This is a genomic window from Pseudorhodobacter ferrugineus DSM 5888 (assembly GCF_000420745.1).
GTDB lineage: Bacteria > Pseudomonadota > Alphaproteobacteria > Rhodobacterales > Rhodobacteraceae > Pseudorhodobacter > Pseudorhodobacter ferrugineus.
Window position 1 is genome coordinate 1 of record NZ_ATVN01000014.1, and the last position, 54,961, is coordinate 54,961.

The 54,961-nt window shown below is 59.6% G+C and carries 62 protein-coding genes and 1 pseudogene (1 of these 63 cut by a window edge); 24 read left to right on the forward strand and 39 right to left on the reverse strand.

The window, feature by feature from the left end:
* The 5 genes and pseudogenes from G560_RS0112680 to G560_RS19275 form a co-directional block, all read left to right on the forward strand.
* Positions 1-266: ATP-binding protein (locus G560_RS0112680; RefSeq protein WP_022704681.1), on the forward strand; the 266-nt coding region annotated here is incomplete at its 5' end.
* A 115-nt stretch (positions 267-381) separates the two neighbouring features.
* Positions 382-627 (forward strand): annotated as a pseudogene (locus G560_RS21710) (AAA family ATPase); the annotation flags it as partial.
* 72 nt (positions 628-699) lie between these two features.
* The gene (locus G560_RS0112690) at positions 700-1,431 is read left to right on the forward strand and encodes an ATP-dependent metallopeptidase FtsH/Yme1/Tma family protein (RefSeq protein WP_338053578.1); all 732 of its coding nucleotides are present in this window, start codon (positions 700-702) and stop codon (positions 1,429-1,431) included.
* Between the two features lie 76 nt (positions 1,432-1,507).
* Positions 1,508-1,696, forward strand: coding sequence for a hypothetical protein (locus tag G560_RS0112695; protein WP_022704684.1), 189 nt, complete (start codon positions 1,508-1,510; stop codon positions 1,694-1,696).
* Positions 1,697-1,811: 115 nt separating this feature from the next.
* On the forward strand, positions 1,812-2,018 hold the full coding sequence (locus G560_RS19275; protein WP_022704685.1) for a hypothetical protein: 207 nt from the start codon (positions 1,812-1,814) through the stop codon (positions 2,016-2,018).
* A 7-nt stretch (positions 2,019-2,025) separates the two neighbouring features.
* Here the strand turns inward: G560_RS19275 and G560_RS0112705 are convergent, their stop codons facing one another.
* Positions 2,026-2,502 (reverse strand): toll/interleukin-1 receptor domain-containing protein, encoded by a 477-nt coding sequence (locus G560_RS0112705; RefSeq protein ID WP_231575890.1) that lies wholly within the window; start codon positions 2,500-2,502, stop codon positions 2,026-2,028.
* Positions 2,503-2,969: 467 nt separating this feature from the next.
* Positions 2,970-6,659 (reverse strand): vitamin B12-dependent ribonucleotide reductase, encoded by a 3,690-nt coding sequence (locus G560_RS0112710; protein ID WP_022704687.1) that lies wholly within the window; start codon positions 6,657-6,659, stop codon positions 2,970-2,972.
* 690 nt (positions 6,660-7,349) lie between these two features.
* On the opposite strand from G560_RS0112710, the gene G560_RS21640 reads away from it, so the two are divergent.
* From G560_RS21640 to rarD, 6 genes are all read left to right on the forward strand, one after another.
* The gene (locus G560_RS21640; protein ID WP_022704688.1) at positions 7,350-8,252 is read left to right on the forward strand and encodes a DUF533 domain-containing protein; all 903 of its coding nucleotides are present in this window, start codon (positions 7,350-7,352) and stop codon (positions 8,250-8,252) included.
* Positions 8,253-8,374: 122 nt separating this feature from the next.
* The gene (locus tag G560_RS0112725; RefSeq protein ID WP_022704690.1) at positions 8,375-9,058 is read left to right on the forward strand and encodes a DUF533 domain-containing protein; all 684 of its coding nucleotides are present in this window, start codon (positions 8,375-8,377) and stop codon (positions 9,056-9,058) included.
* Between the two features lie 103 nt (positions 9,059-9,161).
* A complete protein-coding gene (locus G560_RS0112730; RefSeq protein ID WP_022704691.1) occupies positions 9,162-9,581 on the forward strand; it encodes a Fur family transcriptional regulator in 420 nt (139 codons plus the stop codon).
* Positions 9,578-10,504, forward strand: a complete 927-nt coding sequence (locus G560_RS0112735) for a DMT family transporter (RefSeq protein WP_022704692.1) — start codon at positions 9,578-9,580, stop codon at positions 10,502-10,504. Before G560_RS0112730 ends, G560_RS0112735 begins: the two co-directional genes overlap by 4 nt.
* A 34-nt stretch (positions 10,505-10,538) precedes the next feature.
* The gene (gene eno, locus G560_RS0112740) at positions 10,539-11,816 is read left to right on the forward strand and encodes a phosphopyruvate hydratase (protein ID WP_022704693.1); all 1,278 of its coding nucleotides are present in this window, start codon (positions 10,539-10,541) and stop codon (positions 11,814-11,816) included.
* Positions 11,817-12,015: 199 nt separating this feature from the next.
* A complete protein-coding gene (gene rarD, locus G560_RS0112750; protein WP_022704694.1) occupies positions 12,016-12,918 on the forward strand; it encodes an EamA family transporter RarD in 903 nt (300 codons plus the stop codon).
* 15 nt (positions 12,919-12,933) lie between these two features.
* Here rarD and G560_RS0112755 read toward each other — a convergent pair whose 3' ends face one another.
* Entirely contained in the window at positions 12,934-14,028 is a 1,095-nt protein-coding gene (locus G560_RS0112755; protein WP_022704695.1) for an anhydro-N-acetylmuramic acid kinase, read from the reverse strand.
* Between the two features lie 73 nt (positions 14,029-14,101).
* On the opposite strand from G560_RS0112755, the gene tyrS reads away from it, so the two are divergent.
* Both tyrS and G560_RS0112765 read left to right on the forward strand, forming a co-directional pair.
* Complete coding sequence (tyrS, locus tag G560_RS0112760) at positions 14,102-15,349, forward strand: tyrosine--tRNA ligase (RefSeq protein WP_022704696.1); 1,248 nt, start codon at positions 14,102-14,104, stop codon at positions 15,347-15,349.
* Between the two features lie 209 nt (positions 15,350-15,558).
* Positions 15,559-15,954 carry an MAPEG family protein gene (locus G560_RS0112765; protein WP_022704697.1) on the forward strand — a complete coding sequence of 132 codons (396 nt, stop codon included), beginning with the start codon at positions 15,559-15,561 and terminating at the stop codon, positions 15,952-15,954.
* Between the two features lie 214 nt (positions 15,955-16,168).
* On the opposite strand, the gene G560_RS0112770 is transcribed toward G560_RS0112765, so the two are convergent.
* A complete protein-coding gene (locus G560_RS0112770) occupies positions 16,169-16,777 on the reverse strand; it encodes a peptidylprolyl isomerase (protein WP_022704698.1) in 609 nt (202 codons plus the stop codon).
* Positions 16,770-17,276, reverse strand: a complete 507-nt coding sequence (locus G560_RS0112775) for a peptidylprolyl isomerase (RefSeq protein WP_022704699.1) — start codon at positions 17,274-17,276, stop codon at positions 16,770-16,772. Before G560_RS0112775 ends, G560_RS0112770 begins: the two co-directional genes overlap by 8 nt.
* Positions 17,277-17,399: 123 nt before the next feature.
* Here G560_RS0112775 and G560_RS0112780 point away from each other — a divergent pair, with 123 nt between their 5' ends.
* The 7 genes from G560_RS0112780 (at position 17,400) to G560_RS0112810 (ending at position 24,687) form a co-directional block, all read left to right on the forward strand.
* Positions 17,400-18,593, forward strand: coding sequence for a phosphoglycerate kinase (locus G560_RS0112780; RefSeq protein ID WP_022704700.1), 1,194 nt, complete (start codon positions 17,400-17,402; stop codon positions 18,591-18,593).
* Positions 18,594-18,597: 4 nt separating this feature from the next.
* On the forward strand, positions 18,598-19,380 hold the full coding sequence (locus G560_RS0112785; RefSeq protein ID WP_028914061.1) for an SDR family NAD(P)-dependent oxidoreductase: 783 nt from the start codon (positions 18,598-18,600) through the stop codon (positions 19,378-19,380).
* A 121-nt stretch (positions 19,381-19,501) separates the two neighbouring features.
* Positions 19,502-20,395, forward strand: coding sequence for a fructose bisphosphate aldolase (locus tag G560_RS0112790; RefSeq protein ID WP_028914062.1), 894 nt, complete (start codon positions 19,502-19,504; stop codon positions 20,393-20,395).
* A 127-nt stretch (positions 20,396-20,522) separates the two neighbouring features.
* Entirely contained in the window at positions 20,523-20,825 is a 303-nt protein-coding gene (locus G560_RS0112795; RefSeq protein WP_022704702.1) for an FtsB family cell division protein, read from the forward strand.
* 154 nt (positions 20,826-20,979) lie between these two features.
* Positions 20,980-21,969: a pyruvate dehydrogenase (acetyl-transferring) E1 component subunit alpha gene (gene pdhA / locus G560_RS0112800; RefSeq protein WP_022704703.1), complete on the forward strand. Its 990-nt coding sequence runs from the start codon at positions 20,980-20,982 to the stop codon at positions 21,967-21,969.
* A 13-nt stretch (positions 21,970-21,982) separates the two neighbouring features.
* On the forward strand, positions 21,983-23,365 hold the full coding sequence (locus tag G560_RS0112805; protein WP_022704704.1) for a pyruvate dehydrogenase complex E1 component subunit beta: 1,383 nt from the start codon (positions 21,983-21,985) through the stop codon (positions 23,363-23,365).
* 11 nt (positions 23,366-23,376) lie between these two features.
* Positions 23,377-24,687 (forward strand): pyruvate dehydrogenase complex dihydrolipoamide acetyltransferase, encoded by a 1,311-nt coding sequence (locus G560_RS0112810; RefSeq protein ID WP_028914063.1) that lies wholly within the window; start codon positions 23,377-23,379, stop codon positions 24,685-24,687.
* A 71-nt stretch (positions 24,688-24,758) separates the two neighbouring features.
* On the opposite strand, the gene cysE is transcribed toward G560_RS0112810, so the two are convergent.
* The 21 genes from cysE to fabF all read right to left on the reverse strand — a co-directional run bounded on the left by cysE (position 24,759) and on the right by fabF (position 42,533).
* A complete protein-coding gene (gene cysE / locus G560_RS0112815) occupies positions 24,759-25,568 on the reverse strand; it encodes a serine O-acetyltransferase (protein ID WP_022704706.1) in 810 nt (269 codons plus the stop codon).
* A 74-nt stretch (positions 25,569-25,642) separates the two neighbouring features.
* Positions 25,643-25,945 (reverse strand): DUF7742 family protein, encoded by a 303-nt coding sequence (locus G560_RS19280; RefSeq protein WP_050525248.1) that lies wholly within the window; start codon positions 25,943-25,945, stop codon positions 25,643-25,645.
* 18 nt (positions 25,946-25,963) lie between these two features.
* Positions 25,964-29,848, reverse strand: coding sequence for a baseplate multidomain protein megatron (locus G560_RS0112825; protein WP_022704708.1), 3,885 nt, complete (start codon positions 29,846-29,848; stop codon positions 25,964-25,966).
* Between the two features lie 12 nt (positions 29,849-29,860).
* Entirely contained in the window at positions 29,861-30,295 is a 435-nt protein-coding gene (locus tag G560_RS0112830; RefSeq protein WP_022704709.1) for a C40 family peptidase, read from the reverse strand.
* Entirely contained in the window at positions 30,292-31,179 is an 888-nt protein-coding gene (locus G560_RS0112835) for a DUF2163 domain-containing protein (protein WP_022704710.1), read from the reverse strand. The genes G560_RS0112830 and G560_RS0112835 overlap by 4 nt, the downstream gene beginning before the upstream one ends.
* A complete protein-coding gene (locus G560_RS0112840; RefSeq protein ID WP_022704711.1) occupies positions 31,179-31,811 on the reverse strand; it encodes a DUF2460 domain-containing protein in 633 nt (210 codons plus the stop codon). Before G560_RS0112840 ends, G560_RS0112835 begins: the two co-directional genes overlap by 1 nt.
* A gap of 9 nt (positions 31,812-31,820) precedes the next feature.
* Entirely contained in the window at positions 31,821-32,474 is a 654-nt protein-coding gene (locus G560_RS0112845; protein WP_022704712.1) for a phage tail tape measure protein, read from the reverse strand.
* On the reverse strand, positions 32,467-32,670 hold the full coding sequence (locus G560_RS0112850) for a rcc01693 family protein (RefSeq protein WP_022704713.1): 204 nt from the start codon (positions 32,668-32,670) through the stop codon (positions 32,467-32,469). The genes G560_RS0112845 and G560_RS0112850 overlap by 8 nt, the downstream gene beginning before the upstream one ends.
* Positions 32,667-32,987 (reverse strand): gene transfer agent family protein, encoded by a 321-nt coding sequence (locus tag G560_RS0112855; RefSeq protein ID WP_022704714.1) that lies wholly within the window; start codon positions 32,985-32,987, stop codon positions 32,667-32,669. The genes G560_RS0112850 and G560_RS0112855 overlap by 4 nt, the downstream gene beginning before the upstream one ends.
* Complete coding sequence (locus G560_RS0112860; protein WP_022704715.1) at positions 32,987-33,400, reverse strand: phage major tail protein, TP901-1 family; 414 nt, start codon at positions 33,398-33,400, stop codon at positions 32,987-32,989. The genes G560_RS0112855 and G560_RS0112860 overlap by 1 nt, the downstream gene beginning before the upstream one ends.
* A 45-nt stretch (positions 33,401-33,445) precedes the next feature.
* The gene (locus G560_RS0112865; RefSeq protein WP_022704716.1) at positions 33,446-33,844 is read right to left on the reverse strand and encodes a DUF3168 domain-containing protein; all 399 of its coding nucleotides are present in this window, start codon (positions 33,842-33,844) and stop codon (positions 33,446-33,448) included.
* The gene (locus G560_RS0112870; protein ID WP_022704717.1) at positions 33,841-34,179 is read right to left on the reverse strand and encodes a head-tail adaptor protein; all 339 of its coding nucleotides are present in this window, start codon (positions 34,177-34,179) and stop codon (positions 33,841-33,843) included. The genes G560_RS0112865 and G560_RS0112870 overlap by 4 nt, the downstream gene beginning before the upstream one ends.
* Positions 34,176-34,778 carry a head-tail connector protein gene (locus G560_RS0112875; RefSeq protein ID WP_022704718.1) on the reverse strand — a complete coding sequence of 201 codons (603 nt, stop codon included), beginning with the start codon at positions 34,776-34,778 and terminating at the stop codon, positions 34,176-34,178. The genes G560_RS0112870 and G560_RS0112875 overlap by 4 nt, the downstream gene beginning before the upstream one ends.
* Before the next feature lie 169 nt (positions 34,779-34,947).
* Complete coding sequence (locus G560_RS0112880) at positions 34,948-36,144, reverse strand: phage major capsid protein (RefSeq protein ID WP_022704719.1); 1,197 nt, start codon at positions 36,142-36,144, stop codon at positions 34,948-34,950.
* Between the two features lie 39 nt (positions 36,145-36,183).
* Positions 36,184-36,735, reverse strand: a complete 552-nt coding sequence (locus G560_RS0112885; protein ID WP_022704720.1) for an HK97 family phage prohead protease — start codon at positions 36,733-36,735, stop codon at positions 36,184-36,186.
* Positions 36,736-36,748: 13 nt separating this feature from the next.
* Positions 36,749-36,997 (reverse strand): GTA head formation protein, RCAP_rcc01685 family, encoded by a 249-nt coding sequence (locus G560_RS0112890; protein ID WP_022704721.1) that lies wholly within the window; start codon positions 36,995-36,997, stop codon positions 36,749-36,751.
* Positions 36,994-38,169: a phage portal protein gene (locus tag G560_RS0112895; protein ID WP_028914064.1), complete on the reverse strand. Its 1,176-nt coding sequence runs from the start codon at positions 38,167-38,169 to the stop codon at positions 36,994-36,996. The genes G560_RS0112890 and G560_RS0112895 overlap by 4 nt, the downstream gene beginning before the upstream one ends.
* A gap of 108 nt (positions 38,170-38,277) precedes the next feature.
* Positions 38,278-39,621 carry a DNA-packaging protein gene (locus G560_RS0112900; protein WP_028914065.1) on the reverse strand — a complete coding sequence of 448 codons (1,344 nt, stop codon included), beginning with the start codon at positions 39,619-39,621 and terminating at the stop codon, positions 38,278-38,280.
* A complete protein-coding gene (locus tag G560_RS0112905; RefSeq protein WP_022704724.1) occupies positions 39,569-39,895 on the reverse strand; it encodes a hypothetical protein in 327 nt (108 codons plus the stop codon). The genes G560_RS0112900 and G560_RS0112905 overlap by 53 nt, the downstream gene beginning before the upstream one ends.
* Before the next feature lie 197 nt (positions 39,896-40,092).
* The gene (gene mltG, locus G560_RS0112910; RefSeq protein ID WP_022704725.1) at positions 40,093-41,271 is read right to left on the reverse strand and encodes an endolytic transglycosylase MltG; all 1,179 of its coding nucleotides are present in this window, start codon (positions 41,269-41,271) and stop codon (positions 40,093-40,095) included.
* Positions 41,271-42,533, reverse strand: coding sequence for a beta-ketoacyl-ACP synthase II (fabF, locus tag G560_RS0112915; protein ID WP_028914067.1), 1,263 nt, complete (start codon positions 42,531-42,533; stop codon positions 41,271-41,273). The genes mltG and fabF overlap by 1 nt, the downstream gene beginning before the upstream one ends.
* A gap of 28 nt (positions 42,534-42,561) precedes the next feature.
* Between fabF and G560_RS21645 the strand changes: the two genes are divergently transcribed.
* A complete protein-coding gene (locus tag G560_RS21645) occupies positions 42,562-42,696 on the forward strand; it encodes a hypothetical protein (RefSeq protein WP_280513720.1) in 135 nt (44 codons plus the stop codon).
* Between the two features lie 82 nt (positions 42,697-42,778).
* Here G560_RS21645 and G560_RS0112920 read toward each other — a convergent pair whose 3' ends face one another.
* Both G560_RS0112920 and G560_RS0112925 read right to left on the reverse strand, forming a co-directional pair.
* Positions 42,779-43,012: an acyl carrier protein gene (locus G560_RS0112920; RefSeq protein WP_022704727.1), complete on the reverse strand. Its 234-nt coding sequence runs from the start codon at positions 43,010-43,012 to the stop codon at positions 42,779-42,781.
* A gap of 235 nt (positions 43,013-43,247) precedes the next feature.
* Entirely contained in the window at positions 43,248-43,643 is a 396-nt protein-coding gene (locus tag G560_RS0112925) for a RidA family protein (RefSeq protein WP_022704728.1), read from the reverse strand.
* 87 nt (positions 43,644-43,730) lie between these two features.
* Here G560_RS0112925 and G560_RS0112930 point away from each other — a divergent pair, with 87 nt between their 5' ends.
* Positions 43,731-44,462 carry a helix-turn-helix transcriptional regulator gene (locus G560_RS0112930; RefSeq protein ID WP_022704729.1) on the forward strand — a complete coding sequence of 244 codons (732 nt, stop codon included), beginning with the start codon at positions 43,731-43,733 and terminating at the stop codon, positions 44,460-44,462.
* Between the two features lie 66 nt (positions 44,463-44,528).
* Here the strand turns inward: G560_RS0112930 and fabG are convergent, their stop codons facing one another.
* Together fabG and fabD are read right to left on the reverse strand one after the other, a co-directional pair.
* The gene (gene fabG / locus G560_RS0112935; RefSeq protein WP_022704730.1) at positions 44,529-45,266 is read right to left on the reverse strand and encodes a 3-oxoacyl-[acyl-carrier-protein] reductase; all 738 of its coding nucleotides are present in this window, start codon (positions 45,264-45,266) and stop codon (positions 44,529-44,531) included.
* A gap of 106 nt (positions 45,267-45,372) precedes the next feature.
* A complete protein-coding gene (fabD, locus tag G560_RS0112940) occupies positions 45,373-46,302 on the reverse strand; it encodes an ACP S-malonyltransferase (protein WP_022704731.1) in 930 nt (309 codons plus the stop codon).
* A 144-nt stretch (positions 46,303-46,446) separates the two neighbouring features.
* On the opposite strand from fabD, the gene G560_RS0112945 reads away from it, so the two are divergent.
* Positions 46,447-47,652 carry a cytochrome b/b6 domain-containing protein gene (locus G560_RS0112945; protein WP_022704732.1) on the forward strand — a complete coding sequence of 402 codons (1,206 nt, stop codon included), beginning with the start codon at positions 46,447-46,449 and terminating at the stop codon, positions 47,650-47,652.
* On the opposite strand, the gene G560_RS19285 is transcribed toward G560_RS0112945, so the two are convergent.
* Both G560_RS19285 and G560_RS0112955 read right to left on the reverse strand, forming a co-directional pair.
* Positions 47,649-48,077 carry a hypothetical protein gene (locus G560_RS19285; protein WP_022704733.1) on the reverse strand — a complete coding sequence of 143 codons (429 nt, stop codon included), beginning with the start codon at positions 48,075-48,077 and terminating at the stop codon, positions 47,649-47,651. The two genes, G560_RS0112945 and G560_RS19285, sit on opposite strands and share 4 nt — an antisense overlap.
* A gap of 112 nt (positions 48,078-48,189) precedes the next feature.
* Positions 48,190-48,762, reverse strand: a complete 573-nt coding sequence (locus G560_RS0112955) for a YceI family protein (protein ID WP_022704734.1) — start codon at positions 48,760-48,762, stop codon at positions 48,190-48,192.
* A 201-nt stretch (positions 48,763-48,963) separates the two neighbouring features.
* On the opposite strand from G560_RS0112955, the gene G560_RS0112960 reads away from it, so the two are divergent.
* Positions 48,964-49,806: an EamA family transporter gene (locus G560_RS0112960; RefSeq protein WP_022704735.1), complete on the forward strand. Its 843-nt coding sequence runs from the start codon at positions 48,964-48,966 to the stop codon at positions 49,804-49,806.
* Between the two features lie 72 nt (positions 49,807-49,878).
* Here the strand turns inward: G560_RS0112960 and rplI are convergent, their stop codons facing one another.
* From rplI to tig, 7 genes are all read right to left on the reverse strand, one after another.
* On the reverse strand, positions 49,879-50,466 hold the full coding sequence (gene rplI, locus G560_RS0112965) for a 50S ribosomal protein L9 (RefSeq protein WP_022704736.1): 588 nt from the start codon (positions 50,464-50,466) through the stop codon (positions 49,879-49,881).
* 12 nt (positions 50,467-50,478) lie between these two features.
* On the reverse strand, positions 50,479-50,706 hold the full coding sequence (gene rpsR / locus G560_RS0112970) for a 30S ribosomal protein S18 (protein ID WP_022704737.1): 228 nt from the start codon (positions 50,704-50,706) through the stop codon (positions 50,479-50,481).
* A gap of 27 nt (positions 50,707-50,733) precedes the next feature.
* The gene (rpsF, locus tag G560_RS0112975) at positions 50,734-51,150 is read right to left on the reverse strand and encodes a 30S ribosomal protein S6 (protein ID WP_028914068.1); all 417 of its coding nucleotides are present in this window, start codon (positions 51,148-51,150) and stop codon (positions 50,734-50,736) included.
* Positions 51,151-51,406: 256 nt separating this feature from the next.
* Positions 51,407-52,378, reverse strand: a complete 972-nt coding sequence (speB, locus tag G560_RS0112985; RefSeq protein WP_022704740.1) for an agmatinase — start codon at positions 52,376-52,378, stop codon at positions 51,407-51,409.
* Between the two features lie 138 nt (positions 52,379-52,516).
* The gene (locus G560_RS20700; protein WP_022704741.1) at positions 52,517-53,779 is read right to left on the reverse strand and encodes a Hint domain-containing protein; all 1,263 of its coding nucleotides are present in this window, start codon (positions 53,777-53,779) and stop codon (positions 52,517-52,519) included.
* A 241-nt stretch (positions 53,780-54,020) separates the two neighbouring features.
* Positions 54,021-54,764, reverse strand: a complete 744-nt coding sequence (locus tag G560_RS0113000) for a hypothetical protein (RefSeq protein ID WP_022704743.1) — start codon at positions 54,762-54,764, stop codon at positions 54,021-54,023.
* Between the two features lie 184 nt (positions 54,765-54,948).
* Positions 54,949-54,961: the end of a trigger factor gene (gene tig / locus G560_RS0113010; RefSeq protein WP_022704745.1), read on the reverse strand. 1,322 nt of this gene lie beyond the right edge of the window; 13 of the gene's 1,335 nt are visible here — the last part of the coding sequence; its start codon lies beyond the right edge, outside the window; the stop codon is at positions 54,949-54,951.

Below are 54,961 nucleotides of genomic sequence, written 5' to 3' on the forward strand. Positions count from 1 at the left end.
TGCCGTTCAGTGCCTCTGGCGGTGCATTGCTCTTCCACCTTCTGAGCAAGCTGTATGAACGCACCAGCGTCATCATCACCACCAACCTGAGCTTCAGCGAATGGGCCAGCGTGTTCGGCGATGCCAAGATGACCACCGCACTGCTCGATCGTCTTACCCATCGCTGCCACATCCTCGAGACTGGCAATGACAGCTACCGCTTCAAGGCCAGCTCCGAAACAGCGAAGAAAAAGCGAAAGGAGGCAACAGCATTGACGCCATCATGACATAGAGAACATAACTAATGGGTGGGTCAAATCGCGGTGACAATGCCGGGTCAGTTCTCAGTGACAATCAACAACGAGTTACTCAGATTGCCAGCGGCACGGACATCAGGGTGATTTCTTGCGCGAGCTGAACGCTTCCGCAGATCGCGCGTCTGCTGGTGCGCCCAGCGTCTGGTTCCTGGACGAAATCGATTCTTTTCATAGGCGTGGTCAGTCTGTTTCCGGATACATGATCGGCGTCATCAATGGCCTTCTCACGCTGCTCGACAAGCTATCCGCCACGGAAGGCGTCATTCTCATCGCGGCCACCAATGACGTCGACCGAGTCGACACGGCCGTTATACGCGCGGGGCGGTACGATCGGCATATCCCTGTCTATCCGCCGGACCGGGGTGGAGTACGGGTTCTTCTCTCCTCTGCGCTGACGGACACGATCACGGAAGATCATCTGGATCGCCTGGCGGACCAGATGATGGGGCGGACCGGTGCTGAACTCGTGGCGCTCGTGCGGGACGCCCGGACCCGGGCCCGGTCGGAGGGAAAGCCCTTCTCCGCCGAGCACGTTCAGGCGGCGGCGGATGCCGTCCAGCCACCACTCGCACCCGATCTCATGTGGCGGATCTGCCTCCACGAAGCCGGCCATCTTGTGGCCGGGGCCGTGTTCGGGCTGCCCGCCGCTACCTCGGCGCGCGTGACCCCGACCGGAGGCGAGGTGGTGCGACCAGCCATCCCCAGCCTGACACGCGACAGCCTGCGCGCATTTCAGTGCGCAGTTCTTTCGGGGCGCGCCGCCGAGGAGGTTGTGCTGGGGGATATTTCCAGCGGTGGTGGAACCGGGGCAAACAGTGACCTGGCGCAAGCCACCAAGCTCGCCCTAGAGGCCGAATGCGGCTTGGGTTTCGGCCCAACGCTGACCTGGGTTCCACCGGAAACCCCGTATTCGCTGATCCCGGAACCGATGCGCCAGAGGATCGAAGCCTCCCTTCAGGCGGCCCAGACCGAGGCGCGCGCCGCGATGGACCGGCACCGGCCCTCAATCGAGAGGATTGCGGCGGTCCTGTCCGAGCGGCGGCAACTGGATACGGCCCAGATCACCGAACTGCTGACGGGGATTCAGGTGGAACCCGGCCGCACTGATGCCCCGGTCCCGGCCGGGGCGGAGTGAACATCACGATCAGCCGCAGGGGCGCACCCCCTGCGGCCCAAGTTAACATTTGGCTCGGGTACCGGAGGATAGGCCGATGCAGATCAAGATACGCCCGAGGCTGAACGCTGAAATGGTCGACGAAGCCCGCCGCCTTGGGCTCGACCTGTTCCGCATCGTGGACGAAGCCTCGATCCGGGAAATCGAGGCAGAATGTCTCCGGCTCAAGGCGGACCGGGGCGGGAACCGCGAAGGCTGTGCCGGATCCAGCACGGCGGAGACGTAGCACGACACGCTCTCGCCACGGCCGCTCGCATTCATCGACGACCGGGCCCGGTTCTACCATTCACGCAACGTGACGCAGCCGGATTTTTCCATTATATCTCAACTAGGAGATCATCATGTTGGACGTGTTCAAGAACCGAGCTGCGGCCAAAGCCCGCTCCCGCGAAAGGGACGAAGAGCGCCTGCGCCGGGGTGAGGTTACGCCATCCCAGCTCCAGCAGGAAAATCTCGTGTTCCGTGGGTTCAAGAAGGGAGAGATCGGCCTACCGGCGAAATATATGCAGAAGATCAAGCAACGGTCCAAGGACAAGGACGATAGTTAGACGATCGTCACAAGGTGACCAGTTCCGCCAGTTTTTCAGCCACCGCCGCCATCGATTCCTCAGCAGTGCTGAGTCCACTTCTTGACGCAAGCAGTGGGCTCACTTTGCGCAGCGCATCATAGGTGGTCTGGTGCACGATCGGGACGAGCCGTTCGCCCGCAAGCATGGCCGACAACTCTTTGTCGGCGATACCTTCAGACGGGAGCCGCCTCAGCAGCGCGGGCGTCACCAACACGATACCGATCCGGGAATTCGCGAGCCCTTTGTCGATGGCTCGCATCAGCGGCACGCCCAAGCCCACGTCCTTTTCGCTAAACCAGACCTTTACCCCCTTCTGCTCGAGAAGATCGTGGAGCTCCTTCGCCGCTCCCTGCCGATCGTCCCAGGCGTGGCACAAGAATACGTCGCGTAAGTCCTGTGTAGAGCGCGCTTCAACGCTTTCGCGGATGGGCGTCAGGGAACGAACTTGAAGATCGGTATACACAACGGTCGAGTCTGAGCGAGACCACCTAGGCTTGGCGGAACCACCGGTTCTCGCCGAACTACTTGACGCCACCGCAATGCGTGTTGTTCCCGAATAATCTCTGGATGTGTACGATCCGTAACTACTATATCCCGAAGAACGGCCGTAGCGCCCCCGGCATGCTGGACAATTAGCGGCCGCTGCGGCTGAACGGTGACCTTCTCGAGGTGCGGTGCATCTGGCCATAGTCAGGTCCTTACAATCACGAACAAGAACAAAGTGATCGTCGGTTCACCTTGCCCACGGGGGCCTTCTGTCCCGCGTCACTGTAATCCGCAGCGGTCTGAGATCGGCCAGCCCAGAAAAAGTTAGCTACCAGCCGATCTCTGCTTTCGTTCCACCCCGGAAAAATTTTGCCCCGAATGGGAGGATTTATCCCCCCAATCGGGAGGAACTATCCCCCCAGGGACAACAGCTTTAAGTCGATATCAGCTACAGCCGCTTGTCCCGCCGCAGGTGTTGCACTTCATGCAGGTGCCGTTGCGGACCAGCGTGTAGTTACCGCATTCGCCGCAAGCCTCGCCTTCATAGCCCTGCATTTTGGCCTTGACCCGTGCATCCATCGCGACGGCCACCGAACCACTGGTAATCACTGTAGTGGCGCTGGTCGCTGATTGCGCGGTTTGCGGAACCAGCGTGTTCAGAACCGAAACAGGGTCCATCCCCGCCGCCAAGGCCGCAGCCCCGACGCCACCTTGCAGCACCGTCAGTTCCTGCGGCAACCGCTTGCGCAGATAGCCGGTGGACGAGATTTGACGCAGCACTTCCAAGCCACGGCTTGTGGCCGCATCGTTCATCGGGCTGATGTTCAGCTTGCCTTCGCCAACCCCACCGCCAAGATCGTCGAACGACGCGCCCAGCGGTTTCACATGCGCCAGATCGGTGCGGTCAAGGTAAGACACGGCCAATTCGCGGAAGATATAGTCAAGGATCGACGTTGCATTCTTGATGCTGTCATTGCCCTGCACCATGCCGGCGGGTTCAAACTTGGTAAAGGTGAACGCCTCGACAAATTCTTCCAACGGCACGCCGTATTGCAGGCCCACCGACACCGCGATGGCAAAGTTGTTCATCATGGCGCGGAAGCCCGCACCTTCCTTGTGCATGTCGATGAAAATCTCGCCCAACTGGCCGTCTTTGTATTCGCCTGTGCGCAGGTACACCTTATGCCCGCCCACAACCGCCTTTTGGGTATAGCCCTTGCGGCGCTCTGGCAGCTTTTCACGGTGGGATTTGATGATTTCCTTGATGATCACCTTTTCCACGATCTTTTCAGCCAAAACGATGGCCTTTTCCTGATCGGACCCGTTGATCAAGATCTCTTCAGCCTCGTCATCATCTTCAACCAGCGCCGATGCCAACGGCTGCGAGAGCTTGGACCCGTCACGGTACAGCGCGTTCGCCTTGATGCCCAAGGAATGCGACAGCTCATAGGCCGCCAGCGTTTCGGGGATCGTAGCCGAGTTTGGCATGTTGATCGTCTTGGAAATCGCACCCGAGATGAACGACTGTGCCGCTGCCATCATGTGAATGTGGCTTGCAACCGACAAGTAACGCTTGCCCTTGCGACCGCAGGCATTCGCGCAATCGAACACGCTGTAATGTTCCGTCTTCAGGAACGGCGCGCCTTCCAGCGTCATGGTGCCGCAAATATGCTCGTTCGCCTGTTCCACTTGGGTTTTGGTAAACCCAAGGTGACGCAGCAAATCAAACGTCGGATCGGCCAGCTTTTCAGCCGGAATGCCCAGCGTGCCTTTGCAGAAATCCTCGCCCAGCGTCCATTGGTTGAACACAAAGCGGATATCGAATGCCGAGGCCAGCGCGCCTTCGACCTTTTCAATCTCACGTGGGCCAAAACCGTGACCGACCAAGCTGGTGTGGTTGATGCCAGGACAATTGCCCAACGAGCCGTGACCCACCGCATAGGCGACAATCTCGGAAATCTGGGCCGAACCATAACCCAGCTTTTCCAGCGCCGCAGGCACCGACTGGTTGATGATCTTGAAATACCCACCACCGGCCAATTTCTTGAATTTCACCAGCGCAAAGTCAGGCTCGATACCCGTAGTGTCGCAATCCATCACCAAACCGATGGTGCCGGTTGGCGCAATAACGGTGGTCTGCGCGTTGCGGAACCCGTGCTTTTCGCCCAAGGCCAAGGCCTCATCCCACGCGCCTTTTGCAAGGGAAACAAGGGTTTCGTCCGGGCAATTCACCTGATCCAACGCTACAGGATCGACGTTCACCCCGACATATTCGCCCGACGCATGGGCCGCCGCACGGTGGTTGCGAATAACCCGCAGCATGTGGTCGCGGTTGCGGGCAAAGCCCGAAAACGCACCCAATTCGCCCGCCATCTCAGCCGAAGTCGCATAGGACACGCCTGTCATCAACGCGGTCAAGGCACCGCACAATGCGCGGCCTTCATCGCTGTCATACCCAAAGCCCATGTTCATCAGCAAACCGCCAATGTTGGCATAGCCAAGGCCCAGCGTGCGGAAATCATACGACCGCTGTGCGATTTCTTGGGACGGGAACTGCGCCATCATCACGCTGATTTCCAACGTCACTGTCCACAAGCGGGTCGCATGGATATAGGCCGCGCTGTCAAACTTGCCGTCCGTGTAAAACGTCAGCAGGTTCATCGAGGCAAGGTTACAGGCCGTATCGTCCAGGAACATATATTCCGAACACGGGTTCGACCCACGGATCGCGCCATCTTCGGGGCAAGTGTGCCATGCGTTCACGCTGTCATGAAACTGGATGCCCGGATCGGCACAGGCCCATGCGGCATGGCCAACTTGCGCCCACAAATCCCGCGCCTTGATGGTTTTGGAAACCGACCCGTCCTTGCGGTTGATCAGCTCCCAATTGCCGTCTTCCTTGATCGCGTTCAAAAACGCATCGGTCACACGGATAGAGTTGTTCGAGTTTTGGCCCGAAACCGACGAATACGCCTCAGAATCCCAATCGGTATCATAGGTCGGGAATTCAATGCTGGTGTGGCCCTGCTTGGCATAATCCAAAACGCGCTTGATATAGGTCTCGGGGATCGCGACTTTCTTCGCATCCTTGATCGCCGCCTTCAGGCCCACATTCGCAGTCGGCTCATAGGCACCTTCAGCCGACCCATCAAACGCCTTGATTGCCGCAAAAATCGCGTTCAGCTTTTGCTCGTGCATCTTGGAACCGGCCACGATGGAGGCCACCTTTTGCTCCTCGATGACCTTCCAGTTGATGAAATCTTCAATATCGGGGTGGTCCGCATCCACGATCACCATCTTGGCCGCGCGGCGCGTGGTGCCACCCGACTTAATCGCCCCCGCAGCGCGGTCACCGATTTTCAAAAAGCCCATCAGGCCCGACGACTTACCACCACCCGACAGCTTCTCCCCTGCCCCGCGCAGCGACGAAAAGTTGGTACCAGTGCCCGAGCCATACTTGAACAACCGCGCCTCACGCACCCACAGGTCCATGATCCCGCCATCGCCAACCAGATCATCCTTGACCGACTGGATAAAGCACGCATGCGGCTGCGGATGCTCATAGGCGCTGGACGATTTCGTCAGCTCGCCGGTCAGGTAATCCACGTAATAGTGACCCTGCGATGGGCCGTCGATGCCATAGGCCCAATGCAGGCCGGTGTTAAACCACTGCGGGCTGTTCGGCGCAGCCATCTGGTTGGCCAGCATGAACCGCATCTCGTCGTAATAGGCCTGCGCATCGGATTCGGCGGTGAAATAGCCGCCCTTCCAACCCCAATAGGTCCAAGCACCGGCCAAACGGTCAAACACTTGTTTGGCTGAAGTTTCGCCTACAATCTGTTGATCTTCGGGCAATTTTGCCAAAGCGGCCTCATCGGGGACTGACCGCCACAGGAATTCGGGCATGCCCTTTTCCTTGACCTTTTTCAGCCGCGCCGGAACGCCTGCTTTGCGGAAATATTTCTGTGCCAAAACGTCTGACGCGACTTGGCTCCAGCCCGCTGGCACTTCTACCGCGTCATTGCGAAACACAATCTTGCCGTCTGGATTGCGAATTTCTGATACCGTTGTGGTAAAATCCATCGCGCCATAGGCACCCGTGGCTTGCGCCGTGAATTTCCGCTCGATTTTCATACTGCCCCGTCTCCGACTTGTTGCAGGCGTCCAGCGCCTGATGGTTTCGCAAATAATAGCCATACCGTCCGCGCCAATCCTTACGGAAAAGGCGCGCCAAACCCTCCAAAAGGTTCTTGGCAATTGGGCAGGTGCCCTATGGCTGATTGTCTCGGCGCACCACCATATCTAGTGTATATCGGCAGCACTCGGACAAACTGTCGTAATTCTCAGGCTGGGGCAACGGAAATTTTACAATTCTCCACAGATAAATTGCGCCCTGTGGGTCATTTTTATGTTGCGTAAGGATTCTCGATCAAACGATCAAAACAGCCAACGCTCAGGCCTTTTTACAAACAGACATATCCACAGCGCGCGAAAATCCGCCAATCCCTTTGTTTTCGGCCCCTTTACCACAAATAGCTCACATTAAGCTTTAATCGCGCCCCAGCCACTACATCTGGTGTTCAGGCAGAATCAATAAATCCGTGGCGCAGCATATCGGGTTTCGACTGTGGCGCAGCGGTTACGGTCACGCCCAATGTTGGATCGGCTTGGTATTTTGTCTGTGTGCAGAATCAACGCGCGCCCCGCCTGCACTCTGCCCCCAAACTGGCGCGTCTGGCGAAAACTTCCCCTTGCTGCACGCCGGCTCACCCGCCAAACCTTTGCCAATCGGGGCTTTGGCCCCACTACATATAGGGGGTATCCATGAGTCTCGTCTCTACACTTGCCAAAGTTGCCATCGGTGTCGCGATCGCCAAAGGCGTCAGCCATATGTCCCGGACCGAAACGGACAGTGCAGGCCGCAGCCATGCACCCTTGCCGAAACAATCGGGCGGGCTGGCCGATATGATGGGCGATCTGTTGGGCAACGGGTCCAGTACCAAAACCAGCAGCGCAGCTGGCAGGGCGTCAGGCGGCCTTGGTGGCCTAGTCGAACAACTCAGCACCCAAAGCGGCGCCAAACGCCCGACCAATAACCGCACCAGCCCCCCATCGGGACTCGATGATTTGCTGGGCGGTTTGGCTGGCGGCGCAGGCGGTCTTGGCGGCTTGCTCGGCGGGCTTACAGGAACGTCGCGCAACACGGCTGGTGGCACGGGCGGCGGTTTGGGTGATATGCTCGGCGGTCTTTTGGGTGGTGCTGCGGGTAGTGCGGCGGCTGGTGCAGCCGCAGGTGGCGGCATCGGCGGCTTGGGTGGCATGCTGACGGACATCATGGCGGGCAAACAACCCACCGCCGCCCCGAATGCCCAGCAAGAGGTCGCAGCCGCCCTTATGTTGAAAGCAATGGTCCAAGCCGCCAAATCCGATGGCAAACTGGACCAGACGGAAAAGCAAAAGCTAATGGACAGCCTCGGCGAGGCAACACCCGCAGAGATCGCTTTTGTGAACGATCTTTTGGCCCAACCCGTCGATATAAACGCGCTGGTTGATGCGGTGCCGCGCGGGCTTGAAGAACAGGTCTACCTTATGTCCCTCATGGCCATCGACCTTGATGCACAGGCCGAGGCACAGTATCTGCACGACCTTGCCACCGCCCTTGGGCTGAACCAGAATCTGGTCAACCAGATCCATGATCAGGCCGGCGCGCAGCGGCTTTACAGCTGATCCCACGGGTTTGGGGGGCCAAAACCGCCCCCCAAACCACAAAACTTTGCGCGCGCCATATTGAAACCGCGCGCCCCAACCCACACATGCACCGTATAATATAGCATCGCAGGGAGCGTCGCATGGGTCTGATTTCCACATTGTCAAAGGTCGCCTTGGGCGTTGTTATCGCCAAAAGCGTAGATCACGTGTCGCGCAATGGCATGCCCAAACTGGGCGCGGGCGGCATTGGTGGCATGTTGCAAAACCTTGGTGGCGGCTCTCGAGCCGATACAAACGCCCGCGCGCCACACTCAAACAATCTCGGCGGCATGTTGGGCAAAATAGGCGGCGCAGGTGCCTTGGGCGGCCTCCTTGGTTCCCCCACGCCGCCAGCCACGGCGCCCGCGGGCCTGAACCCCGTTTTCAACTCGGCCATCATCGGCACCGAAATCGCGGAACCCACCCGCGACCAAGAACTCGCCGCCGCCTTGATGCTGCGCGCGATGGTGCAGGCCGCTATGGCCGATGGCACGCTGGACGAAGGCGAACGCGCCAAGCTGATGCAGCACATGGACAACGCCACCGACGAAGAAATCGCCTTCGTCTCGGGCCTGATGGACCAACCCGTTGATATCGCAGCCCTCGCCGCCGATGTACCCGACGGGATGGAGGAACAGATCTACCTCCTCTCCCTCATGGCCATCGACCTCGATAGCCGCGCCGAGGCGCAATACCTGCACGACCTCGCCACCGCCCTTGCCCTCGCCAAACCCGTGGTAAACGATATCCACACACAGGCAGGCGTCCCCCTCCTTTACGCCTAAACACGTCCCTCCGCCCTTTTGTCACGAAAAGGGTGGAGCCTGCCCCGTATTTTGCGTAAATGGGTGCCAACATCACGTAAGACCACGGGGCGCAGGGCCAGCCATGACCAAAGACATCATCGCACGCTGCGAGGCCGCCGGCCTGCGCATGACCGAACAGCGCCGCATCGTCGCCCGCGTGATCGGTGCCGCCGACGATCACCCCGATGTCGAAGAGCTGTACGCCCGCGCCTCGGCCATTGATCCGCGCATTTCCATCGCGACCGTCTACCGCTCGGTCAAACTGTTCGAGGAGTCGGGCATCTTGGAACGCTTGGAGTTCGGCGATGGCCGCGCGCGGTACGAGGACGCCGAACGCGACCACCACGACCACCTGATCGACATGAATTCGGGCGAGGTCATCGAATTCGTCGACCCCGAGATCGAGGCGCTGCAAGACCGCATCGCTGCCCGCCTTGGCTACACGCTCAAAGGCCACAGGTTAGAGCTGTACGGCGTCCCTGTGAAAAAGCCAAAGGCATGAGCGGCACCAACTCTGACAGCGACAACACCCGTGCCAGCCTTTTGATGCTCGGCTCAATGGCGGCCTTCGCGTTTGAGGACGTCTTCCTCAAACGCGCAGCAACAGCCCTGCACCCCGGCCAAGTCATCGCGATGATCGGTTTCGCAGGCGCCTTGTGCTTTTGGGCCGTGGCCCGCAGCATGGGCCAACCCATCCTGACCCGCCGCGCGCTGACCGGCGCCGCCCTGATCCGGTCATTGTCCGAGGCGGGGGCAAGCATGCTCTACATCACCGCCCTCGCCCTCATCCCGCTGTCCATCAATGCGGCCTTGCTGCAAGCCTCGCCACTTGTCGTCACAATGGGCGCGGCTTTGTTCCTGCGCGAACCCGTGGGTTGGCGGCGCTGGTCGGCCATCCTCACAGGTTTTGCAGGCGTCCTAATAATCCTGCGCCCCGGCACTGACGGGTTCCAGGCCGCGGGCCTCCTCACCGTTGCTTGCGTCTTCATCCTCGCCGCGCGTGACCTTTCCACCCGCATGATGCCGCGTGACATCGGCACCTTCCAGCTCACCACTTGGGCCTATATTGCCCTTATCCCCGCAGGCCTTCTCCTTATGGCGCTGCGCCAAACCAAGCCCGCCGCTATCGACCCCAGCCAATGGTTCGACCTCACAGGCGCGCTCCTCACCGGCCTTGTCGGCTATTGGGCCGTCACCGCCGCCATGCGCGTGGGCGAGGTGTCGTTCGTCGCCCCCTTCCGCTATTCCCGCCTCGTCTTTGCCGCCATCCTCGCCGCCATCTTCTTTGGTGAACGCCCCGACATCTGGATGGTGATCGGCGCCTCCCTCATCATCGGCTCCGGCCTCTACACCTTTGCCCGCGAACGCCACCTGCGCCGCCGTACCCGTCTCGCCGCCCTTTCCAAAGTGCCTACCGCAAGGTAAACACCTCCAAACCCACAAAATACCGGAGTGCCCAATGTCCACAATCGTCGATATCCACGCCCGCGAAATCCTTGACAGCCGTGGCAACCCCACGGTCGAGGTTGATGTCTATCTTGAATCGGGCGACATGGGCCGCGCCGCCGTACCATCGGGCGCATCCACCGGCGCGCATGAAGCCGTGGAAAAGCGTGACGGCGACAAATCCCGCTACATGGGCAAAGGCGTTTTAGAGGCCGTGGCCGCCGTCAACGGTGAATTGGCCGAAGAACTCGTCGGCTTTGACGCGATGGAACAGGTTGCCATCGACCGCACCATGATCGAAATCGACGGCACCCCCAACAAGTCCCGCCTTGGCGCAAACGCTATTCTCGGCATCTCGCTTGCCGTGGCCAAGGCCGCTGCCGAGGCTTCGGGCCAGCCCCTGTTCCGCTATGTCGGCGGCACCTCTGCCCGCATGTTGCCCGTGCCCATGATGAACATCATCAACGGCGGCGAACATGCCGATAACCCGATCGACATCCAGGAATTCATGATCATGCCTGTGGCGGCCGAAAACATCCGTGACGCCGTGCGCATGGGGTCCGAAGTGTTCCACACGCTGAAAAAGGAACTCTCAAACGCAGGCCTCTCCACCGGCATCGGCGACGAAGGCGGCTTCGCACCAAATCTTAGCTCCACCCGCGATGCCCTTGATTTCATTCTGAAATCCATTGAAAAGGCAGGCTACCGCCCGGGCGAGGATATCATGCTCGCCCTCGATTGCGCCTCAACCGAATATTACAAAGGCGGCAAGTACGAAATGAAAGGCGAAGGCAAATCGCTGACCTCCGAAGAAAACGTCGACTACCTTGCCGCGCTGTGCGCCGTCTATCCGATCATCAGCATCGAAGACGGTATGGCCGAAGATGATTGGGCGGGCTGGAAAATGCTGACCGACAAGCTGGGCAAAAAGATCCAACTTGTCGGCGACGATCTGTTCGTGACCAACCCCGCCCGTCTGGCCCAAGGCATCGCCCAAGGCAGCGCCAATTCGATGCTGGTCAAGGTCAACCAAATCGGCACGCTGACCGAAACTTTGGCAGCCGTCGAAATGGCCCACCGCGCAGGCTTTACCAACGTCATGTCGCACCGTTCGGGCGAAACCGAGGATGCAACGATTGCCGACCTCGCCGTTGCCACCAATTGCGGCCAAATCAAAACCGGCTCGCTGGCGCGGTCTGACCGGTTGGCAAAATACAACCAGTTGATCCGGATCGAGGAAATGCTAGGCGAAACCGCCGAATTTGCAGGCCGCTCCATCCTGAAACGCTAAAACCTTTGGCCTTGGCGGGCAAACCACTGCCCGCCAAGCCTATCCCAGCCCCCCGCCTTCTTTCCGGCAAAAATATCCAAACCCACCCTTTGCCACAGGGCGCTGGCCCTTGCCATTCTGCGCCCTTCGCAAGCCCCGCAAATGTATCCGATACAACTTAGATCTGGCAGCCCGTGCCCCGCAGGGCTATGCCTGCCCAATGACCCAAAACACCCCCAAAAACGAAGACAGCCTGTCAGGCTTTTTCTACGCGCTCTCCGCCTATGTGCTTTGGGGGTTCCTACCGCTTTACATGAAGGCGCTGGCCCATGTTCCGCCAACCGAGGTGATCGCCCACCGCGTGCTGTGGTCCTTGCCCATCGCCGCCGTGGTCCTGCTGGCCCAAGGCCGCACCGCAGATCTGAAACGCGCCTTGCGCACGCCCTCAATGCTCGGCATGGCCGCGGTGGCCGCCATCCTGATCTCGGTCAATTGGGGCTTTTACATATGGGCCATCGGCGCAGGCCACGCGCTTGACGCGGCTTTGGGCTATTACATCAACCCCTTGTTCAGCATCCTGCTTGGGGCTTTCATTCTCAAAGAACGGCTTTCGCCTTTGCAAAAGGCCGCCGTTGCCCTTGCCGCCATCGCCGTGATCGTGCTGACCATCGGCGCAGGCCGCCTGCCCGTGGTCGCCCTTGCCCTGACGTTCAGTTGGGGCTTTTACGCCTATCTCAAAAAACAACTCCCCATCGGCCCGAACCAGGGCTTCACCCTCGAAGTCATCCTGCTCACCCCCTTCGCGCTGGGATATGTGATCTACGTCCAAACCACCGGTACCAGCCACTTCCTGCAAGGCACCGCGACTGACACTTGGCTCCTCTTGGGCTGCGGCGTGATTACAGCAATCCCGCTGATGCTCTATGCCAATGGCGCGAAACTCTTGCGGCTGTCGACCATCGGCATCATGCAATATATCGCACCAACGATGATTTTCCTAACGGCGGTGTTCATCTTCAACGAACCCTTCGGCATCCCCCGCATGATCGCCTTCCCGATGATCTGGGCCGCGCTGATCCTCTATTCCATCGCCATGTTCAGGGGCCGCGCGCGCAAAGCCTAGGGCCCGCAACCGCGCTCAAGGCTTGCTGATCTGCCCGCCCCCAATCGCCGCCCGCACCCCCGTGGTGCCGGGACAAGAGGTCGGCAACCCCATTGCCACCCGCACCGCCAAATAGGCAAAAGCCTGCGCCTCCAGCATATCCCCGTCCAGCCCCACGGCCTCAACTGGCACCACCTCGCAGCCCATCAAATCGGCCAGCATCGCCATCATCACCACGTTATGCCGCCCGCCGCCCGTGACCAACAACCGCGCAACAGGCGCGGGGAAATGCTCCGCCCCCTTGGCCACCGCCGCCGCCGCCGCCGCCGTCAAAGTCGCCGCCGCATCGGCATCGGATAACCCAGCCACCGCCTTGACCAACCCCGCAAAATCATTCCGGTCCAAAGACTTGGGCGGCATCCTATAGAAATACGGATGCGCAAGAAACTGCGTCACAATCCCCTCATCCGGCACACCAGCCCCCGCAAGCGCCCCGCCCTCATCACGCAACAGCCCCAAACGATCCGCCACCAAATCATTGATCGGCGCATTCGCAGGCCCTGTGTCAAAGGCCAAACAAGCCCCCGCCTCCTCGGGCGCATGATGGCGCGGGTCAACCCATGTCAGGTTTCCCACCCCGCCCAAATTCAAAAACGCCACAGGGGCATCGGCCCCGATAAACTTGGCACAAGCAAAATGGAAAAACGGGGCCAAGGGCGCGCCCTGCCCGCCCATTTCCACATCCGCCGTCCGAAAATCCCACACCACAGGCAGCCCCAGCACTTCGGCCAACACCTGTCCCGACCCGCATTGATACGTCCCCCGCCCGCCCGGATCATGCGCCAGGGTTTGCCCGTGAAACCCCACAATCTCGGCCCCGTCAAACAGCCCCAACACAGCCGCATGCACGGCCTCAACCGCTTCGGCCACCTCTTCAACCCCCGCATCACCGTGCCAAAGACCCAAGCCAGATCGCAACAGATCGCGCTCGGGGTCCGTATACGCGCGGTAGGCCGTGTTCCCGAACTCTAAAATCCGGTGCCCGTCGGTCAGCACCATCGCCGCGTCCACCCCGTCCAGCGACGTCCCCGACATCGCCCCCAGCGCCCAGACCGTTCCTGCCTTCAACATCAAAGCCCCCTTTGACGGCACCCCGCCGCCCCGCTATACGCGCATGACATATAGTATAAAGCACGAGAGCCCCATGACCTACCATGCAAAATCAGACTTCATGCGCGTGATGATGGAGCGCGGCTTTTTGGCCGATTGCACCGATTATCAAGGGCTGGACGAGGCGTTGGTCAAAGGCATCCTGCCCGGCTATATCGGCTTTGATGCCACGGCCAAAAGCTTGCATGTGGGCAGTCTGATCCAGATCATGATGCTGCGCTGGTTGCAAAAATGTGGCGGCAAACCGATTGTCCTGATGGGCGGCGGCACGACCAAGGTGGGCGACCCGTCATTCCGCGCCGATGAGCGCCCGCTGCTGTCACCGGCGCAAATCGACGACAATATCGCTGGCATTCGCCGTGTGTTCTCTTCCTACGTGACCTTTGGCGAGGGTGCGAATGATGCCTTGATGCTGAACAACGCCGAATGGCTGGACCAACTCAACTACCTCGATTTCCTGCGCGACATCGGGCGGCATTTTTCGATCAACCGCATGCTGTCGTTCGAGTCCGTAAAGTCGCGGCTGGACCGTGAACAATCGCTGTCTTTCCTTGAATTTAACTACATGATCCTGCAAGCCTATGATTTCTTGGAACTTAACCGCCGCTACGGCTGTTTGCTCCAAATGGGCGGGTCCGATCAATGGGGTAATATCGTCAACGGTATCGACCTCACGCGCCGCGTTTTGGACAACCAGATTTTTGGCCTGACCTCGCCTTTGCTGACTACATCAGACGGCAAGAAAATGGGCAAAAGCCTGAATGGCGCGATCTGGCTGAACGCCGATATGCTGTCGCCGTATGAATTCTGGCAGTTCTGGCGCAACACCACCGATGCCGATGTCGGCCGTTTCCTGAAACTTTATACCGAGCTTCCGGTGGACGAATGCGACCGTTTGGGCCAACTGCAAGGGTCAGACATCAACGCCGCCAAGGTTATCCTTGCCAATGAAGTCACCACCCTTTGCCACGGTGCCGAGGCCGCGGCGGCGGCCGAAGCCACGGCCCGCGACGTGTTTGAAAAAGGCGGCACGGGTGATGATTTGCCAACCTTTACCGTGACCGCAGACGAACTGGCCGACGGTGTTTCCGTCTCGTCACTCTTCGTCAAATCCGGTCTGGCGAAATCGGGCAAGGACGCCAAGCGTCTGATCACTGAGGGCGGTGCGCGGCTGAATGACGAAGCTGTGGTTGAGGGCCAGATGATAACCGCCGCCGACCTTGCCCAGCCGATCAAACTGACCGCAGGCCGCAAACGCCATGCGCTGATTGTGCTGGGATAAAACTCTGCGCATCCTGCGAGGCAAAGCCGGGGGGGCAGCCCCCCCGATCAACCAAAGGCCGGGAGGCCAGCCCCCCGGACCCCCCGGAGGTATTTGTGCAAAGATGAAGAGGAAAGCCGACGGAAAGCACTGCAAATCTCTGCGGCTTTCCAACCACCCCGCGTAGGGTGTGCTTCAGCGCACCACCCCTCAATTGTAAGGACCACCCCATGCCCGCAATCGCCTTTGTCGCTGCTCTTGCCGTCGTCCAGTATCTTGCCTTTGGCTGGCTCACCGGCCGCGCCCGTGCCAAATCGGGGCTAAAGGCCCCCGCGATGACGGGCGATGCGGGGTTTGAACGCATGTACCGCGTGCAAATGAACACTATTGAAGTGATGATGGCGTTTTTGCCCGCTCTGTATCTGGCATCGCTGTTTTGGCCAGCTTATGTCGTTGCCCCGATTGCTGCGATCTATCTGATCGGTCGCCATCTGTTCTGGCGCGCCTATGTCACCGATCCGGCCAAGCGCGGATTGGGGTTTATGCTGTCGATTGTGCCGGTGTTTGTGTTGTTGATCTTGGCGCTGATTGGTGCGGTGATGGGCCTTTTAGGGGTGGGGGCTTAACCCCCACGGCGCTTCGACGTTTAAAGGCCTCACGAGGGTCAGTTTGCAAGCATATCTGGTTAGGCATCGTTTGCAAAAACCACCGCGAACGCGGGTTAAAATCAGGTTAACAAAAATAAATTTATTGTTCTTAATCAATGTGTTGGGAAAATGTCCGCGCGCGGTCATCTGCAAAAGATTTGGCCCGCCCCAAGACAAGGGCGGGCCAATCCGATTATTCCACGGTCACTTTTGCCATTTGGTCGGGGTTTGAAACCTCGCCATTGCCACCAGCGCCGCGCTTGATTTGATCAACCACATCCATGCCTTCAATCACGCGACCCACGACTGTGTATTGATTGTCCAAAAACGGGCCCGGCGCGAACATGATGAAAAACTGGCTGTTGGCCGAATCCGGGCTTTGGCTGCGGGCCATACCGACGATCCCGCGATCAAACGTCTCGGCTGAAAACTCGGCCGGAATGTTGGGCAAATCAGACCCACCCATCCCCGCGCGGCTGGTATCGCCGCCCGCTTTTCCGAACGCGACATCGCCGGTTTGGGCCATAAAGCCGTCAATCACGCGGTGAAACACCACCCCGTCATATTTCCCGTCTTTCGCCAGCGCCGTAATCTGGGCCACATGCTTGGGCGCTAGATCGGACAGCATATCAATGACCACACGGCCATTCGCCTCGCCAGCAACCTCGATCACCAGGTTCGGGCCGGGCCCGTCCACAGCCTGCGCCATGGCAGGCGTCGCGGATTGAGACAGCGCATAGCCCCCCAAAACCGCCAGCCCAAGGGCGAAAAACCCGCCCGCGACCAAAGTATCCTTACGCATCGGCAGCCACCTTTACCGAAATCATCCGGTCCGGCGCTGCTGGCGGCTCGCCTTTTGCGATGGCATCCACATGCTCCATCCCCGAAATCACGCGGCCATAAACTGTGTATTGGCCGTTCAGGAAGTCGTTGTCCTTGAAGTTGATGAAGAACTGGCTGTTGGCCGAATTCGGGTTCGACGACCGCGCCGCACCCAAAGTCCCGCGCGCATGCGGCAGCTTGGAAAACTCGGCCGGAAGATCGGGCATATCGGATCCGCCTGTCCCTGCGCGGCGCAGGTTGAACCCGTCTTCCATATCGCCATGTTCGACATCACCGGTCTGGGCCATAAAGCCGTCAATCACGCGGTGAAAACAGACATTGTCATAGGCGCCGGCGCGGGCCAGCTCTTTCATCCGTGCGGTATGCTTGGGCGCCACATCGGCAAGCAGCTCAATCGTGACAGTGCCGCCCTTGAGTTCCATCAAGATTGTGTTCTCTGGGTCTTTGATATCGGCCATTTGGCGCTCCTCTATTTATCTGACGCGCAACTTAATCATCCCGAAGGCTGTTGGAAAGGGCTAACCATTGACGAACCCGATGGGATAGGGTCGAAGAAGGGCAACCAAAGATAGGAGGCTGCAATGGCTTGGAAAACGCTGGATGACATGAACTTGGCCGGTAAGGTCGCGCTGGTGCGGGTTGACGTGAACGTGCCGATGGAAAACGGCAAGGTCACTGATGCCACCCGTATTGAACGCATTGTACCCACCCTGACCGATATTCTGGCCAAAGGCGGCAAGCCTGTCCTTTTGGCGCATTTCGGTCGCCCCAAAGGTGCCGTCGTGCCAGACATGAGCCTTGCGCAGGTTATGCCTGCCCTGCAGGCCGCCCTGCCCGGGGTTAAGGTTACATTCGCCAGCGATTGCATTGGCGGCCCCGCCAAAACGGCCATTGCCGCCATGGGGGCGAATGAGGTTGTCTTGCTGGAGAACACCCGTTTTCTTGCGGGCGAGGAAAAGAATGACCCGATGCTGGCGGCCAGCATGGCGGCTTTGGGCGATATCTATGTGAATGACGCTTTTTCTGCCGCGCACCGCGCACATGCCAGCACCGAAGGCATCGCGCGCCTGTTGCCCAGCTGCGCAGGCCGCTTGATGCAGGCCGAACTCTCCGCACTCGAGGCGGCTTTGGGCAATCCTGTGCGCCTCGTGGTCGCCGTGGTTGGCGGGGCCAAGGTGTCTACCAAACTGGACTTGCTCGGCAATCTGGTGACCAAGGTGAACCACCTGATCATCGGTGGCGGCATGGCAAACACCTTCCTTGTCGCCCAAGGGATTGAGGTTGGCAAAAGTCTGGCCGAGCGTGACATGGCAGACACCGCGCTGGCGATTTTGGCCAAGGCAGACCAATCGGGCTGCGAAATTCACCTGCCCTTGGACATCGTGGTCGCGCGTGAATTCAAGGCGGGGGCCGCGTCCGAGGTGTTGCCCGTGGGCGATTGCCCTGCCGATGCGATGATCCTTGATGCAGGGCCGCAGACGGTGGCCAATATCGCCCATGTTTTCGCCAATTCACGCACGCTGATCTGGAACGGCCCTTTGGGTGCGTTCGAAATCAATCCTTTTGACACGGCCACCAATGCGGCGGCGCAAAAGGCAGGGGCGCTGACAATGGCAGGCGGCCTTGTATCTGTGGCAGGCGGCGGTGACACAGTGGCCGCGCTGAACAAGGCGGGCGTGGCCGATCAATTCACCTATATTTCCAGCGCAGGCGGGGCGTTCCTCGAATGGATGGAAGGGCGCGATTTGCCCGGCGTTGCAGCCCTGAAAGGATAAAACGATGGCAATTTGGGCCCTGGTTACCGGAGCATCCGAAGGGTTAGGGCGCGAATTCGCCATTCTGGCCGCGCAATCAGGGTTCGACGTAATCCTGACCGCGCGGCAAGAAGATAAGCTGCAAACCCTGTCGCATGAACTGCAACGCGCCTATCACGTGTCGGTTGTGGTGCTGCCCGCAGATTTGGCCGACCCAGAGGCAGCGGAGCGGTTGTGGCGCGATGCTTCAAACGGGCGGCAGATCGGGATTCTGATCAATAATGCGGGGCTTGGCCGCAATGGCCATTTTGCAGATGATACCAATTGGCCACGTGAGACTGCGTCGATATCGGTCAATGTGGTCGCGGCAACAATTTTGATGAAACGCGCCGTGGCGCATATGTTGGAACAGGGGTCCGGTCGGGTGCTGAATGTGGCTTCGACCGCCGCCTTCATGCCGGGGCCGCATATGGCCGTTTATCACGCGACCAAAGCCTATATGCTCAGCCTGTCCGAGGCTGTAGCGACCGAGCTGCGTGGCACAGGGGTGTCCGTAACAGCGCTTTGCCCCGGACCCACCGAAACCGCGTTTTTCGACGCTGATAATGCTGTCCGCGCCACGCTGATAACCAAGCTGGGCATGGCCCCTGCGCAAAGCGTGGCAGCCGCAGGTTGGGCAGCGATGGAGCGGGGCAAGCGCGTTAAGGTGACGGGGGTGTCAAACATGGTTTTCGCCAACCTGCCCCGTTTTGCACCGCGCACCTTGGTGGCATGGATCGCACAGATATTTCTGAAACGCCGTGGCTGATCCCCTATTTTGATGTAATTTCAGATTGTTAGCGCCAACAGAATTGATTGGACTGCCGCATCCCGCTATGCCCTTTTGCAACAGGGGACTTCCCCTATTTCTGGATCATGGGGATGGTATGATGCCGAACAGCAAGCAAGCCGAACAGATGGCACTAGGCGCAGGCTTTATCGCAGCGCTGGATCAAAGCGGCGGTTCCACCCCCAAGGCGCTGCGGCTTTATGGCGTAGAGGAAAGAGCCTATGCCTCTGAGGATGAAATGTATGACCTGATCCACGCAATGCGCGCGCGGATCATCAAATCGCCCGCCTTTACCGGCGATAAGGTGATCGGCGCGATCCTGTTTGAACAAACGATGGACCGCGCGATTGATGGTATTCCAACCGCGCAATACCTGTGGGAACAGCGCGGCGTTGTGCCATTCCTGAAGATCGACAAAGGGCTGGAGGCCGAAGCCAACGGCGTGCAGTTGATGAAACCGATGCCCGCGCTTGGCGCCCTGCTGGCCCGCGCGGCCAAAACGGGGATTTTTGGCACCAAAGAACGCTCGGTCATCAATGCCGCCAATGCTGACGGGATTGAGGCTATCGTCGCCCAGCAATTCGCCGTGGGGGCCAAAGTGACCGCAGCGGGACTGATGCCAATTCTGGAACCCGAAGTAACCATTTCCATCGCCGATAAGGCCGAGGCCGAGGCGCTGCTGCTTGCCGCGCTTTTGCGCCACTTGGACCGCCTGCCAGCAGGCCAGCAAGTGATGCTGAAAGTGACCCTGCCGACCAAAGCCAATCTTTACAAACCCTTGGTCGATCACCCTGCTGTCATGGCCGTGGTTGCCTTGTCGGGTGGTTATAACCGCAATGACGCAAACCATATCCTTGCGCAAAACACCGGCGTTATCGCTAGCTTTAGCCGCGCGCTGTCTGAAGGGCTAAGTGCAGGCCAAAGCGATGCGGAATTTGATGCCATGTTGGGCGATGCGATCACCAGCATCCACGCCGCTTCCCTTACGGGTTAAGCACCCCAAAACCGCCTAAACCCCAATAAAGATGGGAATTTCCTCATTGAGGGGATTCCCTTTGCGAATCACTTGTGGCAAGGTGTGCGTAGGCCCCCGAATGAGAGGGGTATGAGGCAGCACGCAGATGACCACAACCGTACCCCGCCCCGCATTGGGAACGCTTTTATTGATCCTTTTGGCGATCAGTCTTGGCGGTTATTTCACCTTTGCCGCCGTGCAAGGCGATTATGGTGTGTTCCGGCAGGTGCAGTTACGGGCCGAAGAACGTGCCTTGACTGAACAGCGCGACGCATTACTGGTCCAGCTGGCCGAGATGAAAAACCTGACCAATCGACTGTCCGACAATTATCTCGACCTTGATCTTTTGGATGAACAGGCCCGCGATGTGCTGGGCTATCTGCGTGCGGACGAAATCGTCATCCGCTAACCACGGCCACGTCCTTTAACCAGCCCCATCGACACTGCTCCACCTCCGGCGGCCCTTGCCGTTCATGCACGCCTCGGCTTTTCCCTTGTTTTTCCGTACCCTCCTAGATAGTTTAATAGTGAACTACTTTCATATCTGAGGGAGGTTGCGCCTCATGGCCGCACAGAAGAAACCTGCAAAATCAAATACATCCAAAGAAGAACTCATGGGCTTTTACCGTGAGATGCTGTTGATCCGTCGATTCGAGGAAAAGGCGGGGCAATTGTACGGAATGGGGCTGATCGGCGGTTTTTGCCATTTGTACATCGGGCAAGAAGCGGTTGTTGTGGGGATCGAGGCGGCGACCAAAGAGGGTGACAAGCGCATCACATCCTACCGTGACCACGGCCACATGTTGGCGTGCGGTATGGACCCCAAAGGGGTTATGGCAGAACTTACCGGTCGCGAAAGCGGCTATTCCAAGGGTAAGGGCGGCTCTATGCACATGTTCTCCAAAGAAAAGCATTTCTATGGCGGCCACGGCATAGTGGGCGCGCAGGTGCCGTTGGGTGCGGGCCTTGCTTTTGCAGATAAATACCTTGGCAATGACAACGTATCCTTTACCTATTTCGGCGATGGCGCGGCAAACCAAGGCCAGGTCTATGAGACCTATAACATGGCCGAACTGTGGAACCTGCCTGTCGTTTTCGTGATTGAAAACAATGGCTATGCGATGGGCACTTCGGTCAAACGCTCGACCAAGTCGCCTTCGCTTTGGGAACGGGGTGCGGCTTATGGCATCAAAGGCGAATCCGTTGACGGAATGGACGTGCTGGCCGTAAAGGCCGCGGCCGAAAAGGCGGTTGCTGCCTGCCGCGCTGGCGAAGGCCCCTATATTCTGGAAATGATGACCTATCGTTACCGTGGCCATTCCATGTCGGACCCCGCGAAATACCGCACCCGCGAAGAGGTGCAAAAGATGCGCGATGAAAAAGACGCCATCGAACATGTCCGCGACCTGCTCGTTCAAGGTGGCCATGCGTCGGATGACGATTTGAAAGCCATCGACAAAGAGATCAAGGCGATCGTCAACGAATCCGCCGAATTCGCCAAAAACAGCCCAGAGCCTGCACTTGAAGAGCTTTGGACAGATATTTACGCCTGAGGGAGAGACACATATGGCAACGCAAATTCTCATGCCGGCGCTTTCCCCCACGATGGAAGAAGGCACTTTGGCCAAATGGTTGGTCAAAGAAGGCGATACCGTAAAATCCGGTCAGATCATGGCCGAAATTGAAACCGACAAGGCGACGATGGAATTTGAAGCCGTCGACGAAGGCATCGTCGGCAAGATCTTGGTCGCTGAAGGCACGGCAGGCGTAAAGGTTAACACGCCTATTGCTGTGTTGATCGAAGAGGGTGAATCTGCTGATGACGTTACCGCAGCGCCCGCTGCTGAAACCTTAACTAAAAATGAACAACCTGCTGATTCTAAATCAGAAAACCTTCCCCGCGGAAAAGGTTCTGCGCCGGTTGAGGTGAAATCAAACGCATCACCGGATTGGCCCGAAGGCACGCCAATGAAAACCATGACGGTGCGTGAGGCGCTGCGCGAAGCAATGTCCGAAGAAATGCGCGCCAATCCTTTGGTCTATCTGATGGGCGAAGAGATTGGCGAATACCAAGGTGCCTATAAGATCTCTCAGGGGATGCTGGATGAATTCGGCCCCAAACGTGTGGTCGACACCCCTATTACCGAACACGGGTTTACCGGCATCGCTGTGGGGTCGGCCTTTGCCGGTCTGAACCCGATTGTCGAATTCATGACCTTCAACTTTGCCTTGCAGGCAATTGACCACCTGCTGAACTCTGCTGCAAAGACATTGTACATGTCCGGCGGTCAGATGGGGTGCCCGATTGTGTTCCGCGGTGCCAATGGGGCCGCCGCCCGCGTGGGCGCGCAGCACAGCCAGGATTTCGCCGCATGGTATGCGATGGTGCCGGGGCTAAAGGTTGTTATGCCATATTCGGCAGCCGATGCGAAAGGCTTGCTGAAACAAGCGATCCGTGACCCGAACCCCGTGATCTTCCTTGAAAACGAAATCATGTACGGCAAGTCGTTCGAAGTTCCCGATCTGCCCGATTTCACCATTCCGTTCGGTAAGGCCCGCATCTGGCGCGAAGGGTCAGATGTGACCATCGTGTCCTTTGGTATCGGCATGACCTATGCGTTGGAAGCCGCAGACAAGCTGGCCGAAGAGGGCATTTCCGCCGAAGTGATTGATCTGCGCACCCTGCGCCCGATAGATTACGACACGGTTTTGGCGAGCGTGCAGAAAACCAACCGTTGTGTGACGGTCGAAGAAGGCTGGCCCGTCGGTTCCATCGGCAACCATATCGGTGCCACGATCATGCAGCGCGCATTCGACTATCTGGACGCGCCGGTGATCAACTGCACTGGCAAGGATGTGCCGATGCCCTATGCTGCCAACCTTGAAAAACACGCATTGATCACGACCGCAGAAGTGGTCGAGGCCGTTAAATCCGTCTGCTACCGTTAAGGAGAACGCTCATGGCTACACAAATCTTAATGCCCGCGCTTTCCCCCACGATGGAAGAAGGCACATTGGCCAAATGGCTGGTGAAAGAGGGTGATACGGTCAAATCCGGCGACATCATGGCCGAGATTGAAACCGACAAGGCAACGATGGAATTTGAAGCGGTCGATGAAGGTATCGTCGGCAAAATTCTGGTCGCCGAAGGCACCGCTGGGGTGAAAGTGAACACCCCAATCGCGGTGCTGCTGGAAGAGGGCGAAGATGCCTCGGCCGCGTCCGAAGCCCCTGCCCCATCGGCAGCCAAATCGGCCCCGAAAGAACAGACCGCAAAACAAGAGGTTGCAGCCCCATCTACATCTGCACCAAGCGCGCCAAAAGCCGCTGGTGCGCGGGTCTTTGCCTCGCCGCTGGCGCGCAGGCTCGCCGCAGAAAAGGGTATTGATCTGGCCAGCCTGTCGGGATCCGGCCCGCATGGCCGTATCGTGAAGGCCGATGTTGAGGGCGCAAAGCCCGGCGCTGCGGCTCCGGCCACTGCGTCGGCGTCTGCGTCTGCTGCCCCAACCGACGCGGCACCAAAACCCGCAATGGCCACAGGTGCATCTGCGGACACCGTCAAAAAGATGTTTGCCGACCGCGAGTATACCGAGGTTTCATTGGACGGGATGCGCAAAACCATCGCGGCCCGTTTGACCGAAGCCAAGCAAACCATCCCGCATTTCTATCTGCGCCGCGATGTAAAGCTGGATGCGTTGATGGCCTTCCGTGCTACGCTTAACAAGCAGCTGGAAGCGCGTGGGGTCAAGCTGTCGGTCAATGACTTTATCATCAAGGCCTGTGCGAATGCGCTGCAAACCGTGCCCGATTGCAATGCGGTTTGGGCAGGCGACCGTATTTTGAAGCTGAAACCATCGGATGTGGCAGTTGCCGTGGCGATTGAAGGCGGTCTCTTTACGCCTGTTCTGCGCGACGCCCATCAAAAGTCGCTGTCGGCTCTTTCGGCCGAGATGAAAGACCTTGCGGGCCGCGCGAAAACGAAAAAACTTGCGCCGCATGAATACCAAGGCGGCAGCTTTGCGATTTCCAACCTCGGGATGATGGGCATCGACAATTTCGACGCCGTCATTAACCCACCGCACGGGTCGATCCTTGCGGTGGGGGCTGGCGTGAAAAAGCCTGTTGTGAATGCGGCGGGTGAAGTAGTTGTGGCGACTGTGATGTCGATGACATTGTCCGTCGATCACCGCGTTATTGACGGAGCCTTGGGCGCAGCCTTCTTGGCAGCGGTCATTGATAACCTTGAAAATCCAATGGCGATGTTGGCATAAACCTGAACATCTAAACGAAAAAGGCCCGGGCATAACAATGCTCGGGCCTATTCTATAGCATCTAGGTAGCTTTACCCGTGGTCGTGAAACACCTGATCCATCGTGATCGATGGCTGGTCACAGCCCGCCTCACCCACAACCCGCGCAGGCACGCCCGCGACCGTTTTGCAGCACGGAATATCTTGCAGCACAACCGATCCCGCCGCGATGCGGGAACAATGTCCAACCTTGATATTCCCCAACACCTTGGCGCCCGCACCAATCAAAACCCCGTCACCAATCTTGGGGTGTCGATCACCATCTTCTTTACCTGTGCCGCCCAATGTCACCGAATGCAGCATCGACACGTTGTTGCCAACCACAGCCGTTTCACCAATAACAATCGAATGCGCGTGGTCGATCATAATGCCCCGACCAATTTGGGCCGCCGGATGAATATCGACGCCAAACACCTCTGACACGCGCATTTGCACAAAATAGGCCAGATCGCGCCTGCCCTGCTGCCAAAGCCAATGGCCAATCCGATAGGCCTGAACCGCTTGATATCCTTTGAAGAAAAGCAACGGTTGCAAATAGCGGCTGCAAGCAGGATCACGTTCAAACACCGCCGTGATATCTGCACGGGCAAATTGCCCCAGCTCTGGTGCCTCTGCAAAGGCTTCATCAGCGATTTCCCGCAGGATTTGTTCGCTCATTTCGCCAGACGCAAGTTTTAGCGAAAACCGATAGGCCAGAGTGCGTTCAAATGACGGGTGGTGCAAAACACTTGAATGGATCAAACCACCCAAAAGCGGTTCAGCGGCAATCGCCTGGACCGACTCTTCGCAAATGCGCTGCCAAACAGGGTCAATCGTTGCCACGTTCTGCTTGTTCTTTGCCATTGCGTCTCTCCGGATTTGCAAGTCTTTGACTATAGTCGCAAACGCCTACAAACGTCCACATAGCACACAAAAATTCAGCGGCCATAACGCCGAAGTGACGGGTCGCGTTCACATTTCCAGTCAATCAATGCCGTCAAAATTTGCTGCAAAGCGCGCAGATAGTCCATGTTGCTCAGGCTAGGCTCTGGCAAGTTGGGCCTTGGCTGGGTTGCAGCCAAAAGGCTGCCATTTCCCCATGCCTGATGCGGCATCCCAGTGTGTTTCATGATTTTATCCGCACTATGGGCGCGGTAAAACATGGCCGAAATCGCCGCCGCCCTTTCGGGTGACGGGATTTCAACCAGCGCCCTTGCAGCCGCAATGATATCTCCGTGCATGACCTGTCGCATGTGCGCTTAGACGTCCAGACCGACAAAAACCCCTGGGCCAAACCTGTCAGACAGCTGCGCCACAGACACACCCAGCGCGCCGCCTGCGGAATCTGCCGTTTGCATGGCGATCGGATAGGTCCAACTCGTGCCACTTGTCACGACCTCTCGGACAACTGACCCACTAGCCAGAACCCGCAGGACATAAGCCTCTTGCGCTTCACCTAACGGCACCTCAAACGAATCCCAGCTGTCGCCGTCAATCCGCGTACGCCGCACCCAAGTGACTGCAATATCGCCATTCGCCTGCGCCGTTGTGCGTAAATGCGCAGGCGCATAAGGCCGCAATCCAATCCCCGCAAACGCCTCTATGCGGTGCAAGACGTTCACATCATCCACCCCACGCGCCGCAGCCCCGATCCGGTAGTTTCGGGCAAGGCCCCGCGCCGATTGGGCAAGGTCAATCTGCGAAACGGCCCCGTCGAGCAACACGATAATGCTGCCCTCCGGCCAGCTTTCCGGCATAATGCCGTTGGTGCCAAGCTGACCACGCAACCGCATTGAAAGGTCATAAACACCAGGTTCAACAAGGCTTGCATCGGCAAATTGTAACACCTCCCAATTTGCGGAACTGCCATCGCCAATGGCAATCACATTTGCCCCGTCCAAAACGCTGGACCTGTCAGCCGATGCGAGCGTGCCATAGCTCAGTTTAACCCGCAGCGCAGGGCCACGATCCCAAATGCCAGTCGGCGCATTCGCCAACACCGATTGCGTCACCCCCAAGACTGCAGGGCGCGGCACCAAACGGTTCAGGGCATAGCCCGCATCTTGCACAGCGCTCCACACCGCAACCGATTGCGGCCAGGGCTTTGCAGTCACCGCGATATGCGGCGCATGTTCCACCTCTGCACCTGTCAGTAATGGCAGGTCTAAAAACACTGGAAAGACGGGAACAGATGGCACAAACTGGCTGACCTGCCGCCGCGCATCTATCGCGTCTGACGGCTCGTAAACCGACCGCTCAACCCGCAACGCCTCGACCATTGCCGCCTCGGTTTGTTCAATGCGGTCAATGCGGTAGGTTGTGCCGCTCAGGTCCAGAATATCCCCAGCCCCCAAACGCGCCAGCGACCGTGGCAGACTGAACCGCGCCACATCCCGCGCAACCCGTGCCTCGGACAACCAGCGTTCGGCAATGCTGCGCCCTTCGGCATCAGTCAGCGCAAGATCGCTTTGCGACACGCCAAAGCTCTCTTCATCCGGAAAAATCGCCTCTACCTGCCGCTGCGCAAAATCTGCCTCGGCCTCGATGAAATTCATCCGCACGCGGCCCGCGGTTTCCGCCTCGGGCGCGCGGGTGGTTTCAAAGGTTCCCGCATCTTCATCCACCTCGACAAGGTGTTCAGGGTCAATCGCAACAGGCTTTTGCGCGCCACGCATCTGGAAAATCAACTGGCCTTCACGCTCAATCGCCTCAAACCCGTAAGCCAGCATTAGCGGCTGCAACGCCGCCCGCGCCGTGCCAACCCCTTCGGGCGCATAGCCGCGCACGACGCCAAACAGGCCCGACACGTCAAAATCATGCAACCCCGATCGTTCGCAAATCTCGGCCACTACAATCGACAGCGGCTGGTTTGCGCTGCGCCCCGTCAGCCAATGGCCGCGCGAATAGTTTTCACCATCCGCCCAAAGGTTGGTGTTGTTTGGAAACTGCGGAAAAGGGCGCGCATCCCATGCCCAGACATGCGCGCGGTCCATATCCAGCATCGGGGCGGCATAAACCGTTGATACCGGATTGTTCTCAGGATTGCCCCAGGTCAGCGCCATCGCCCTCAAGTACTGCATCTGCATCACATCATCGCGCCGCCCGTTAGAATATTTGGGCAGGCTCGATTCCGATGATTTCGGGTCCAGAAACTTGTTGGGCTGGTTCGCCCCCTTATCCATCGCCGCACAGCCGTATTCGGTAAACCGGATCGGTTTCGATTGTGCCAGCCAATCGGTCGCCACAGCCTGCCGCACGCCCCCAATCCGCTCATAATGGTCATTCAACCACCAGCTTTTCAAATCCTTATAGCGGTAGACCCACGGCTCGCCATACGCGCCGTCCTCAATCGGCAACCGGCGCTGTGCCGCCTCGCCCTCGGCGCTGTCATAGTACCAGTCATAGCCCTCGCCGCCCAAGACGTTGCCGCCAAGGTAGTCCAGATCATAGACCGCCTTGAACCCAGCATCCGCGTGATCATCGCCATCGCGCCAATCCGATAGCGGCATGTAATTGTCGATGCCGATAAAGTCGATATTCGGATCGGCCCACAATGGATCAAGGTGGAAATAGACATTCCCATCCGTCTGATAGCCGAAATATTCGGTCCAATCTGACGCATAGCTGATCTTGGTGTCTGGCCCCAAAATGCTCCGCACATCCGCTGCAAGCTGGCGCATGGCCGCGACAGCCGGAAAGCTGTCACCCGCCCCGCGAATCTGCGTCAGCCCCCGCATTTCCGACCCGATGCAAAACGCGTCCACACCACCCGCCGCCGCACATAAATGCGCATAATGCAGCACAAAACGGCGATAACGCCACTCAGACGGCCCGCTATAGCTGACCACCCCACCCGCCACCGCAAAATCTGAACCCGCAGCGGTGCCAAAGAAATCGGCAACTTCTGCCTCGGCTGCCGCGCTGCGGTCAGGCCCCCCGTCACGCCCGGGCGCAGATGAAAGCGTGATCCGCCCGCGCCACGGCAGTTTCGGCTGACCTACAGCATCGGAATACGGATCGGGCAGCGTGTTGCCCTCCAGCTGGTCCATCAGGATAAACGGATAAAACATCACCTCTTGCCCGCCATCCCGTACCGCTTGGATGGCTTCAATCACCGACGCATCCGACGGGGTACCACCATAGATCGGCCGCCCTGCAACCTGCACAATTTCCGATGCGGCCGCCCGCGCAATCCCACCCGCGCGCCACGCCATACCCGTAGCGTCCTTGGTGTTTTGCTCCACCTTCGGTTCCACCAAACAGGTCCCACAGCGCAGATCATTGCCAAACCACGACACGATCAACGAAATCGACGTCACATTCGGCAATTCCCCCCGCAACTGCGCAAGGGAAGTCGTGAAATCCGTCTTGCCCGAGGGTGAGTTCACATTGGCACTTTGCGCCAGCCCCGGCCCATAATCGTAATGCAGCGGTGTTGTGGCCAGCGCATATTCCCCCGTGCCGGGCATCATCGCGACAGACCGCACAGCCCGCGTCAAATCGGTCGTGGTCGCCGCATATTGGCCTTGTGCCGGGCGCACGACCTCAAATGTCATTTGCGGCACGCGGTTGCCAAAGCGTGAAATATCAAGCCCTTCGACCACCACATAGGCGATCCCGCGATAGGCCGGCGCATTGCCCGCACCTTCCACCGCTTCGATCTTGGGGTCAGGCAATTGGTCATCGGTCCCGCGGTAAACCCGCAGGTTAATCATGTCGGGGTCCACCTCAACACCATCTGCCCACATCCGGCCAATGTTTGAGATCTCCCCTTCACACAGCGCCACGGCAAAGCTGACGGTATAGGAATAGCTCGTCACCTTTGGCTTGGGCGCGCCCTTGCCGCCACCACTGGTCGACGAGGTTTCTTCAAACTGCGTGGCCCAAATGATGTGCCCCGCCGTGCGCATGCGCCCGTAAATCTGCGGAATGGCCGCCCCTTCAGATGCACCCGTCAGGCGAAACCGCTCGATCCGGCCGGTCTCCACCGCCTCGGACCCTGACCCCATCAAACGCTGGTCAATCACGCGCCCCAAGGTTGCCCCAACAGCACGGCCAATCACAGCCCCCGACAGGCCCAACACCGTGCCGCCAAACCCCGCACCCGCGGCGGCCCCTACGGCCGAAAGCAGAATCGTCGCCATTCACAGCACTCCTTAAGGTAGTTCAAACCGCGCAACCACGCGGCGCGCCCACGGCTCTGACAGCGGGCTTTCAATGACACCATGCCCCGTATAGGCATGGATAAAGCTGGCGCGCGGGGCGATGTCGCCCGCGATGCCCAAATGTTTGGCCACGCTGCCCGCGCGCATGCGAAACAGCAAAATATCACCCGCAGCCTCATCGCCCTTGGCCACAGGCCGCAACCAGCGCAAGGCCGCAGCCAGCAGCACCTCATCGCGCCCCGGCTCGGACCAATCGGCGGTATAGGCGGGCACCACTTCCGGCTCATTGCCCAAAACCGCCCGCCACACCCCGCGCAGCAGACCCAGACAATCGGTCCCTGCCCCTTTACAGCTGGCCTGATGCACATAAGGCGTGCCAATCCAGCCCCGCGCCTCGGCCACAATGCGGGCTTGGCGCGGCGTCATCGCACCAAACTCCCGCCCGTGTTGGTCTGGGACGCGCTGGGATAGGAGGTCAGCCAATCCTCGCCTGGAATATCAGGAAAGCCGCGGAAATTCAGGAAGTTGTCAAACTTGAACCGGCAGGTTTCACCGCGCTTGTCACAGCCCGCCTCCAGCCGCACCAAATCACCTTCAACCAGCATCGGCCCGATATTCTGCCACAACTCCACCTTGCGCGCATCGGCCCCGATCCGATCATTCTTGATGATCCCAACCACCCCAGTGGCCGCACCCGACAACACAACCAAACGCCCCTTTTCAAACCAGCGGTCATCAAACTCGGCCAATCCGGCAAAGCCCAGCACGCGGTTTTCCGCAATTGCCTCAACCGACAATTCCACCGAAAAACCGGTTTGCAGCACGTCAAACCCGCACTTCGCATCCCCCAAAACAGCGGGGCAACTGCGTTGAAACGCGCGGCCCTGCGGTTGGTTCAACCCTTCGGTCAACCCCCGCAATTCCGCCTGAAATGCGCCCGCCGCCCGAGTAATCTCGCCAATCGTGCCGCGAAACGTCACGGCACGATCGTCTGGATTGGTCCAGTTCACCTCCCACCCCGTCAGCGCAGCACCATCGAACCGCCCCGCCAGAATATCGGCCTCGGTCACACCCAAATCAGACAGCGCACCAATCGCCTCGGTATTGTCCACCGATAGGCCCGTGGTTTGTTGCAACGCCCGCGCCGTCAGCCCCGAATTGGCCTTATAGACCTGCCCGCCAAAGGCCAGATCGGTGTCATGATCGGTAAACCCAAACCAAGCCCCGTCCTTGCGCGCAATCTCCCATGCGCGGCAAACGGTCGTGATGCCGGTTTCCAGATGCGCGTACAGCCCTTCCGACCCCGCCATCAAACCCGAAGCTCCAGCACAGGCACATTCGGCACATCACCGGCCTTGAACGATGCGACCGAGGTTTGGATACGGTCCGTATCAAACCGCACCGGCACGTCAAATTCAAACCCCGCCGTAATGCGCACCCCCGGATCGGGCGGCGTGGGAAAGCTGATCACCCCTGTCGTGGTATCCACCGAAAACTCCAGCGTTTCCACCTTGGGGTCGCCATCAATCGCCACCAACACCGTGCCCAAAACCGGTTTCACAATCGGGCGGGTATAGCTTTGCTCGCCCGACTGATAGGTTTTCGACAGCGAAAACGTCAAACGCTCGCCATCGCCCAAGCCGATATTCTGATCCACGGACGAAGGCACCTTCGACGGCAAGCAGGATTTGAAATCAGACCAATCCTTCCAGCGAAAGCCGAACAACTGCCCCCGCCGCGCCTCATAAAACGCAATCAGCGCCTCGACGTCATCCAGACTGCGCAGGCTGACCCCCGCGTCATAGCGCCTACGCGAATGAGCCCAAGGTGTGTTACGCTCCTCAAACCCGTTGGCCAGCGTCACAATCTCGGTGCGCCGCTCTGGCCCACCAACCGACCCAAAGCTCAAATTCGCCGGAAACCGTATGTCATGAAATCCCATAGTCCGCCCTTACCTGTTCCGTTGCCCACGCCCCAGCGCACGTGATGCCTGCGCTGCGATCTGGCTTTGGCTGCGTTGAAAGCCTGCGACATCGGGGGTGGAGATGTTCATCACCACCGTCACCGCACGCCCCCCGCCGCCCGCTTGCACGCCCAAACGCCCATCGGCCCCGCGCGCCAGCGGCATAATCGCCTCGGGCCCCGCCTCGCCCATCAACCCCATGCCGCCGCGCATCGGAAAATTGGTCGGCTGTGCGACCACCCCCCCCTTGGCGAACGGCATCACGCGGCCTTGCGAAAAACTCGCCCCATCAGCAAAAGGCATCAGCCCGCCCAACAGCGCGTTCATTCCGTTGGCAACCAACCCGCCCAATGCGTTTTGAACCGGCTTCATCGCCACCGAATACACCGTGTCCATCATCGTCTGCGCGACACCGCGCAACGCATCCGACAGCTTGACCCCGTCAAACACCAACCCGTCAAACGCGCGGCGCAAGCCCCCACCAATGCTGGTGGACAACGTGTTCACCTCGCGCCCCGTAAAGACCAAACTTTCGCGCATCCGCGACAGCTCGCCTTCAAACGCGCCAACCATCCCACCAGCCCCGTCCAGCGACACTTCCAGCGCCGCAATCTGATCTTCTAAACCCGATATATCAGCCATCTTTCTGCCCTTTCTTTACATCCGGAAAGGCACGCGCCAGCTCATCCAGGCGCGCGCGGGTCAAGGGGCCACTGCCCGCCTGCGCCCCCAGCTTGATGCGCAGCTCCACCGGGGTCAGCCGCCAAAATGCGTCTGGCTGCATTCCCAATCCATGCAGCCCCACCTGCATAAGCGCGGCCCAATCAATCCCTGTCATGTCTCGCCCGGCGTGGCGAACGCGCGCGCCAACAACTCTGCCGCCGCCCGTGCTGCCTCGACCAGCCCACCGCCAATGTCCACAGACCGCAGGTCGGCGGCAGTCCCCTGCCACCCCCCCCCGCGCAAGCCCGCCACCAACAGCGCCAGCACATCGCGCGTCGAAAACCGCCCCGTCTCGAACCGTTCCACCAATTCAATCAGCGATCCGGTTTCCAGCACGGCCTCCAACTCGGCCAGCGCCCCCAGCGTCAGCTTGGCCACATGGCGCTTGCCATCCAGCACCACCGCCACCTCGCCTGTCCAAGGGTTCGCCATTACAGCGCCGTGAACGTCAGGGCACCTGCCGATGCCATCGTCATCTCATAGGTCGCCTCGCCGTTATGGCTGCCCGCGTATTCGATCGACGACAGTTGAAACGCCCCTTCGATCACACCAAAATCGGGGATAATCACCTGAAACAACGGGATTTCCCCGTCAAAGAATATCTGGCGCGCGCGTTCATCGGTGCTGGCATCGCGAAACACCCCCGACCCCGAAATCGACGCGGTTTTCACGCCCGCGCCCGCCAACAACTCACGCCACCCGCCCGTGCTTTCCAGGCTGGTCACATCCACCGTTTCGGCGTTGAAACTGATGCGTGAGGCGCGCAGCCCCGCAATCGTCTCAAAACTCCCGTCGCCAACCATATCCAGTTTGATCAGCAGATCCTTGCCACTTTGAACAGCCATCGCACGTCTCCATTTTCAAAAACCACGACCCCTCGGGGCCAAACATCAATCCTCGATCCGCGCCCGAAAGCTCAGATCAATCCGGCGCGCACCGCCTTCGTCCAACCGCACCGCCTTGGCGCGCAAAAACCGCAAGCCCACCAGATGCCCCCGCGTCAGGACCAGCGGCGCATCAATCAGCGCATCCGACACGGCCACCGCCACATCCTTGGCAGCCGCAAACCCCGCCGCGTCCGAAATCACCGCCACAACCAGCCGATGCTCGGCCCCGCCGCCGCTTTGGTCCGATTGGTCGATCACATCCTCGGGGCCAATCAGCACAAACGTCCCCGTCCCGCCCCCCGATGGAATGGCGTCCACCACCGACACCCCCGCAAGCGCAGGCGCACCCGTCAATCGCGTATAGATTGCAGCCTGAAGCGCTGCCGCCGCACCGTAACTCATGCCGGTGTCTCCTCTCGAACAAAGCAAACCAAATAGCGCGCGGCCTCGTCCCGCTCGGTCACGGCCAGAATGGTGAACAGGCGGCTGCCATCACGAAACCGCTGGCCCACCTTTGGCCGCGACCCTGCCCCCTGCGGCGCACCGCGCACGGTGATGCGGTAGGGCACGGTCGTTAAGACCACCTCTTCGCCCGCCGTATCGCGCCCCGTGCCGGGCAAAACCTCGGCCCACAGCGTGCCCAAAGGTGCCCAAGTCACCGCAATCCCGCCCATCCCATCGGATGCCTCGACAGCCCCCTCCAGCACCAGCGCGCGTGACAAATGTACCAGCTTCATGCGCCCGCCCCACCCAGAACCCGCACTGTGCGCCAGCGCTCGATCAGCGTAACCACGCCAAACGGCAAACCACCTTCGCCGCGCTGCCCGCCCTCATGGCGACGCTCATAATATTCGGCCGCCAGCATCAAGACCGCTTGCGCAAGGTCGGCTGGTACATCCCCCCAGTCCGCGCCAAAGCCTGCAACAAACCCGATCTGAACGGTGCCCCCCATCGGCACTTGCGGCAGCATATATCCCGTGGCCTGCACGCGGGGCCGGTGCGTATCTTGCACCAAACGGTACAACGATTGCGGCACAATCTCGGCATTCCCATCCCAGTCCAGCAGCGAAATCCGCGTGATGTTGGCCACGGGTGCCACAGGCAAGGCTTGCTCCGCCCCGCCGCGCCATTCCTCAAGGGTCCAACTGAAATCCCGCGCAATCAGCGCCTTGCCAATCCGCCCTTCAATCGCGGCCAACGCTGCGCGCAAATAGCTTTCGATCAACCCGTCTTGCATCCCGTCATCGGCAAACCCGGTGCCAAGCCGCAGATGGTTTTTCAGCGCCTGCACGGGCAAAGCCTCTGTGGGAACCGTCGTTTGCTCGATCAACATCATGCTTCTCTCTCCGAAAAATCTGCCCAATTGCAGGGCCTAAAGCCTTGGACGCGCACCCCGCATCGCTCGTTTGGGGGGGGAGCAGCTAGACGACCCGGGTCAGGGTCGAACCCCAGTGCGCGCCCAAACCCGACCCCAAACCTTGGGGTCGGGCCTTCGCGCGCGCCGGTTAGGACACGGCGAATTTCAGCAGTTTGATCGCCGCAAAATCGGAAACGTCGCCGCCCACGCGCTTGGTCGCATAGAACAAAACATGCGGTTTCGCGCTAAAGGGGTCACGCATGACGCGCAGGTCAGGGCGTTCGGCGATTGTGTAGCCATTGGCAAAGTCACCAAAGGCAATCGCATAGGCACCCGCCGCAATATCCGGCATATCCTCGGCAATCAGCACAGGGTATCCCATCAGGCGCGCAGGCTCGCCCGCAGCCAGTCCGTCCGACCACAGGAAACGACCATCCGCATCCTTCATCTTGCGCACAGCGCCCGCAGTTTTCGAATTCATGACAAACGACGCATTGGCGCGGTAGGTCGCATCCAGCGCATAGACCAGATCGACCACCGCATCGGCGGGGTTGGCGGCCGCAAAATCACCCGCCTCACCCGTCGCGATATAACCCAGATTGCCCCAGGTCCAAACGCCTTCGGCCACGCTGGTATGGTTCAAAAACCCGCGCGGCTTGTCCACGCCATCACCCGCCACAAACGATGCCGCCTCGGCGCGCATAAACTTGTCGGCAATCCGGCCTGCAAGCCAACCCTCAACGTCAAACGCACTGTCATCCAACAAACGCTGGCTGGCTTTCGGCATCGCCGACAGTTCATGCAGCGGGATCGAAATACGCTCAATCGCAGGTGTGCCGGTTTCCACTTGCGGCCCGCTTTCCGTGGCCCAACCCGACCCCACATCGGTATGGTCGATCAGCACGTCAAACGACGTCGCCTCAACCTGCACCACATTCGCAATCGCACGGATCGACGAGGTGGATTTCAGGCTGGACCGAATGGTCTCGGCGGTCTGCGGGTCCACCAAATAGCCACCCTCGGCATTCACAGCCACGTTCAGCCCCTTGCCCTCCAGCACAAGACCGCGCAGGCCGTCATCGTCGCCCGAACGCAAATAGGCGTCAAAGGCTTTCTTGTGGGGCACTTCTACCTCGGCATGTGCCGAAAGGGCTGGACGCCCGTAAGTCATCGTTTTGCGATCAAGCATGGTCATACGCTCTTCCTGTTGTTGCAACGCTGTCTTCACTTCGGCCTGAAAGTTGCTGAATTCCTTCAAAAATCCGGTCATGGCGGATTTCACTTCCGCACCCGGATGCAGGGCTGAGGACATATCTTCCCCGGCCCGAGTTTTTACCTCGGTCATCTCAATTCCCCTCGTTGGGTTTCAGTCGTGAAAGCCGCTTTAACGCGCGGCTAGGTCTCGGCGCGCATCGTCAAAGACTTGCGCCAGATCGGTCCAAATGTCGGCAGGCGCATCGGCCTTTGCCGCCACCCGTGCCTCTGCCAGCATCGGAAAGGTCACCAGCGACACCTCCCAAAGCTCCAGTTCCGACAAAAGCCGTTGGCCCTTGCTATCCTTTTCGGCCCGCAAGGTGCGATAGCCGATGGAAAGCCCATCAATCGCCCCTGCCGCCAGTAACGCCGCCGCCTCGCGCCCCTTTTCCACATCGGTCAGGATGCGGCCTTTGACGTACAGGCCCGTGCTATCCTCGCGCACCTCATCCCAGACGCCGATGGGTTGCGCGGGGTCATGCTGCCACAGCATTTTCACCCGCCGCCCCGCCCCCGCCAACGCCTTCAGGCTGATGGCATAAGCGCCTTTTTGCACCACATCGCCGCCTTGGTCGCGTTTGCCAAACAGGCTGGCATAGCCTTCGATCCGCGTGCCATCCGTCACGACCAGCCCCGCCTCCGGCAGATGAAACTTGCGCTCGGGTGCGCCGTGATTGTCCATATATCCCATATCTTTACCTCATCGCCGCATTCAGTACCGCCTCGGCCCCCTGCGCCAACAGAAACGCCGCAACCCCGTAGACGCCCAACCAGATCCGGCGCTCCAGCCGGTCCAGCGTGCCCTCAATCTGGCCAAGCCGGTATTCCAGCCCCGACCAGCGTTCATCGGCCACCCGCTCATTCGCCTCGATCCGCGCCGTTGCCGCATCAAAGCTGTCGTATAAATAGCGCGAGCCGCCGGCCTCCTTGCCGCGCGGGCTCATTCATCGCCAGCCAAAGAAGGCAGCCCCAAGATTGCGCGCTTTTCCGCAGGGGTCAGGAAATCCGCCGCCCCGACCCGCGCCCATTGCTGGTCACGTTCCGTCGCCAAGGCGGGAACCTGGTCCATGTCGGGCTTCAACGCGACCTCTTCGCCGCTGAAACCCGACAACCAATGCGACAGATTTGCCGTGACCTTGGACACCAACGGCAACACCGTCAGCCGGAAAAACGCGCGGTTCGCCTCTTGGTAATTGGCATAGGTCGCATCCCCCGGTATCCCCAACAGCATCGGCGGCACCCCAAAGGCGATCGCAATTTCCCGCGCCGCCGCCTCTTTGGTTTTCTGGAACTCCATATCCGACGGGCTAAACCCCATCGGCTTCCAGTCAAGGCCCCCTTCCAGCAACATAGGCCGCCCCGCATTGCGCGCGCCTTGGTGGTGCGATGCCATCTCGTTCAACAAACGGTCATACTGATCCGTCGACAGCTGCGATTGCCCGTCCGCGCCTTTGTACACAAACGCCCCGCTGGGCCGCGCCGCATTGTCCAAAAGCGCCTTGGACCAATGGCTTGCCGCCACATGCACATCCAACGCCACCGCCGCCGCCTGCATCGGCGAAAACCCGTAATGGTCATCTTGCGGGTGGAAATTGCGGATATGGCAAATCGGGGTCACGCCGCCCGTCATATCAAAACGGTGCTTGCGGTTGCCAACGGTATAGTCATAGGCCACCGGCCAACCATCTGCGCCAGGAACAAGGCTCATCCGGTCCGACCGCAACACATGTAATTCGGCAGGCAACAAAGCCGCACCCTGAACCGCCTCCAGATAGGCATTGCCCGACAGCAAAAGCTGGCCATACACCGCCTCGAACAGCTCGGCGCGGCCTTGCACTGGGTTCGGGCGCGTCATCAGCGACAGCATCGGATGCACGTCAAACCGCCGCTCGCAATCTTGCAACACCAACGGGATCGACGCCGCCGTTTCGGCAATTAACTTGACCGCGCGAAACCCGATCGGGTTGCCAAGAAAACCCGTCTTGGTCAGGCTGACCGTGTCACGCGGGCTCCAGGCCACGCGCCCCGAACCGGAATAATTAATCACCGGCCCCGTTGCCGATGCCTTTTGTTCCGGCACCACGGGCGCGCTGCGTTTCAGGAAATCGAAAACCATCTGGGTCTGCTCCTTTTGTCTTTTGTCGGGGGCCATCTGCGGCCCCCGTTTGGGGCGCCCTTGCCCCTCGGCTTGAAACCAAATCTGAACCAATTTGATTAAAAAGCGTTAAAGTGGCCGAACGGTGGGTCGCTGCCATGTCGCAGACGCATCCAAAATCAAATCCGTCAGCGCCCAAACCAGCGCATCCACGCGGTCGGGGCTGCCCTTGCCTTGAAACCCCGTGCCCGTCATCAGGCACATCTGGTCCTCCAGCTTGCCAAGGTTGGGCAGATGCAGCACGCGGCCTTGCTCATAAAGTGCTGCCACAGGCTCGGCCCGCACAGTTTTGCCCCGCGTGGCCCGCACGGCGCGGTAGGCGACCAGCGGGTCAATCTGGCGGATGATGCTTTCCACCATATCGCCGCCTTGGTTCACCTCGGCCACCACGCGGTCGGCTTGATGTCGGTTCGCCGCCGCAATCACCGCCCGCGCCCAAGCGTCGGGCGAGGCTGATTTGACACTGGCATCCTCCAGCACATAGGCGCGCCATGTCTGCGGCGGCCCGTCCGTCACTGCCCCCACCACCAAAATCCCGCATTCGTCCGATCCCGCATGCCCCGTTACTGGCGGGTCCACGGCCACCACAATCCGGCTTAACGCAGGCGCGCGCTCAACGCGGCCCGCCTCCAGCCGTGCAAGGCTCCACATCGCGCCCTCGGCTTCCTCCAGCAGCACCCCGTCCATTTCCTGCCGCCCCGTGGCCGTGCCGGCATAGCGCCGCTCGATTTCTTCAAGGAAAGACGCGGCCAAATTCGCGCGGTTGGCCTGTGTCGGCGCATGGGTGCTTACAGTCGACGGGTTTTTCAACACTGCCTTCAACACCTCGACGTTGCGTGGCGTTGTCGTGACCACCTGCTGCGGATGCTCGCCCAAACGCAGCGCAAATTGCAGCATATCCCAAGTGTTCTGCGCATTCGGCCATTTCGCCAACTCATCGACCCAAGCCGCATCAAACTGCGGGCCACGCAGCTTTTCAGGGTTGCTGGCGGAATAGACCCGCGCCTCGGCCCCGTTCTCCCAAACCAGCCGCTCGCGCCCCGCCTCCCATTTCGGGCGCCTATCGGGCGGGGAACACGCCAAAATCCCGCTCTCCCCAAAAACCATCACATCACGGACCTGATCAACGGTCTCACCAACCAGCGCCACACAGCGCGCGCGCCCCGCATCCATCGGCTGCGCGCCTTCCACCTGCCCGCGCACCCATTCCGCGCCCGCGCGGGTTTTGCCTGCCCCGCGCCCCCCCATAATCACCCAGCTTTTCCACGCGCCTTCGGGCGGCAACTGATGCGGCAGCGCCCAAAATTCAAACATCCACGGCAGGGCCAAAAGCGCATTATCGCCCAAGCCCGCCAAAAACTCATTCACCTCCTCCGGCCCCACGGAGGCGAGCCAACCTGCGCCCGATTTCATCGCGTGCGGCGTCAAGATCGAGGATGTCTTCCCCAATAGCGGCCGAAGTCTCTTTGCGGAGTTTTTCAATTTTAGTCCCTTCTTCCATTGCCAATTGAAACGCGGCCTTCAGGTCCCGCACCGCTTGCAACGCGGTTTTCGCATCACAGGGTGCACCCGATTTGGCCGCCTTCACCGCCCGCGCCAGCTCGACACCTGCGTCGCGGTACATATCTTCAGTGGCGTTCAGCAAAGCCGCTATCCGCCCGTCTTCCTCTTGGAAAATCTTTGTCATTGGTTTGGTGCCCATGCCTCTCTCGCTGCCCAAACGAGAGACATGAAAAAGCAGCGTCAGGGTTTCCCCCGCGCTGCTTGCCCACGTCTTCTAGCATGCCTTAAGTCCTACCGCAGACCGTGCGGTAAGTCAAGCTATTTCACTGTAAAATCAATATCTTAACTGAGCGCAGCCTTCACGTTCTGTTAACGAACGGCTCAGTTCCCCTGCACGCCTGTCGCTTCATCCTTGCCTTGCTGCGCCTCAATCGCGCGCCATTTCGCCACATTGGCGTTATGGTCTTCCAGCGTCACAGCAAAAGCATGGCCGCCCGTACCATCGGCCACAAAGAAAATAAACGGCGTGTCATCAGGGTTCAATGCGGCCTCAATGCTCAACCGGCCGGGGTTGGCAATCGGGGTTGGCGGCAAACCATTGATAACATAAGTATTATAAGGCGTCTCGCGACGCAGTTCCGATTGCCGCAGTCCCCGCCCCAAAATGCCTTCGCCATTGGTCACGCCGTAAATCACCGTGGGGTCGGTCTGCAACTTCATCCCCTTGCGCAACCGGTTCACAAACACGCTGGCCACCTGTTTGCGTTCCTCGGCAATACCGGTTTCCTTTTCCACGATCGACGCCATAATCAGCGCCTCCTCGGGGCTGGCATAGGGCAAACCCTCGGCCCGCTCGGCCCAAAACTCGGCCAAAATCCGCGTTTGCCGCTCGGCCATCGCCGCCGCCAGCACCGCGCGGTCACCGCCCCGCACCACCTCATAACTGTCGGGCGCAAGGCTGCCTTCGGCTGGCACTTCGGCAATCGTACCGTCCAAAAACTCGGCACGTTTCAGCATCTCCACCACTTGCCAGGATGTCACACCTTCGGCCAGCGTCACGCGGTAGCGCAAATCCTTATCCTCCACCGCGTCTACATAATCTTGCGGCACAGCATCGACAGCAGGGTCAAACTTCACCACTTCGACATAGCGGTCCGTGGCCGCGTCCAGCTCACGCAAAATCACATCAGCCGAGGCAATCCCGATCCGGAAGTTCACTTCACGCCCGCAGGTTGATTGCCCACCCGCCGTGATAATGTCCAAAACCTGCACCATCGACGCGCCCGCAGGCACCAGATAGCTGCCGAATTTCAGCCCCGCACCCTGCCCCGAATAATCCGCACCAATCCGGAAAATCCGCGCATCCGAAATCACACCGCTGGTTTCCAACGTCCGGCTGACCGACGACAGCGACGCGCCACGCTCCACCTTGACACAGGCCCCATCGACCAATGGCCCCGGTCCCGAATATTCCTCCCGCCCCCAGGCCAACAACCCCGAGGCGATGACCAAAAGGACGATGAACAAAGTCAGCGCATTAGACGCAATCGCCTTCCACATTATGCGCGCACCTTGCCCATGATCAGGCTGGCATTGGTACCGCCAAACCCGAATGAATTGGACAGGGCCACGTCAATCTTCCGCTTCACCGCCTTGTTCGGTGCAAGGTCCAGCTTTGGCGTCACCGCAGGGTTATCAAGGTTGATCGTCGGCGGTGCCACTTGGTCACGAATGGCCAGAATACAGAAAATCGCCTCAACCGCGCCAGCCGCGCCCAGCAAATGCCCAATCGCGGATTTGGTCGAACTCATCGTCGCCCCCGCCGCCGCATCGCCCATCAACCGCTCCACCGCGCCCAATTCAATCGTGTCGGCCATCGTGGATGTGCCATGCGCGTTGATATAGTCGATATCGGCAGGCGTCAGCCCCGCGCGTTTGATCGCCATTTGCATGGACCGATAACCACCATCACCATCTTCGCTTGGTGCGGTGATGTGATAGGCATCGCCCGACAACCCGTATCCCAACACTTCGGCATAAATCTTGGCACCACGCGCCTTGGCGTGCTCGTATTCTTCCAGCACAACAACGCCCGCCCCTTCGCCCATAACAAACCCATCACGGTCGGCGTCATAGGGGCGGCTCGCCTTGGTCGGGTCATCCGCGCGCTTCGTGCTCAACGCCTTACACGCGTTAAACCCCGCAATCCCAATCTCGGAAATCGGGCTTTCTGCGCCGCCCGCGACCATCACATCGGCATCATCAAAGGCAATCATCCGCGCCGCATCGCCAATCGCATGGGCCCCTGTCGAACAGGCCGTCACAACCGCATGGTTGGGGCCCTTGAACCCAAAACGAATCGAAACCTGCCCCGACACCAAGTTGATCAATGCACCCGGAATGAAGAACGGCGAAACCCGCTTGGCCCCACGTTCCTTGATCAAAACAGCCGTTTCGGCAATCGACGACAAACCGCCAATCCCCGACCCGATCATCACGCCCGTGCGGTGCTTGTCCTCTTCCGTCTCGGGCACCCAGCCCGAATCCTGCACGGCCTGCACCGCGGCGGTCATGCCATACAAAATGAAATCATCAACCTTGCGGCGGTCTTTGGGTTCCATCCAGTCATCGGGGTTAAACGTGCCATCCGTGCCATCGCCCAGCGGAATTTCACAGGCATATTGCGTGATAACCCCCGCAGGATCAAACCGCGTGATCGGCCCCGCACCCGACTGGCCCGCAATCAGCCGCGACCAAGTTTCCTCAACCCCGCAAGCCAGCGGTGTGACCATACCCAGACCCGTGACAACCACTCGACGCATCGACGCCCCCCGTAAGTTTTATTCAGAGATGATAATTCTAACTGCGGGCACAGATACACCGCATACCCGCGCCGCGCAACATAAGGTCACGGCAAACGCGCCCGTCCTAGCGGTGTTTTGCCCGATTGCCTACCCCGCCACCCACGGCGGCGCGCTGGTTTAGAAACGAAAACGGCACCCGCAAAGGGGTGCCGTTCCGTATTTTGTACCTTTAGGGCAAAGGCCTTGGCCCGTGCCCAGGCTGATCAAACAGCGCCGGTGATGAACTTGCAAGCGTCGCCAAAGGTCTGGATCGTTTCTGCAGCGTCGTCCGGAATTTCAATCCCGAACTCTTCTTCAAATGCCATGACCAATTCAACGGTATCAAGGCTGTCCGCGCCCAGATCGTCAATAAACGAGGCATTTTCAACTACCTTGTCTTCTTCGACGCCCAGATGCTCGACGACGATCTTCTTAACGCGGTCAGCGATGTCGCTCATGTCATTTCCTCATGCAGTTACGGGAGGAGTCCCGATCTTTTTTCTCGTGCTCAACTGAGCGGCTCACCCCGGAAAAGCACCGGGAAACCAAGGCGCTTTTCGCGCATTGGCCTTATCAGCGCCGCCTATAACACAGTCTAAGGCATTGGCAAACGCTTTCGATAGCGATCTACCGCCTTTCCCTTGGCCAAATCAAGGGCCCCGCGCCGAAAGCTCAAAAAATCCTTGTCCACAGCTAGCCCGCCGCCGTCGCCTCAATCTCAAACATCATCCCCGGCAGCGCAAGTCGGCTGACCCCAAGCAGGGTCATTGACGGGGCCGCGTGCACCGCGCCAAACCGCATCCCCAGCAGGTCAAAATGCCTCAGCGCCTCATCAACATCGGTCGTAAACACCCCCAGCCGGATAACATCCCCCAGCCCCATATCCGCCCGCGCCAGCACCGCCTCAAGGTTATCCAGCGCAAGCCCAATCTGCCCGCGCATGTCGCCCAAATGCTGCGGCTGTCCCACGCCATCGACCGCCGTTTGGCCCGCGCAAATCACCTGCCGCGTTACGCCAGAAATGATTTCCGCCTGATTATATCCCAGCTTCAATGACCAATCCCAAGGGTTTACGGGGGTGCGCTGCATGATCAAACTCTCCTTGTTGTTATACTCAAGGCCTGCTTAAACGGCTTTGGTGACAAAATTTGTCACCAAAAACCGCTAGGCAAAACCATGAACAGCCGCCTTCGCCATGACACCATCCTGCGCCACTTGCGCCGCTCTGGCACCGCCACGGTCCATGACCTCGCGGCGGCGGTCGGCGTGTCACGCCGCACCATCTTGCGCGATATCTGCGCCCTGCGGGGTGACGGCTTCACCATCCATTCCGAAAGCGGCCGTGGCGGCGGCCTCCAGCTTGACCCGCAATCGGTTCAAACCACAGCGCGGCTCTCGGTGGCCGAGGTCTTCGCCCTCCTCATCAGCGTTGCCGCCATGCGCAGCGCCCAAAACCTGCCGTTTTCCAACCTCGCCGATGCAGGCCTCGCCAAAATCGAAAAATCCCTTCCACCGGATAAAATCCGCGACCTGCGCCGCATGCTCGACAGCTTGCACATCGGCCAGCTTTCTGCGCACCAAGACCTGTCTGATCTAGGCCCCATCGACCCCGCCCTGCTGCCTGCATTCGAAACCGCCTTCTTGGGCCAAATCCCCCTGCGCTTTCATTACCGCGCAGCCTCGGGCGCGCAAACGCAGCGCCAGGTCGACCCCCAAGCGCTCCTGATCCTGCAACCCTTGTGGTATCTGGTGGCATGGGACCCGCTGCGCACCGATTTCCGCCATTTCCGCATGGACCGGATCAGCGACCCCACCCCCGTCCAAACCACCCCGTTTCGCAAACGCCACGTCCCGTTTGCAGCCGACATTTGCCCCTACCGCGACCTTGCCCCAAAACCAGCGGTCTAAAAATGACAAAGGCTGCAGCGGATACCCCCGCCACAGCCCCAGTCTAGCAGATGCTTAAATGCACCCTTAAATCATCGCCATGCCACCATTCACATGCAGCGTGGCCCCTGTCACATAGCCCGCCTCAACGCTTGCCAAATACAAACAGGCCGCCGCAATCTCGTCGGCACTCCCCATCCGCCCCGCTGGGATCTGGGTCAAAATCTTGCCCTTCTGGTCATCCGTCAACGCCTCGGTCATTGCAGTGGCAATAAACCCCGGCGCCACACAATTCACCGTAATCCCGCGACTTGCCACCTCATAGGCCAGTGACTTCGACATCCCCACCATGCCCGCCTTGCTGGCCGCATAATTCGCCTGCCCCGGATTGCCAGTGGCCCCTACGATCGACGAAATATTAATAATCCGCCCCCAACGCGCCTTCATCATCCCGCGCAAAACCCCGCGGCACAACCGGAACGTCGAGGTCAGGTTCACCTCCAACACAGACGCCCATTCATCATCCGACATCCGCATGAACAAATTGTCGCGCGTGATGCCCGCGTTATTGACCAACACATCGACCGACCCCATCGCCGCCACCGCCGCCTTGGGCAACGCCTCTACCGATGCCGCATCCGACAAGTTGCAAGTCACCACATGGGCACGGGCACCCAATTCCGCCGCCAGTGCCGCAAGCGGTGCCTCGCGCGTCCCCGACAGCGCAACCGTCGCCCCCGCACCATGCAACGCCCGCGCAATATCACCACCAATGCCACCCGATGCACCCGTCACAAGCACATTCTTACCTGTCAAATCAAACATCTACCGCCCTCACTTCTCGTCATTTCCAGATTTCATCTTGGCAAAAATACCTCGCAGGGGGGTCCGGGGGGCAGCGATGCCCCCCGGCTGCCTGCCCCGCAAACCGTCAGCCCTTCAAACCAGCAATATCCTCCGGCCCGCCCGCATTGCGCTGCTCGGTCTCTTTCTCGATCCGCTTGATCATCCCAGAAAGGGCCTTGCCCGTCCCAATCTCCCAAAACGCGCTCACACCCGCCGTGGCCATCCATTGCACCGACGCGCGCCATTTCACCTCGCCCGTCACCTGCTCTACCAATAGCGCGCGCAAGGTATCGGGGTCGCTCACCGCCTCGGCCCGCACGTTGACCACCACAGGCACGACAGGCGCGCGCAGCACAACCCCCGCCAGCGCATCGCGCATCACCGCCGCCGCAGGCTCCATCAACGCACAATGAAACGGCGCGCTAACTGGCAGCATCAGCGCCCGCTTGGCGCCGCGTGCCTTGGCAATCTCACAGGCCCGCTCAACGGCCGCCTTATGCCCCGAAATCACCACCTGCGCGGGGTCGTTGTCATTGGCAACCTGACAGACCTCATCCCCTGCCGCCTCGGCAGCCACCTCAACCACAGCCGCATAATCCAGCCCCAACACAGCCGCCATCGCGCCCATGCCCACAGGCACCGCCGCCTGCATCGCAGCCCCCCGAATGCGCAGCAACCGCGCCGTATCACTTAGGCCAATCGACCCCGCCGCACACAGCGCCGAATACTCGCCCAAACTATGGCCGGCCACAAACGACACATGCGACATCCCAAGGCCCTCGGCCTCCAGCGCCGCAAGGGCGGCCATCGATGTCGCCATAATCGCAGGCTGCGCGTTTTGCGTCAGGGTCAAATCCTCGATCGCCCCGTCCCAAATCAGCGCCGACAGCTTTTCGCCCAAGGCGTCATCCACGGCGTCGAAAACCGCGCGCGCCGCCGGATAGGCCTCGGCCAGCGCGCGGCCCATTCCAATGGCCTGCGACCCCTGCCCCGGGAAAACGAATGCTCTGCTCATAGTTCCTCCGCAAAAACTGTTTTAACCGGAATACCCCAGCGCCACCCGCTTCGCAATCTTTCGCACAGGCCTTGTGCGTTTCAAGCGCTTACTCCATGCCGCTCAACCAGCTACGATCTCCAAAACCCGAACCGGAGTGCGCCCATGTCCACGCATAACACCGCCAACAGCTTTGGCACCGTCACCCGCAGCCTGCACTGGCTTACGGCGCTTCTTATCCTGACGGCCATTCCGCTGGGCATTATTGCCAATGACATGGCCTATGATACCTCGGCAGCCCTTGCGCAAAAGGCGCAGCTCTTTTCCTACCACAAAACCATCGGCATCGCGGCCTTTGGCGTGGCCGCCTTGCGCATCCTTTGGGCCATCACCCAAACCCACCCCGCCCCTTTGCACCCCGAGCGGCGGGCGGAAACCATCCTCGCGGCAATCATCCATTGGCTGCTTTACATCTCCATGCTCGCCGTCCCGCTGTCCGGCTGGGTTCACCACGCGGCAACGGCTGGCTTTGCCCCGATCCTCTGGCCCCTTGGCCAAGACCTGCCGCTGATCCCGAAATCCGAATCCCTCGCAACCCTTGGCGCCAACTTGCATTGGGTATTCACCAAACTGCTAATCGCCTCGATCCTGCTCCACATTGCAGGCGCGCTGAAACACCATATCATCGACAAAGACGCCACCTTGCGCCGCATGATCACGGGCACCCACGCGCCCACCAAACCCGTGCAGGCCAAACCCCACGCCTTGCCCCTGATCGCGGCACTCATGGTCTATGCCATCGGCGCAAGCTTTGCGGTCACACTGGCGCAGCCCGAAACTGCCACTGCTCAGAGCACCCCAGCCAGCACAACCACAGGGAACTGGCAGGTCCATTCCGGCACCCTCGCCCTGACCGTCCAACAACTCGGGTCCAATGTCACAGGCCAATTCGCAAACTGGCAAGTCGACATCACCTTTGATGATACAGCCCCAGAAAATGCCAAAGGCCGCGTCATCGCCACCATCAACACCACCAGCCTGACCCTAGGCTCTGTGTCCGATCAGGCCAAAGGCCCCGACTTTCTGAACACGACCGCCTATGCCACCGCCACCTTTGCGGCCAACATTTCAGGCCCCAAAACGGACGGGGGCTCTGACTATACCGCCACAGGCAGGCTCACTTTGATGGGCATAGAAATGCCCCTCACCCTGCCCTTTACCCTCGCCATCAACGGCGACATCGCCGCCATGCAAGGCCAAACCACCATCGACCGCCGCGATTTCGGCATCGGCCCTAACTATCCGGATGAGGCATCGGTCGGCTTTGCCGCCACGATCACCGTCGATCTGATAGCCACCCGCACAAACTAAACCGCAAACCGCACGTCCTGCGCCATGACAGCATCAAAAATCCCGAACGCGGTCTTGGCCAAGGGCGAGCCCATCACATCATCAGGCCCCAGCGCCACGCCAACCAGCGGGTTCTTGGCAATCTTGCGCCCGCTGGCATCAATCACCCGCAGCTCCGCCCCCTCGGCCCCGTGCTGGAACAGTAACGACACCGCGACCCGCTCTGCGGCCCCCGTGCCTTCGCCCCAAGCGCCCAAAATCAGGTCCATATGCGCGGGATGCACAGTTAACGCCTGCTCGGGCACCCAAGTCACAAAGTAACTCGCCACCGTTTCGGCCCCCGCCGCATGGACCACCCCCCAAATCGCCCGCCGAGCGGCCCCGCAGCATTCACAACTGCCCTTGGTCTGCCCCAAAGGCTCTACCTCATACGATTGGTTCGTCATCTGATGCCTCTTTTCCTGTTACCGCACCCCATACCCAAACCCCACGCCAAACGCACATGAAAAAAGGCGCGAAAGGTTTCCCCCTCGCGCCCAAACTCAAACTGTCAAACGATCACTCGGCCTTCATCGCCTCGATCGAAATCATCACCTTCACCTCATCGCCGACAAACGGCGCGAATTGGCCAAGGTTATACTCCGACCTGATCAGCGTGGTCGTCGCATTGAAACCTGCCCAAGGCTTACCCGCCATCGGATGATCGCCCACTTGGTTCAACACCGCATCCAGCACCACCGATTTGGTCACGCCGTTCAGCTCCAAATCGCCCGTGATCAGCGCGGTTTTCTCGCCCGTCACCTCAATCGCGGTCGAGGTGAACTTGACCATCTCGTCATCCGCAGCCCCAAAAAACTCGGGCGTCATGAAATGCTCAAACCGCGCTTCCCAACCCGTCAACATCGTGCGCACGGGGAAAGACACCACAACGCTCGATGCGGCGGGGTTTTCTTGGTCAAACATGATCTCGCCGTCAAAGCCGGAAAACATGCCATAGGTCGTTGAAAACCCAAGGTGGTTGTAATCAAACACGATTTGGCTGTGGCTTGCGTCCAGCGTGTATTTCACAGGCTCGGCCTGTGCGGCACCGGCAGCAAGGACAAGGGCGGCAGCGGCAAACATAGATTTCATAATATACTCCAAAGGGTTGGCGCAGGCAGGTCGCGCAGAACGTCTTGACCAACGCCTACCCCACCGCCAGCCTGCGCACCATTGCACAAAAACCCACAGACACCGCGCGCCCATGCACATCACGTTATCAACTGCTTGCCCCTTGCACAAACCCACCCCCAGCCTAGACTGCCCAAACCCAACCCAAAGGCCCCGCCCCTAATGTCCTTTACCGTCTTTTGCGCCGTCATCGCGGCGGCCCTGCTGCATGCAAGCTGGAACGCGATGGTCAAAGGCGCGCGCGACAAACAGCTCAATATGATCGCGGTGGTGATCGGCCACCTGCCCTTGGCCCTTGTGGCGCTGGTCCTGTCGCCCGCGCCCACCGCCGCCAGCCTGCCCTATCTGTTCACCGGCATGGCACTCCATTTCGGCTATCAACTCTTCCTGCTGCGCGCCTATCACGTGGGCGATTTGACCCAAGTTTACCCCATCGCGCGCGGATCAGCCCCGATGATCGTCGCCGCAGTGTCAATAGGCGCGCTTGGCGTTACCCTGCAACCAATTGAAATTGCAGCCGTTATCACCATCGGCATCGGCATCCTGTCGATGGCCTTTGTGCGCGGCAGCAACGGCCAACGCAACCCGCAAGGGGCCAAACTCGCGCTGATCACAGGCTGTTTTATCGCGGCCTATTCATTGGTCGACGGCTTGGGCGCGCGGGTCGCAGGAACGGCACTGGGGTTTTACGGCTGGCTGGCCGTGGGCAATGCGGTGCTGATGTTCGGGTTCACGGCCTTGCGCGCCCCCCATCAGCTGCGCGCGCTGCATACCACTGGCAAACGCGTGTTCCTGCTGGGTGGCTCGGCCAGCTTTGCGGCCTTTGCGCTGGTGATCTGGTCGTTCACCCAAGCGCCCATCGCCCTTGTCACCGCCTTGCGCGAAACCTCGATCATCTTTGCTTTGCTGATCGGCGTGGTATTCCTGCGCGAAAAACTCAGCCCCGCCAAACTTGCCTCAACCGCCATCACCTTGGCAGGCGTCGCCCTGTTGCGGCTGGCCTAACCGCGTAGAAACGAAAAACCGCGCAAAGGTTGCCCTTCGCGCGGTCTATTCATTTCCGAATACGGGGCGAAATTAATCGCGGCCCATATCCTCGCCATCTTCGTTGGCCGCGCCCATTTCGTCGAACAATTCGGCGATTTCGAACTCGGCTGCGGCTTCTGCTTCGGCTGCCAATTCCTGAATGGATTTGCCAGCGGCCTGCAATTCAGCCTCTTCGGACGAACGGGCCACGTTCACTTGGAACTTGGCTGTTACCTCTGGGTGCAACACCACAGACACGGTGTGCAGGCCCAATTCCTTGATCGGACGGTCCAGAACAACCTGGCCACGATCAACGGTAAAGCCTGCTTCAGTCGCTGCATCGGCGGCGTCACGGGTGGTGACGGAACCGTACAAAGCGCCTGCATCAGATGCCGAACGGATAACCACAAACACTTGGCCGTCCAAAGTCGCTGCAATTGCATCGGCCTCAGTTTTGGTTTCAAGGTTCTGTGCTTCCAGCTGAACTTTGCGGGCTTCAAACGATTTGATGTTCGCATCGTTCGCACGCAAGGCTTTGCCCTGTGGCAACAGATAGTTACGGCCGAAACCGTCCTTGACGTTTACGACTTCGCCCATTTGGCCCAATTTGGCCACGCGCTGCAAAAGGATCACTTTCATATCAGTTGCTCCTTATTTCACAGCATAGGGCAGCAAGGCGAGAAAGCGGGCGCGCTTGATCGCACGGGCCAGCTCACGCTGCTTTTTCGCCGAAACGGCAGTGATACGCGATGGCACGATCTTGCCGCGCTCGGATACGTAACGCTGCAAAAGACGTGTGTCTTTATAGTCAATCGCCGGTGCATTGTCGCCCGAGAAGGGGCAGACCTTGCGGCGACGGAAGAAGGGTTTATTCGCCATTTGAATGGTCCTTTCCTAAGCCAGAAATCAACGACGCGGACGGTCGCCGCGGTCACCACGGTCACCACGATCAGGGCGGTCGCCCCCACGGTCACCACGGTCGCCGCCGCGTTCACGGTCGTCACGCTTTTGCATCTGCACAGATGGGCCTTCTTCGTGCGCATCAACCTTGATGGTCAGCACACGCATCACGTCATCGTGCAAGCGCATCAGGCGTTCCATTTCCTGCACGGCGGTCGCTGGTGCGTCCGAGCGCAGAAAGGCATAGTGGCCCTTGCGGTTTTTGTTGATTTTATAGGCCATCGTCTTCACGCCCCAGTACTCGTGCTCAACGACTTTGCCGCCGTTGTCCGAAAGTACGGTCGAGAAGTGTTCGATAAGCCCTTCGGCTTGCGTGTTGGAAAGATCCTGACGCGCGATCATGACATGCTCATAAAGCGGCATGCTGTCTCCGTTCATTTACTCATGGTGCATTTCATAGGTCGGGGTCACCACCTTGCCGCGTCCCGACCACGAGAGGCTGCACCGGATCAAAAGATAGGTGCGGCAAGATTTGGGCGGTGTATCCATGCCGCCCCCCGATTGCAAGGGAAAAGGCAGGCACAAAACGCCCAAACCCTACGCCCCCCCGTAGGGTGTGCTTCAGCGCACCACGCCACCCTCCCCCATACTGTCGGGTTTCACCCCCGCACCCCCATCATCACCCCTTCGCCGCCTCAAACCGCGGCGCCATCACGCACAGCAGCTCAAACATAATCGACGCCCCCAAAAACGCGGTGTTGCCCGACGTATCAAACGGTGGCGACACCTCTACCACATCCGCCCCGACAATCTGCAAACCCGCCAGATGCCGCACCACTTCCAGCGCTTGAAAGCTGTTCGGCCCGCCAATTTCCGGCGTCCCCGTCCCGGGCGCAAAGGCGGGGTCCACAAAATCAATATCATACGAGATATACGTCTCGCCCGTCCCCGCAATCTCGCGCGCCTCGGCCATCACATCGGCCACACCGCGCGCATGGAACTCCTCAATCGGAACAACGCGAATACCCACACTATCGGCAAAATCACGGTCTTCGGTGTCATAGGCCGTGCCCCGAATCCCAATCATGCACACCCGTTTCGGGTCCAAAAGCCCCTCTTCGACCGCGCGTCGAAACGGCGTGCCGTGGGTGTATTTCGTGCCCCCGAAATAGCTGTCGAACAGGTCGGTATGGCTGTCAAAATGGATCATCCCCACAGGGCCCTTTTCCGCCACGGCCCGCAAAATCGGCAAGGTCGTCAAATGGTCGCCCCCCGCCGTCAACGGCATAATCCCTGCCGCCAGCACCGTGCGGTAAAACGCCGTGATCCGCGCCATACTGTCCAAAACATCCGCCGGATTCGGCGGCACATCGCCCAAATCGGCACAATTGGCCATCTCGAACGGGCGCACCCGCGTAATCCCGTTTTGCGCGCGGATCATCGTCGACAGGTCCCGCAACTGGCGCGGCCCGTGGCGCGGGCCAGGGCGGTTGGTGGTGCCACTGTCCCACGGCACCCCGATCAGCCCGATCTGCACATCCGCCAACCGCGCATCCTCCAGCCCCACATGCGGCAGGCGCATAAAGGTCGGTATCCCCGCAAAACGTGGCAAATCGAACCCCGAAACAGGTTGAAAAAACGGATCGCTCATCGGATACCTTTCTAAATGCATGCCCGCCGGATCGGCCAAAGGACTGGCGCAATCGTTACCGATCCTGCACGGCCATTCAAGGGCCAGATACAAACGCCCCGGCCGCATCATAAGGCCGAAAACACACGGCACACGCGCTTAGAACGCTGGCACAGCACCCTGCGCGAAAATCGGTTCAGCGGTCCGGACGTGCTGCGCCACAAGCTTTCGTTGGAATTTTCCCGATGGAATGTAGGCCGCCGAAGCCCCCACAAAGCGCGGCGACGCCAATTCAGGGAACACACACAGCAACTCGTCGCGCGCCTCGACAGGCACAGACTTCAACGCCTCGGGGCCGGTATACAGGCTTTCACTTGGCGCCCCTTCGGCCCAAATCACCTCATGGCTGTCAAACAGAATATGGAAATACTCCACCCCTTCAACCGCCTCATCCACAAATATCCCGGGCAAGGCCGTCAGCTTGATGGCGGCAATCAATGCGGTCTTTGTGCCAAACATCCGCTCGGCCACCGCAGACCGGATCAGCATCCGGTGCTGGCGGCTGACCCACAAGTCGCGCTTTGGCAAGCCGTCACCGAGGGCCCCTGCCGTAATGCACACAGGCCGCAGCTTTGGCAAACGGCGCAGCGCAGCCCCCCCCAGCTTGGTCGAGCAAATCCATTTAATCCGCTCAAACCCACCCTTGGCCACGGCAATCGCATCGCCCACCTTCAAGCCTTCAACCGGCACCGCCCCCGCCGCCGTGTCAATCAACGCCCCCCGCGTAAAGCACAAAATCGCTTGGGTATTGCCAAACAACGAAAAAATCTCACCTGGGGTAATATTCGCATCATTTGCCCCCGTGTAATAATCCAGCGGAATCGTTGAATAAAACACATTCCCCGCCCCGACCGGAAAGGTGAAAGCAACAATATGGCTGGGGTTTGATGTCGTCAAAAGCGGGACAGCACCGGGGGGCAACGACGCAAGCGTGACATAGCCGTGATTGGACGAGTTCCCACCATCGAACGTCGCATCGTTAATGACACCATTCGGCCCGTTGGTAAAGGCGGCCGGTGCGCCGGCGGCCACGTTGACATCACTGCCACTTGTGAAATCCCGCACAGCCGTAATACCGCTGCCACCGGGCAAAATGGTCTGCGCATTGGTCACATAGCGGTCAAATATGATCAGATTCATCCCACCATTCACCGCGGCGGTAATATCGCCAAGGTTCGCCATATACTCCGCACCGAAATTGCCGTTGCTGGGGTTCACTACATAAAGCGAATCCAGCGAGGCAAGCTGCGCCGCGTTCGGGATAGTCACGTTCACGGCCGTATCGCCGTTATTCGTGATCTCATCCACCTGGCTCGCAAGCCCCTCGCCGGTGGTCATAGAATAATAGCCAACAACAGCCATGACAGGTGCCCAATTGGAAAAATCTTTCCATAGGATCGCAAAGAAACATGGTCGCAGTTGGCCTAGATTTTGAAAAAATTAAGGCCAATCAATAAATTTGGGGACGATTGTATCGCAGATGGGGCGCTTTATGCCGTCAAACAGGCGGGCATGGTGGGCCATCAACGCCGGAAACGCTTGGGGCAATCGGCGGCGGTTTTGCACCGAACCAATCGCCCTTACGGGACCGTCCGTGTCCGCCTCAAACCACCCCAAACCGTTCGGCCACGCGTGCGGCATGTTCGGCCACAGGCATTTTGCCACGGTTCCATAGCGCCAGCATCGCCGACCATTCAATCGCCAGAAACGCGACCTCATCGCCTTCCACGCTTTCACCAAACAGTTGAATATCGGCGCGGTGGGCGGCGATTTTCGCGGGGTCCACGGGGCGGCCATTGGCGAATATCGCAGGCTCGGCATAAAGATACAGCAGCACGGGCCGCAACTTGCGCCGCTGCGCTTCGGTCCGAAGGCCGTAAGCCGCTTTCACCAATTCCACATCATCCAGCGTGGTAAAACGGCGCGCGCCATTGGCATGGGTGCGGCGAATGCGCGTGTACCCTTCCATCTTCTCGCCCCAAACCTTACGGTCCAGCATATCGGGAAAGCGGTTGGCCTTGGCGGGGCGAAATGGTTCATAGCGTTTCGACTCAACGCCAACCAAATAGCGGTCGGTTTCAATCACCACATCCAGCCACGGGTGCTTGCCGCCTTCCCAAGGGTACTGCAATTCGGCCTCTAGCGTGACCGATTTCGCCAGCCCCAGCCCGCCCGGCAGCATCGGCATCATATCCGGCCGGTTCAAGAACCAACCAAAGGCGTTGGCGACCAAGGCAGATGACGAATCGGGGCTGTCAAACTTGCCTGATTTCAGCTCATTGCCCGGCGCGCGGCCAAGGGCTGCCAAAATCAAATCGGTCGGCAGGTCGGGCAAAAAATCGGGCATGGGTTTGGGGCCTTTTTTACTGCGAACGGGTGTGTACGCAGGTTAAGATTGGGTAAAGAAAAAACAGGTAACCTAGCAAAAACATATGGTTACAAAAATGTTCGCGCGCGGACAGATCATCTACAAAAAAGGGCCGCACCCACAGGCACGGCCCCCAATCTTTGGTCTCGAAAAGCGCGAAATATTACATTTCGTCC

Excerpts from the sequence above, each read along its gene's own strand:
- G560_RS0112900 (WP_028914065.1), bottom strand. The coding sequence starts at position 39,621 with ATGAAATCGGGCGCAGGTTGGCTCGCCTCCGTGGGGCCGGAGGAGGTG.
- G560_RS0112795 (WP_022704702.1), top strand. The coding sequence starts at position 20,523 with ATGACCACAACCGTACCCCGCCCCGCATTGGGAACGCTTTTATTGATC.
- G560_RS0112865 (WP_022704716.1), bottom strand. The coding sequence starts at position 33,844 with ATGAGTTACGGTGCGGCGGCAGCGCTTCAGGCTGCAATCTATACGCGA.
- G560_RS0112920 (WP_022704727.1), bottom strand. The coding sequence starts at position 43,012 with ATGAGCGACATCGCTGACCGCGTTAAGAAGATCGTCGTCGAGCATCTG.
- pdhA (WP_022704703.1), top strand. The coding sequence starts at position 20,980 with ATGGCCGCACAGAAGAAACCTGCAAAATCAAATACATCCAAAGAAGAA.
- fabD (WP_022704731.1), bottom strand. The coding sequence starts at position 46,302 with ATGAGCAGAGCATTCGTTTTCCCGGGGCAGGGGTCGCAGGCCATTGGA.
- G560_RS0112880 (WP_022704719.1), bottom strand. The coding sequence starts at position 36,144 with ATGACCGAGGTAAAAACTCGGGCCGGGGAAGATATGTCCTCAGCCCTG.
- tyrS (WP_022704696.1), top strand. The coding sequence starts at position 14,102 with ATGACCTACCATGCAAAATCAGACTTCATGCGCGTGATGATGGAGCGC.
- G560_RS0112885 (WP_022704720.1), bottom strand. The coding sequence starts at position 36,735 with ATGGACAATCACGGCGCACCCGAGCGCAAGTTTCATCTGCCGGAGGCG.
- G560_RS0112930 (WP_022704729.1), top strand. The coding sequence starts at position 43,731 with ATGAACAGCCGCCTTCGCCATGACACCATCCTGCGCCACTTGCGCCGC.
- G560_RS0112875 (WP_022704718.1), bottom strand. The coding sequence starts at position 34,778 with ATGATGTTGATCGAGCAAACGACGGTTCCCACAGAGGCTTTGCCCGTG.
- G560_RS19285 (WP_022704733.1), bottom strand. The coding sequence starts at position 48,077 with ATGACGAACCAATCGTATGAGGTAGAGCCTTTGGGGCAGACCAAGGGC.
- G560_RS0112730 (WP_022704691.1), top strand. The coding sequence starts at position 9,162 with ATGACCAAAGACATCATCGCACGCTGCGAGGCCGCCGGCCTGCGCATG.
- G560_RS0112790 (WP_028914062.1), top strand. The coding sequence starts at position 19,502 with ATGCCGAACAGCAAGCAAGCCGAACAGATGGCACTAGGCGCAGGCTTT.
- G560_RS21645 (WP_280513720.1), top strand. The coding sequence starts at position 42,562 with ATGATAATTCTAACTGCGGGCACAGATACACCGCATACCCGCGCCGCG.
- G560_RS0112765 (WP_022704697.1), top strand. The coding sequence starts at position 15,559 with ATGCCCGCAATCGCCTTTGTCGCTGCTCTTGCCGTCGTCCAGTATCTT.
- fabF (WP_028914067.1), bottom strand. The coding sequence starts at position 42,533 with ATGCGTCGAGTGGTTGTCACGGGTCTGGGTATGGTCACACCGCTGGCT.
- G560_RS20700 (WP_022704741.1), bottom strand. The coding sequence starts at position 53,779 with ATGGCTGTTGTTGGCTATTATTCTATGACCACCGGCGAGGGGCTTGCG.
- G560_RS19280 (WP_050525248.1), bottom strand. The coding sequence starts at position 25,945 with ATGCACGGAGATATCATTGCGGCTGCAAGGGCGCTGGTTGAAATCCCG.
- G560_RS21640 (WP_022704688.1), top strand. The coding sequence starts at position 7,350 with ATGAGTCTCGTCTCTACACTTGCCAAAGTTGCCATCGGTGTCGCGATC.
- G560_RS0112840 (WP_022704711.1), bottom strand. The coding sequence starts at position 31,811 with ATGGGATTTCATGACATACGGTTTCCGGCGAATTTGAGCTTTGGGTCG.
- G560_RS0112850 (WP_022704713.1), bottom strand. The coding sequence starts at position 32,670 with ATGACAGGGATTGATTGGGCCGCGCTTATGCAGGTGGGGCTGCATGGA.
- rpsF (WP_028914068.1), bottom strand. The coding sequence starts at position 51,150 with ATGCCGCTTTATGAGCATGTCATGATCGCGCGTCAGGATCTTTCCAAC.
- G560_RS0112725 (WP_022704690.1), top strand. The coding sequence starts at position 8,375 with ATGGGTCTGATTTCCACATTGTCAAAGGTCGCCTTGGGCGTTGTTATC.
- mltG (WP_022704725.1), bottom strand. The coding sequence starts at position 41,271 with ATGTGGAAGGCGATTGCGTCTAATGCGCTGACTTTGTTCATCGTCCTT.
- G560_RS0112905 (WP_022704724.1), bottom strand. The coding sequence starts at position 39,895 with ATGACAAAGATTTTCCAAGAGGAAGACGGGCGGATAGCGGCTTTGCTG.
- G560_RS0112785 (WP_028914061.1), top strand. The coding sequence starts at position 18,598 with ATGGCAATTTGGGCCCTGGTTACCGGAGCATCCGAAGGGTTAGGGCGC.
- fabG (WP_022704730.1), bottom strand. The coding sequence starts at position 45,266 with ATGTTTGATTTGACAGGTAAGAATGTGCTTGTGACGGGTGCATCGGGT.
- G560_RS0112810 (WP_028914063.1), top strand. The coding sequence starts at position 23,377 with ATGGCTACACAAATCTTAATGCCCGCGCTTTCCCCCACGATGGAAGAA.
- rplI (WP_022704736.1), bottom strand. The coding sequence starts at position 50,466 with ATGAAAGTGATCCTTTTGCAGCGCGTGGCCAAATTGGGCCAAATGGGC.
- G560_RS0112770 (WP_022704698.1), bottom strand. The coding sequence starts at position 16,777 with ATGCGTAAGGATACTTTGGTCGCGGGCGGGTTTTTCGCCCTTGGGCTG.
- G560_RS0112755 (WP_022704695.1), bottom strand. The coding sequence starts at position 14,028 with ATGTTGAAGGCAGGAACGGTCTGGGCGCTGGGGGCGATGTCGGGGACG.
- G560_RS0112780 (WP_022704700.1), top strand. The coding sequence starts at position 17,400 with ATGGCTTGGAAAACGCTGGATGACATGAACTTGGCCGGTAAGGTCGCG.
- G560_RS0112805 (WP_022704704.1), top strand. The coding sequence starts at position 21,983 with ATGGCAACGCAAATTCTCATGCCGGCGCTTTCCCCCACGATGGAAGAA.
- G560_RS0112830 (WP_022704709.1), bottom strand. The coding sequence starts at position 30,295 with ATGACGCCGCGCCAAGCCCGCATTGTGGCCGAGGCGCGGGGCTGGATT.
- G560_RS0112825 (WP_022704708.1), bottom strand. The coding sequence starts at position 29,848 with ATGGCGACGATTCTGCTTTCGGCCGTAGGGGCCGCCGCGGGTGCGGGG.
- G560_RS0112695 (WP_022704684.1), top strand. The coding sequence starts at position 1,508 with ATGCAGATCAAGATACGCCCGAGGCTGAACGCTGAAATGGTCGACGAA.
- G560_RS0112955 (WP_022704734.1), bottom strand. The coding sequence starts at position 48,762 with ATGAAATCTATGTTTGCCGCTGCCGCCCTTGTCCTTGCTGCCGGTGCC.
- G560_RS0112775 (WP_022704699.1), bottom strand. The coding sequence starts at position 17,276 with ATGGCCGATATCAAAGACCCAGAGAACACAATCTTGATGGAACTCAAG.
- G560_RS0112845 (WP_022704712.1), bottom strand. The coding sequence starts at position 32,474 with ATGGCTGATATATCGGGTTTAGAAGATCAGATTGCGGCGCTGGAAGTG.
- G560_RS0112925 (WP_022704728.1), bottom strand. The coding sequence starts at position 43,643 with ATGCAGCGCACCCCCGTAAACCCTTGGGATTGGTCATTGAAGCTGGGA.
- G560_RS0112735 (WP_022704692.1), top strand. The coding sequence starts at position 9,578 with ATGAGCGGCACCAACTCTGACAGCGACAACACCCGTGCCAGCCTTTTG.
- G560_RS0112895 (WP_028914064.1), bottom strand. The coding sequence starts at position 38,169 with ATGGTTTTCGATTTCCTGAAACGCAGCGCGCCCGTGGTGCCGGAACAA.
- G560_RS0112710 (WP_022704687.1), bottom strand. The coding sequence starts at position 6,659 with ATGAAAATCGAGCGGAAATTCACGGCGCAAGCCACGGGTGCCTATGGC.
- cysE (WP_022704706.1), bottom strand. The coding sequence starts at position 25,568 with ATGGCAAAGAACAAGCAGAACGTGGCAACGATTGACCCTGTTTGGCAG.
- G560_RS0112870 (WP_022704717.1), bottom strand. The coding sequence starts at position 34,179 with ATGAAGCTGGTACATTTGTCACGCGCGCTGGTGCTGGAGGGGGCTGTC.
- G560_RS0112890 (WP_022704721.1), bottom strand. The coding sequence starts at position 36,997 with ATGAGCCCGCGCGGCAAGGAGGCCGGCGGCTCGCGCTATTTATACGAC.
- rpsR (WP_022704737.1), bottom strand. The coding sequence starts at position 50,706 with ATGGCGAATAAACCCTTCTTCCGTCGCCGCAAGGTCTGCCCCTTCTCG.
- rarD (WP_022704694.1), top strand. The coding sequence starts at position 12,016 with ATGACCCAAAACACCCCCAAAAACGAAGACAGCCTGTCAGGCTTTTTC.
- eno (WP_022704693.1), top strand. The coding sequence starts at position 10,539 with ATGTCCACAATCGTCGATATCCACGCCCGCGAAATCCTTGACAGCCGT.
- G560_RS0112855 (WP_022704714.1), bottom strand. The coding sequence starts at position 32,987 with ATGGCGAACCCTTGGACAGGCGAGGTGGCGGTGGTGCTGGATGGCAAG.
- G560_RS0112860 (WP_022704715.1), bottom strand. The coding sequence starts at position 33,400 with ATGGCTGTTCAAAGTGGCAAGGATCTGCTGATCAAACTGGATATGGTT.
- G560_RS0112960 (WP_022704735.1), top strand. The coding sequence starts at position 48,964 with ATGTCCTTTACCGTCTTTTGCGCCGTCATCGCGGCGGCCCTGCTGCAT.
- speB (WP_022704740.1), bottom strand. The coding sequence starts at position 52,378 with ATGAGCGATCCGTTTTTTCAACCTGTTTCGGGGTTCGATTTGCCACGT.
- G560_RS0112835 (WP_022704710.1), bottom strand. The coding sequence starts at position 31,179 with ATGGCGGGGTCGGAAGGGCTGTACGCGCATCTGGAAACCGGCATCACG.
- G560_RS19275 (WP_022704685.1), top strand. The coding sequence starts at position 1,812 with ATGTTGGACGTGTTCAAGAACCGAGCTGCGGCCAAAGCCCGCTCCCGC.
- G560_RS0113000 (WP_022704743.1), bottom strand. The coding sequence starts at position 54,764 with ATGCCCGATTTTTTGCCCGACCTGCCGACCGATTTGATTTTGGCAGCC.
- G560_RS0112945 (WP_022704732.1), top strand. The coding sequence starts at position 46,447 with ATGTCCACGCATAACACCGCCAACAGCTTTGGCACCGTCACCCGCAGC.